At 51.1% G+C, this 57,671-nt stretch carries 52 protein-coding genes (2 of these 52 cut by a window edge); 25 read left to right on the forward strand and 27 right to left on the reverse strand.

What is annotated here, in order from left to right; all coding sequences use genetic code 11:
- Together GWC94_RS00365 and GWC94_RS00370 are read left to right on the forward strand one after the other, a co-directional pair.
- Window positions 1–222 carry the final stretch of a glycosyltransferase gene (locus GWC94_RS00365; RefSeq protein WP_161833024.1) on the forward strand. 834 nt of this gene lie to the left of the window's left edge, so the window shows 222 of its 1,056 coding nt (coding positions 835–1,056); its start codon lies off the left edge, out of view; the stop codon is at window positions 220–222.
- A gap of 122 nt (window positions 223–344) precedes the next feature.
- Window positions 345–1,247, forward strand: coding sequence for a DMT family transporter (locus GWC94_RS00370; protein ID WP_161833025.1), 903 nt, complete (start codon window positions 345–347; stop codon window positions 1,245–1,247).
- 93 nt (window positions 1,248–1,340) lie between these two features.
- Here GWC94_RS00370 and GWC94_RS00375 read toward each other — a convergent pair whose 3' ends face one another.
- The 5 genes from GWC94_RS00375 to pxpB form a co-directional block, all read right to left on the reverse strand.
- On the reverse strand, window positions 1,341–1,844 hold the full coding sequence (locus tag GWC94_RS00375) for a SixA phosphatase family protein (protein WP_161833026.1): 504 nt from the start codon (window positions 1,842–1,844) through the stop codon (window positions 1,341–1,343).
- Between the two features lie 88 nt (window positions 1,845–1,932).
- Window positions 1,933–3,129, reverse strand: coding sequence for an NRAMP family divalent metal transporter (locus GWC94_RS00380; RefSeq protein ID WP_235918403.1), 1,197 nt, complete (start codon window positions 3,127–3,129; stop codon window positions 1,933–1,935).
- Window positions 3,110–3,856, reverse strand: coding sequence for a 5-oxoprolinase subunit PxpA (locus tag GWC94_RS00385; protein WP_161833028.1), 747 nt, complete (start codon window positions 3,854–3,856; stop codon window positions 3,110–3,112). Before GWC94_RS00385 ends, GWC94_RS00380 begins: the two co-directional genes overlap by 20 nt.
- Window positions 3,853–4,827: a 5-oxoprolinase subunit C family protein gene (locus GWC94_RS00390; protein ID WP_161833029.1), complete on the reverse strand. Its 975-nt coding sequence runs from the start codon at window positions 4,825–4,827 to the stop codon at window positions 3,853–3,855. The genes GWC94_RS00385 and GWC94_RS00390 overlap by 4 nt, the downstream gene beginning before the upstream one ends.
- Complete coding sequence (gene pxpB, locus GWC94_RS00395; RefSeq protein WP_161833030.1) at window positions 4,808–5,527, reverse strand: 5-oxoprolinase subunit PxpB; 720 nt, start codon at window positions 5,525–5,527, stop codon at window positions 4,808–4,810. The genes GWC94_RS00390 and pxpB overlap by 20 nt, the downstream gene beginning before the upstream one ends.
- Window positions 5,528–5,646: 119 nt before the next feature.
- Here pxpB and GWC94_RS00400 point away from each other — a divergent pair, with 119 nt between their 5' ends.
- The gene (locus GWC94_RS00400; RefSeq protein WP_161833031.1) at window positions 5,647–8,847 is read left to right on the forward strand and encodes a S41 family peptidase; all 3,201 of its coding nucleotides are present in this window, start codon (window positions 5,647–5,649) and stop codon (window positions 8,845–8,847) included.
- Window positions 8,848–9,105: 258 nt separating this feature from the next.
- On the forward strand, window positions 9,106–11,352 hold the full coding sequence (locus GWC94_RS00405) for a Tex family protein (protein WP_161833032.1): 2,247 nt from the start codon (window positions 9,106–9,108) through the stop codon (window positions 11,350–11,352).
- 122 nt (window positions 11,353–11,474) lie between these two features.
- On the opposite strand, the gene GWC94_RS00410 is transcribed toward GWC94_RS00405, so the two are convergent.
- The 3 genes from GWC94_RS00410 to GWC94_RS00420 form a co-directional block, all read right to left on the reverse strand.
- Window positions 11,475–12,455, reverse strand: a complete 981-nt coding sequence (locus GWC94_RS00410) for an NAD-dependent epimerase/dehydratase family protein (protein ID WP_161833033.1) — start codon at window positions 12,453–12,455, stop codon at window positions 11,475–11,477.
- A gap of 68 nt (window positions 12,456–12,523) precedes the next feature.
- Entirely contained in the window at window positions 12,524–12,916 is a 393-nt protein-coding gene (locus GWC94_RS00415; RefSeq protein ID WP_235918404.1) for a Fur family transcriptional regulator, read from the reverse strand.
- A 33-nt stretch (window positions 12,917–12,949) separates the two neighbouring features.
- The gene (locus tag GWC94_RS00420; RefSeq protein WP_161833035.1) at window positions 12,950–13,594 is read right to left on the reverse strand and encodes an SCO family protein; all 645 of its coding nucleotides are present in this window, start codon (window positions 13,592–13,594) and stop codon (window positions 12,950–12,952) included.
- A gap of 100 nt (window positions 13,595–13,694) precedes the next feature.
- Between GWC94_RS00420 and GWC94_RS00425 the strand changes: the two genes are divergently transcribed.
- Window positions 13,695–14,093 (forward strand): MerC domain-containing protein, encoded by a 399-nt coding sequence (locus tag GWC94_RS00425; protein ID WP_161833036.1) that lies wholly within the window; start codon window positions 13,695–13,697, stop codon window positions 14,091–14,093.
- A gap of 120 nt (window positions 14,094–14,213) precedes the next feature.
- Here GWC94_RS00425 and GWC94_RS00430 read toward each other — a convergent pair whose 3' ends face one another.
- The 6 genes from GWC94_RS00430 to rlmD form a co-directional block, all read right to left on the reverse strand.
- Window positions 14,214–15,551 carry a PAS domain S-box protein gene (locus GWC94_RS00430; protein WP_161833037.1) on the reverse strand — a complete coding sequence of 446 codons (1,338 nt, stop codon included), beginning with the start codon at window positions 15,549–15,551 and terminating at the stop codon, window positions 14,214–14,216.
- Between the two features lie 198 nt (window positions 15,552–15,749).
- The gene (cysS, locus tag GWC94_RS00435; RefSeq protein ID WP_161833038.1) at window positions 15,750–17,261 is read right to left on the reverse strand and encodes a cysteine--tRNA ligase; all 1,512 of its coding nucleotides are present in this window, start codon (window positions 17,259–17,261) and stop codon (window positions 15,750–15,752) included.
- Window positions 17,262–17,375: 114 nt separating this feature from the next.
- Window positions 17,376–18,479 carry an endonuclease/exonuclease/phosphatase family protein gene (locus GWC94_RS00440; protein WP_161833039.1) on the reverse strand — a complete coding sequence of 368 codons (1,104 nt, stop codon included), beginning with the start codon at window positions 18,477–18,479 and terminating at the stop codon, window positions 17,376–17,378.
- Window positions 18,480–18,737: 258 nt separating this feature from the next.
- Window positions 18,738–19,643 carry a rhomboid family intramembrane serine protease gene (locus tag GWC94_RS00445; RefSeq protein WP_161833040.1) on the reverse strand — a complete coding sequence of 302 codons (906 nt, stop codon included), beginning with the start codon at window positions 19,641–19,643 and terminating at the stop codon, window positions 18,738–18,740.
- A 19-nt stretch (window positions 19,644–19,662) separates the two neighbouring features.
- On the reverse strand, window positions 19,663–20,499 hold the full coding sequence (locus tag GWC94_RS00450; protein ID WP_161833041.1) for a rhomboid family intramembrane serine protease: 837 nt from the start codon (window positions 20,497–20,499) through the stop codon (window positions 19,663–19,665).
- Window positions 20,499–21,920 (reverse strand): 23S rRNA (uracil(1939)-C(5))-methyltransferase RlmD, encoded by a 1,422-nt coding sequence (gene rlmD / locus GWC94_RS00455; protein ID WP_161833042.1) that lies wholly within the window; start codon window positions 21,918–21,920, stop codon window positions 20,499–20,501. The genes GWC94_RS00450 and rlmD overlap by 1 nt, the downstream gene beginning before the upstream one ends.
- Before the next feature lie 260 nt (window positions 21,921–22,180).
- On the opposite strand from rlmD, the gene GWC94_RS00460 reads away from it, so the two are divergent.
- The gene (locus GWC94_RS00460) at window positions 22,181–23,680 is read left to right on the forward strand and encodes a TlpA family protein disulfide reductase (protein WP_161833043.1); all 1,500 of its coding nucleotides are present in this window, start codon (window positions 22,181–22,183) and stop codon (window positions 23,678–23,680) included.
- Between the two features lie 202 nt (window positions 23,681–23,882).
- On the opposite strand, the gene GWC94_RS00465 is transcribed toward GWC94_RS00460, so the two are convergent.
- Complete coding sequence (locus GWC94_RS00465) at window positions 23,883–24,836, reverse strand: methylenetetrahydrofolate reductase (protein WP_161833044.1); 954 nt, start codon at window positions 24,834–24,836, stop codon at window positions 23,883–23,885.
- A 102-nt stretch (window positions 24,837–24,938) separates the two neighbouring features.
- Here GWC94_RS00465 and lptB point away from each other — a divergent pair, with 102 nt between their 5' ends.
- From lptB to GWC94_RS00500, 7 genes are all read left to right on the forward strand, one after another.
- A complete protein-coding gene (gene lptB / locus GWC94_RS00470; RefSeq protein WP_235918406.1) occupies window positions 24,939–25,730 on the forward strand; it encodes an LPS export ABC transporter ATP-binding protein in 792 nt (263 codons plus the stop codon).
- 129 nt (window positions 25,731–25,859) lie between these two features.
- Complete coding sequence (locus tag GWC94_RS00475) at window positions 25,860–27,341, forward strand: GH3 auxin-responsive promoter family protein (protein ID WP_235918407.1); 1,482 nt, start codon at window positions 25,860–25,862, stop codon at window positions 27,339–27,341.
- Between the two features lie 166 nt (window positions 27,342–27,507).
- Window positions 27,508–28,263 carry a 3-oxoacyl-[acyl-carrier-protein] reductase gene (gene fabG / locus GWC94_RS00480; RefSeq protein WP_161833046.1) on the forward strand — a complete coding sequence of 252 codons (756 nt, stop codon included), beginning with the start codon at window positions 27,508–27,510 and terminating at the stop codon, window positions 28,261–28,263.
- Window positions 28,264–28,385: 122 nt separating this feature from the next.
- A complete protein-coding gene (locus tag GWC94_RS00485) occupies window positions 28,386–28,748 on the forward strand; it encodes a hypothetical protein (protein WP_161833047.1) in 363 nt (120 codons plus the stop codon).
- Window positions 28,749–28,947: 199 nt separating this feature from the next.
- Window positions 28,948–29,598 carry a carbonic anhydrase gene (locus GWC94_RS00490; protein WP_161833048.1) on the forward strand — a complete coding sequence of 217 codons (651 nt, stop codon included), beginning with the start codon at window positions 28,948–28,950 and terminating at the stop codon, window positions 29,596–29,598.
- A gap of 156 nt (window positions 29,599–29,754) precedes the next feature.
- Complete coding sequence (locus tag GWC94_RS00495) at window positions 29,755–31,332, forward strand: SulP family inorganic anion transporter (RefSeq protein ID WP_161833049.1); 1,578 nt, start codon at window positions 29,755–29,757, stop codon at window positions 31,330–31,332.
- 129 nt (window positions 31,333–31,461) lie between these two features.
- Window positions 31,462–32,097 carry a carbonic anhydrase gene (locus GWC94_RS00500; protein ID WP_161833050.1) on the forward strand — a complete coding sequence of 212 codons (636 nt, stop codon included), beginning with the start codon at window positions 31,462–31,464 and terminating at the stop codon, window positions 32,095–32,097.
- Between the two features lie 11 nt (window positions 32,098–32,108).
- Here the strand turns inward: GWC94_RS00500 and GWC94_RS00505 are convergent, their stop codons facing one another.
- On the reverse strand, window positions 32,109–32,570 hold the full coding sequence (locus GWC94_RS00505) for a response regulator (protein ID WP_161833051.1): 462 nt from the start codon (window positions 32,568–32,570) through the stop codon (window positions 32,109–32,111).
- Window positions 32,571–32,756: 186 nt separating this feature from the next.
- Here GWC94_RS00505 and GWC94_RS00510 point away from each other — a divergent pair, with 186 nt between their 5' ends.
- The gene (locus GWC94_RS00510; protein ID WP_161833052.1) at window positions 32,757–32,963 is read left to right on the forward strand and encodes a hypothetical protein; all 207 of its coding nucleotides are present in this window, start codon (window positions 32,757–32,759) and stop codon (window positions 32,961–32,963) included.
- Here the strand turns inward: GWC94_RS00510 and GWC94_RS00515 are convergent.
- From GWC94_RS00515 to GWC94_RS00530, 4 genes are all read right to left on the reverse strand, one after another.
- Complete coding sequence (locus tag GWC94_RS00515; RefSeq protein ID WP_161833053.1) at window positions 32,957–33,583, reverse strand: DNA-3-methyladenine glycosylase family protein; 627 nt, start codon at window positions 33,581–33,583, stop codon at window positions 32,957–32,959. The genes GWC94_RS00510 and GWC94_RS00515 overlap by 7 nt on opposite strands.
- Window positions 33,583–34,362 carry an enoyl-CoA hydratase/isomerase family protein gene (locus GWC94_RS00520; RefSeq protein ID WP_161833054.1) on the reverse strand — a complete coding sequence of 260 codons (780 nt, stop codon included), beginning with the start codon at window positions 34,360–34,362 and terminating at the stop codon, window positions 33,583–33,585. The genes GWC94_RS00515 and GWC94_RS00520 overlap by 1 nt, the downstream gene beginning before the upstream one ends.
- A gap of 173 nt (window positions 34,363–34,535) precedes the next feature.
- Entirely contained in the window at window positions 34,536–36,584 is a 2,049-nt protein-coding gene (paaZ, locus tag GWC94_RS00525) for a phenylacetic acid degradation bifunctional protein PaaZ (RefSeq protein WP_161833055.1), read from the reverse strand.
- Window positions 36,585–36,746: 162 nt separating this feature from the next.
- A complete protein-coding gene (locus GWC94_RS00530) occupies window positions 36,747–37,325 on the reverse strand; it encodes an adenylate kinase (protein ID WP_161833056.1) in 579 nt (192 codons plus the stop codon).
- Window positions 37,326–37,594: 269 nt separating this feature from the next.
- On the opposite strand from GWC94_RS00530, the gene msrB reads away from it, so the two are divergent.
- Complete coding sequence (gene msrB / locus GWC94_RS00535) at window positions 37,595–38,065, forward strand: peptide-methionine (R)-S-oxide reductase MsrB (RefSeq protein ID WP_235918408.1); 471 nt, start codon at window positions 37,595–37,597, stop codon at window positions 38,063–38,065.
- A gap of 91 nt (window positions 38,066–38,156) precedes the next feature.
- Here the strand turns inward: msrB and GWC94_RS00540 are convergent, their stop codons facing one another.
- On the reverse strand, window positions 38,157–39,431 hold the full coding sequence (locus GWC94_RS00540; RefSeq protein ID WP_161833058.1) for a DUF5690 family protein: 1,275 nt from the start codon (window positions 39,429–39,431) through the stop codon (window positions 38,157–38,159).
- A gap of 147 nt (window positions 39,432–39,578) precedes the next feature.
- Between GWC94_RS00540 and GWC94_RS00545 the strand changes: the two genes are divergently transcribed.
- From GWC94_RS00545 to pdxH, 8 genes are all read left to right on the forward strand, one after another.
- Window positions 39,579–40,844, forward strand: a complete 1,266-nt coding sequence (locus GWC94_RS00545) for a pyridoxal phosphate-dependent aminotransferase (RefSeq protein ID WP_161833059.1) — start codon at window positions 39,579–39,581, stop codon at window positions 40,842–40,844.
- Between the two features lie 154 nt (window positions 40,845–40,998).
- Window positions 40,999–42,228, forward strand: coding sequence for a chromate efflux transporter (gene chrA / locus GWC94_RS00550; protein WP_235918409.1), 1,230 nt, complete (start codon window positions 40,999–41,001; stop codon window positions 42,226–42,228).
- Window positions 42,229–42,340: 112 nt separating this feature from the next.
- On the forward strand, window positions 42,341–43,084 hold the full coding sequence (locus GWC94_RS00555; RefSeq protein WP_161833061.1) for a ParA family protein: 744 nt from the start codon (window positions 42,341–42,343) through the stop codon (window positions 43,082–43,084).
- 21 nt (window positions 43,085–43,105) lie between these two features.
- Window positions 43,106–43,837 carry an esterase family protein gene (locus GWC94_RS00560; RefSeq protein WP_161833062.1) on the forward strand — a complete coding sequence of 244 codons (732 nt, stop codon included), beginning with the start codon at window positions 43,106–43,108 and terminating at the stop codon, window positions 43,835–43,837.
- A gap of 164 nt (window positions 43,838–44,001) precedes the next feature.
- The gene (locus GWC94_RS00565; protein WP_161833063.1) at window positions 44,002–44,769 is read left to right on the forward strand and encodes a peptidase associated/transthyretin-like domain-containing protein; all 768 of its coding nucleotides are present in this window, start codon (window positions 44,002–44,004) and stop codon (window positions 44,767–44,769) included.
- Window positions 44,770–44,938: 169 nt separating this feature from the next.
- A complete protein-coding gene (locus GWC94_RS00570; RefSeq protein WP_202628590.1) occupies window positions 44,939–45,997 on the forward strand; it encodes an efflux RND transporter periplasmic adaptor subunit in 1,059 nt (352 codons plus the stop codon).
- 36 nt (window positions 45,998–46,033) lie between these two features.
- Window positions 46,034–49,108, forward strand: a complete 3,075-nt coding sequence (locus GWC94_RS00575) for an efflux RND transporter permease subunit (RefSeq protein WP_161833064.1) — start codon at window positions 46,034–46,036, stop codon at window positions 49,106–49,108.
- A 44-nt stretch (window positions 49,109–49,152) separates the two neighbouring features.
- Window positions 49,153–49,797 carry a pyridoxamine 5'-phosphate oxidase gene (pdxH, locus tag GWC94_RS00580; RefSeq protein ID WP_161833065.1) on the forward strand — a complete coding sequence of 215 codons (645 nt, stop codon included), beginning with the start codon at window positions 49,153–49,155 and terminating at the stop codon, window positions 49,795–49,797.
- Window positions 49,798–49,857: 60 nt separating this feature from the next.
- On the opposite strand, the gene GWC94_RS00585 is transcribed toward pdxH, so the two are convergent.
- The 4 genes from GWC94_RS00585 to carB form a co-directional block, all read right to left on the reverse strand.
- Complete coding sequence (locus tag GWC94_RS00585) at window positions 49,858–50,916, reverse strand: DUF6515 family protein (RefSeq protein WP_161833066.1); 1,059 nt, start codon at window positions 50,914–50,916, stop codon at window positions 49,858–49,860.
- A gap of 228 nt (window positions 50,917–51,144) precedes the next feature.
- Complete coding sequence (locus tag GWC94_RS00590) at window positions 51,145–51,621, reverse strand: SRPBCC domain-containing protein (protein WP_161833067.1); 477 nt, start codon at window positions 51,619–51,621, stop codon at window positions 51,145–51,147.
- 141 nt (window positions 51,622–51,762) lie between these two features.
- A complete protein-coding gene (locus GWC94_RS00595; RefSeq protein WP_161833068.1) occupies window positions 51,763–52,725 on the reverse strand; it encodes a transketolase family protein in 963 nt (320 codons plus the stop codon).
- Window positions 52,726–52,866: 141 nt separating this feature from the next.
- The gene (carB, locus tag GWC94_RS00600; protein WP_161833069.1) at window positions 52,867–54,513 is read right to left on the reverse strand and encodes a carbamoyl-phosphate synthase large subunit; all 1,647 of its coding nucleotides are present in this window, start codon (window positions 54,511–54,513) and stop codon (window positions 52,867–52,869) included.
- Between the two features lie 278 nt (window positions 54,514–54,791).
- On the opposite strand from carB, the gene bcp reads away from it, so the two are divergent.
- Window positions 54,792–55,301: a thioredoxin-dependent thiol peroxidase gene (bcp, locus tag GWC94_RS00605; RefSeq protein WP_161833070.1), complete on the forward strand. Its 510-nt coding sequence runs from the start codon at window positions 54,792–54,794 to the stop codon at window positions 55,299–55,301.
- A 56-nt stretch (window positions 55,302–55,357) separates the two neighbouring features.
- On the opposite strand, the gene GWC94_RS00610 is transcribed toward bcp, so the two are convergent.
- A complete protein-coding gene (locus GWC94_RS00610) occupies window positions 55,358–56,263 on the reverse strand; it encodes an OmpA family protein (protein WP_235918410.1) in 906 nt (301 codons plus the stop codon).
- Between the two features lie 235 nt (window positions 56,264–56,498).
- On the opposite strand from GWC94_RS00610, the gene GWC94_RS00615 reads away from it, so the two are divergent.
- Window positions 56,499–56,930 (forward strand): hypothetical protein, encoded by a 432-nt coding sequence (locus tag GWC94_RS00615; protein ID WP_161833071.1) that lies wholly within the window; start codon window positions 56,499–56,501, stop codon window positions 56,928–56,930.
- Window positions 56,931–56,952: 22 nt separating this feature from the next.
- Here GWC94_RS00615 and GWC94_RS00620 read toward each other — a convergent pair whose 3' ends face one another.
- Window positions 56,953–57,671 carry the 3' portion of a UDP-3-O-(3-hydroxymyristoyl)glucosamine N-acyltransferase gene (locus tag GWC94_RS00620; RefSeq protein ID WP_161833072.1) on the reverse strand. It continues 226 nt past the right edge of the window, so 719 of the gene's 945 nt are visible here — the last part of the coding sequence; its start codon lies off the right edge, out of view; its stop codon occupies window positions 56,953–56,955.

A 57,671-nucleotide genomic window follows, 5' to 3' on the forward strand; every position in this document is an offset into this window, starting at 1 on the left:
GTATCGATGCAGAAAAAAGCCCTGCTCATTCCTACGCCCGGACAAACGGAGCAGGAATACCTTGCGGCAAGATTGCACCGGCAAGCGGCTTGTTATTCGGTATCGCAGGAAGCATTCAGCATGCAGGTGCATCTTGCTGCCGCAAAAGCCTACGAACAGAAGGTAGCCGGCATAACGGTATTCGACCCTTCCGAGATACAGCAGTTGCTGCAGCAGCTCTGAAACGGAAACAGGTTTTCTCAGCGTCGCTGGATGCATTGCGCAATGGATATTTCAGTATAACAGCAAAACAAATGCAGCTTATCACACAACTATAACCCGCCCCGTTCTATTTTTGTCCTGCAATGACCCGAACCAACAAAGCGCATGCTGCGGTATTGGGGGCCAATTTTATTTTCGGCGCCAATTACGCGGTGGTGAAATACATTACCCCCTCTGTTATTCACCCGTTCGGGGTGAATATGGTGAGGATCATTACCAGTCTGGCTTTGTTCTGGTTTGTTTTTCTTTTTAAGAAAGGAGGCAATACCATTAAGCGCCGGCATATTGCCAGGTTCGTTGTGTGTGCCATGACGGGTGTGGTGATCAACCAGTTCTTTTTTATCAAAGGACTTTCACTCACCACCTCCATCCATAGTTCGCTGCTGTCGCTGGCTACGCCGATATTCATCACCATCATTGCGGCCTGGTTGCTGAAGGAAGGATTTAACTGGCTGAAAGGCATCGGTTTGGCATCGGGTATTGGTGGCGCTGCGATACTGGTTTTATTGAAAGACAGTTCACAAACGGGCAGCGATGTATTACTGGGGGATGTGTTGGTGCTCATCAATGCGATCTCGTATGCGTTTTACCTGGTACTCGTAAGACCGCTGATGGCTGAATACAGCGGCGTACAGGTATTGCGCTGGTTGTTTACGATCGGCGCGGTGATCATGATTCCGATATGCATACCGGATTTTGCGGCAACAGACTGGTCCCTGTTCCATTTTTCGCACTGGCTTGCACTTGCATTTGTGGCAGTGGGCGCAACATTTATTGCCTACCTGTGGAATGTTTACGGCATCTCCGTGATAGGCGCTTCGGCAACCGGCGCTTATATCTACACCCAGCCGGTATTTGCAGCGCTGATCGCCATATTCTTTGCAGGAGAACAGTTCAGTCTCAGGAAACTCATGGCAGCCCTGCTGATCTTTGCAGGAGTGTATCTTGTCAATGTAAAAAAAGCGTCACCGGTACAGGGTGCTTAGACGATGATCAGACACTTATCCTGTTGAATGGAGAAATTTTCAGCGGCTGCGTCTGGCCAGATGGCCGTACAACCATTTAGCAATTTAGCCATGCTACTGCTCAGCCCCCTCACTCTTCGGATAGTCAAAAAACCAGAATTCTTTTTTCGCGTCTTTAAAATCTTTCCAATGTTTGATGTCCGCTTTTACGGCAAAAATGGCGCAGGTGGGCATATCATCGATGCGTGCCTCTGTGAGCAGATTGGCAAAAGCCGTGATGCCCGGGTTATGTGAGAATACCGCCACCGTTTTATCCCTGTCGTCCAGTTTGCCGATCACTTCGAAGAAGGTGCCGGGCATGGCATGGTACAGCTCTCGGTGCTGCGCAATAGCGTCTTTCTTTGTGCGGTACTCTTTTGCAAAATATTGCGCCGTGGTAAACGCCCGGTTGGCGGGACTGGAAACAAACGCATCTATCTCCACGTTCTTTTTATGTATCCGTTCAGCCATTGCCGGTGCATCGCGATGGCCTCGATCGTTCAGCGGGCGGTCAAAATCATCCTGCCCCGGTATGGCCCAGCTGCTTTTTGCGTGACGTATGATCAGAAGTTTTTTCATGCCGGTAAATAGGTATTTGCTAAGGTACAATCATCATACCAAAACAACAGCCGGGTTGCACCGCCGGTGATTTTTGAGGAATCGTTTTTTATCGTCCGGACCATTCGATCACCGCGGCGCAGCTCATCCATCCCATTACCGCCACCACGGCCCAGCCGGCCACCTGCATCCATAGCGGGTGCCGGTAGCCGTTCATCAGTTTGGGTTTTGTACAGGCCACCAGCAATACCGCTAACGCAAGAGGAAGAATAAAGCCGTTTACCAGTCCGGCGAGTAATAACAACTGTCTTGGTTTTCCGATAGCCACGAATATGCCGGTGGAGAGAACGATAAAGATGGAAATACACAGACGCTCGTGTTTGGCAATAAAGGGATGCAGTGTTTTCAGAAACGAGACGGAAGTGTATGCTGCGCCGATCACGGACGAAATGGCGGCGCTCCATAATACGATACCGAATATGCGAAAACCGAATTCGCCCGCCGCAAACAGGAACACACTGGCCGGGGGATTATCGCGATCCAGTACGGCGCCATGTGATAAGGCACCCAGCACGGCAAGAAACAGGATAAAACGCATGGCACCCGAAATGGCGATGCCGTTGACGGCGCTTCTGTTTACTTCGGCGATATGATCCCGGCCTTTGATACCCGCATCGAGCAAACGGTGTGCGCCCGAGAAGGTGATGTACCCGCCAACCGTGCCGCCAACAATGGTAACGATTGCCTGCGAGCTGATGGTTTGGGGAATAAAACTGTGCTGTATCGCTTCCCATACCGGTGGATGCGAACTGATGGCGATGATCAGTGTGAGCAGTATTTTGACACTGCCTACGATCCTCGTAAAATTGTCGAGCATCTTTCCCATTTCCCTAATCCAGAACAAAGCGAGTGCTGCAATGCCGCTGATGATGGCACCTGTCTGGAAAGAAAGACCGGTGATCACATTCACACCAAGCCCGCATCCTGCAATATTGCCGATGTTAAAGGCAAAGCCGCCAAGCACCACCAGCACGGCAATCAGGTAGCCAAGACCCGGCAGCAACCTGTTGGAAATATCCTGCGCACGCATTTCGCTGATGGTAAGTATCCGCCAGGTGTTTACCTGCGCGCCGATATCGAGCAGGAACGATACAAGTATCACAAACCCGAAACTGGCCATCAGTTGCTGCGTAAATACGGTGGTCTGTGTCAGAAAGCCAGGCCCGATGGATGAGTTCGCCATCAGGAAAGCAGCGCCCAGTCCTACGCCGCTGAACAAAGGCAGTTTATTTTTTTGCGATGTCAATATGATGCTGTTGTAATGTGTGAAAAATGGATTTTGCGAAAGCTGCGGCATGGGCTCCGTCGCCATGGATACAGACGGTATCGGCAACAATGGGAACGGTTGTATTGTTTACGGTGGTTACCGAATGCTGCTGCACCATTTGCAACACCTGCTGCAACACCTGCTCCGTGGTGGTGATCAGTGCGCCGGGCTGTGATCTTGGCGTAAGACTTCCGTCATCCTGGTAACTGCGGTCTGCGAACACTTCGCTGGCGGTGCTCAATCCCAGCTGCGCGGCTTCGCTTATGGAGCAGCTGCCGCTCAGACCGAATAATACCAGGCTGGCATCTGCCTCTTTCACTGCCTTTGCAATACAATGCGCAAGCGCTGCATTTTTTGCAGACATATTGTACATGGCCCCATGCGGTTTTACATGGCTGAGTGTTGCGCCCAGCTGCCGGGCAATTTGCTGAAGACGGAATACCTGTTCGGATACCATATCATACACTTCCTGCAAAGGCAGCTGCATTTCCGTGCGACCGAAATTGGCTTTGTCGGCAAACCCCGGATGTGCGCCAATGGCAACCTGGTATTGGATGGCGAGCTCGCAGGTATGCAGCATTGTCTCATTGTCGCCCGCATGAAACCCGCAGGCAATATTGGCGCTGCTGATATAGGGCATCAGCAGTGCATCGTTGCCGATGCCTTCTCCCATATCGCAATTGATATCGATGGTTTGCCGGTTCATTGCTGCAGCCAGTCTGTTAGCCGTAAGGTACAGGCATTTTGCAGCAGCCGCAAATCGGTTTGCTGGCGGATGAATAATTTTTCCGCGGTGGCCAGGTCTGTTTTGGAAAACCGGATCTCGCTGCCGGGCACCGTTTGCGACAGGGAAGAAATATCCGCACCGATCACATGTCCGATACGCGGGTAGCCGCCTGTGGTCTGGTGATCGGCCATCAGCACCATCAGCTGTCCATCGGGTAACAGCTGTATCGTACCTCTTGTTACGGCGGTGGATATGATCTGCTGGTGATTGCTGTAGCCGAGCGAAACACCTTCCAGCCGGTATCCCATGCGGTCGCTTTTCCGGCCCAGCAGAAAGGGTTCGTTATGGAGGTATTCTTTGGATGCCTCGTCAAGCAAATGGTATTCGGCCCCGGGAATAAAACGGATGGCCCGCCCGTTATACAGGTGCTGTACATCCGCGCGCCAGGCGGGTTGTGCCGTATATTTTTCCGCTTGCTTAAAAGCGTATTTATAGCGGATGGTATCGTTCTTATGCAAAGCCCTTCCCGCAAAACCGCCAGCCTGCACTTTCAGGTGCGTGCTGCAGCTGTTGAGCCATTCATCGGCAACGATGCCGCCTTTCACCGACAGGTATGCCCGCGAACCTTTGCGGTGCGCCGTAAAATGCAGCCTGTCGTTTTTTCGTACCAGCAGGAGTTTATTTGTGTCGCATGCCATGCCGTTAAACGCCGCGTTGAAATCTGCGCCGGCAACGGCAACCAGTGCGGGTTCTTCGAACAGCAGTTCTGCTGCGGGAAAATGCATTTCGATCACCGGCTCGTTCCATTCGTTGCCCGCCAGCATATTGGCCACGCGCATGGCTACGGCATCCATGGCACCGCCGGGATTGATGCCCCAGTGCTGGTGCCCGTAACGGCCATGGTCCTGCACGGTATCCAGCAGGCCCTGCTTAATGATGCGTATGCCCATGCGATTTCATTTGTTTGAATTCGGTAAGACTGACAGGATGGAAACGCACTTCATCACCCGGCTGCAGGTAACAGGGTTGCGGCCGTCGTACATCGAACAGGCGAAGCGGTGTTTGCCCGATGATCTGCCAGCCGCCGGGCGAATCAAAAGGGTAGATACCTGTCTGCGTTCCGGCAATACCCACACTGCCCATGGGTACATTTGTTCTTGGCGATGACCTCCTGGGTGCCGCAATACGCGCATCAACCGTTCCCATATAGGGGAAACCGGGAAGAAAACCTACCAGGTAAACACGGTAAGGAACGGAATGATGTATCTGCGCCACCTCTTCAACCGTTAACCCACGCTCTTCGGCCAGCAGGGCTATATCCCAGCCGAGCGAAACATCGTAACAAACAGGTACGCTGATCTGGCGTTTGTTGATACTGATCGCATCGGTGTGTTTGATAACAGTATGCAGCCAGTTGCTAAGCTGATCGTATACCGTAGCGTCTTCAGCCTCCGGAAAAGCTGCAAGATCGTAAACGAGGGTTACCGTATGATACGAAGGGATAATATCCATGATGCCCTGTTTGTTCAGCATGCGTAAATGACTGAACAAAGCAATTACCCTGTCGTTAACGGCTGTGTCTATCCTGTCGCCCAGCTCGATGGTCAGGGCGTGATCGCCGCAGGGATAGATATGATAGGATGACTGCATACGGAGGTACAATTTACGAAGTACGGACAGGACTGAAAGACATATTGTTTCCATTCATACTTCCCGCATGGTACTTGCTGCGTAATTTCCTATCTTTCTTTTTCAATCTACTACCGCTTATGAGACATCTACTTGTGCTGCTGGCAGTCTTTGCCGGCTTGTCGGCCATTGGGCAAATTACGCCGCAGTGGCTGCGTTACCCGGCTATTTCTCCCGATGGCAAAACGATTGTATTTACCTACAAGGGAGACCTGTACCGTGTACCCGCCACCGGCGGCACCGCTGTAGCGCTTACCGTTCACGAAGCGCACGATTTTATGCCTGTATGGAGTCATGATGGTAAATCGATCGCGTTTGCAAGCGACAGGTACGGAAACTTTGATGTATTCATTATTCCCGCTGAGGGAGGCGAAGCCAGGCGTATCACGTATCATTCTTCACCGGAGTTGCCGTATACCTTTTCCGGCGATGACAGGAGCGTGGTATTCGGTTCGGTAAGAATGGATCTTGCAGCCAACCGCACGTTTCCCACGGGTTCGCAACCCGAACTGTACAGCGTACCGGTGAACGGTGGCCGCGTAGCGCAATTGCTGAGCACACCTGCGGAAGAAGTCAAATTCAGCAGTGACGGGCAGTATATGCTGTACCAGGACAAGAAAGGCGGAGAGAACCAGTGGCGCAAACACCATACGTCTGCCATAGCGCGTGATATCTGGCTGTACGATACCAAGGCAGGAACACATAAAAAAATCACCGGCTTTGCAGGCGAAGACAGGTCGCCGGTATTTGCCGATAACGATAGGGCATTTTATTACCTCAGCGAAGAAAGCGGTTCATTCAATGTACATAAAATGGGCCTGGACGGGGCAAAATCACAGCAGCTCACTTCGTTCAAAAAACATCCGGTGCGTTTCCTGAGTCAGTCGAACGACGGGGTTCTTTGTTTCGGCTATGATGGCGAGCTGTATACGATGAAAGGAACGGGCAAACCACAGAAACTGGCCGTCACCATTGCCGCCGATGCCAAGAGCAACAATGAGCGGGTGCTGGCGGTGAGCGGCGGCGCAAGGGATATGTCCGTTTCTCCCAACGGCAAAGAAGTGGCTTTTGTTTTCAGAGGAGAAGTATTTGTCACCGGCGTGGAAGGGGGCGTTACCAAACGCATCACCAATACACCCGAACAGGAAAGACTGGTAAGTTTTTCTCCCGACGGAATAGCATTGCTGTATGCTTCCGAACGCGGTAACAGCTGGAAGATATTCGAGACAAAAAAACAGCGGGAGGAAGAACCCTATTTCTATGCATCAACGGTGCTGAAGGAAACGCCGGTGATCGTAAACAACAACGAAAATTACCAGCCCGTTTATTCCCCAGATGGAAAAGAGATCGCTTTTATCGAGAACCGCACCACCCTTAAGATATACAATATCGCCAGCAAACAGTCGCGTGTATTGCTGACAGATAAGGAGCTGTTCTCCATGGGCGATAACGACCAGTATTTTCAATGGAGCCCCGACAGCAGGTGGATCTTGTTCGATTATGCCGTACCCGGCATTGCACCGGGCGAAGTGGGCATTATTGCCGCCGATGGCAAAGGCAAAGTGTCCAACCTGACGGAAAGCGGGTTTAACGATGGCCGCGCCAAATGGATCATGGGCGGTAAAGCGATGCTCTGGTTCAGTAACCGCGACGGACTGAAAAGCGTGGCACAGAGCGGCGGCGCGCAGAGCGATGTGTATGCCATGTTTTTTACGCAGGAGGCATTTGACAGGTTTAAACTGAGCAAGGAAGATGCGGCGCTGCAGAAAGAGATGGAAGACAGCAAAGCCAAAGCGGATTCCGTTAAGAAAAAAGAAATCAAAAAAGATACGGTGCTGATCGATTGGGATGGGCTTACCCAGCGTAAAGCCAAGCTTACCATTCATTCTTCTTCGCTAAGCGATGCGCTGGTGAGTAAAGACGGGGAAACGCTTTACTATCTCGCGCGGTTTGAAAAAGGCGCCAATCTCTGGACCACCAATCTGCGTACAAAAGAAACCAGGATGCTGGTACAGCTCAACGCAGGCGGTGGCAGCATGGCATGGGATAAGGAACAGAAAACTATTTTCCTGGCAACAGACGGAGGTATTTCAAAGATAGATCCCGTAAGCGGCAAACGCGATGCCATCAGTATAAACGGCGAAATGAACCTGAATACGGATGCGGAGCGCCGCTTTATGTTTGAGCATGTATGGAGAAGAACAAAAGAAACTTTTTATACCGCCAGTTTTCATGGTGTGGACTGGGACAGCTACAAACCCGATTACGAAAAATACCTGCCGCATATCAGCAATAACTATGAGTTTTCCGAGATGCTGAGCGAGTTACTGGGCGAGCTGAATGTGAGCCATAGCGGCGCCAGTTATGGTGGTGGTTCTGCAACAGGCGATGCAACGGCATCGTTCGGGGCATTCTATGATTACACGTTTACAGGCAATGGCATGAAAATCGTGGAAGTGATCAGGGAGGGTCCGCTGGATAAGGCCGGGCTCAACATCAAACCCGGTATGCTCATTACGGCTATCGACGGGGAGAACCTGACCGCCGACAGGGATTTTGCGCAATACCTGAACCGAAAAGCGGGGAGGAATACGCTGGTGACTGTTTCGGAGAATGGTGTTACAAGAGAAATCATTGTAAAACCCATTACGACAGGAGAAGAAAACACACTGCTGTACAAACGGTTTGTGCGCCGCAACCAGGAAGAAGTGGACCGCCTCAGTAACGGGCAGCTGGGCTATGTACACATACCGGGTATGAACGACGGCGCCTATCGCACCACCTATGAAGAAATGATGGGCAAGTATGCAAACAGGAAAGGAATGGTGGTGGATACAAGGTTTAACGGCGGCGGAGACCTGGTGGCTGATCTTGCCATGTTTTTAAGCGGGAAAAAATTCATGGACTATACCACCGACACACGCAGCAACGGCTACGAGCCCAATTTCCGCTGGGTGAAACCCAGCATATCCATCGCCAACGAAGCCAATTACAGCGACGGGCATTGTTATGCCTACACCTACCAGGAACTGAAACTGGGTAAACTGGTCGGCATGCCCGTACCGGGCACCTGTACATTTGCAGGGTGGGAAAGCCTGCAGGATAATACCATCCGCTGGGGCGTGCCGCCGCTGGGTGTGAAGATGATGAACAACCGGTACCTCGAGAACCACCAGACCGTTCCCGATATACAGCTGATGAATGAATATGATTTAGTGATCAAAGGAAAAGACCAGCAGCTGGAAGCGGCGGTAAGGGAATTGCTGAAAGAGATCAAATAGCCTGACCTGCGATATCTGCGAATCTGCGGCTATATCCGGGCCGGGGGTTCGCAGTTTTTTTGGCTGCGAAACTTTTATCGCCACAGATTACACCGATTTTCACAGAAATAACCTGCAAATCCATCTGTGAAAATCTGTGTAATCTGTGGCAACTTTCCTACAGATCTGTGCATGTGCACAAATTAATTACCAGTCCTGCTTTTTTCTTTTACCCCTGCCCCCTACATTCGCAATCCTTATTTTGTAAGCAAGCATCCTATGACCACATTCGCACCCGTTATTGCGCCGCAACTGAACCTGAGAACAGCACAGGTGGAAGCCGTATTGAGTTTATTCGAAGAAGGCGCAACGATCCCGTTCATCGCGCGTTACCGTAAAGACAAAACAGGGGGTCTTGACGAAGTTCAGATACAGCAGGTACAGGATCTTTCCAAACAGTTGAAGGAATTCACCGAACGGAAAGCGTTTATTGTAAAAACAATTACCGAGCAGGGTAAAATGACAGAAGCGCTGCAGGCAGAACTTGATAAAGCGTTTACCATAACCACCCTCGAGGATATTTATCTTCCCTACAAACCCAAACGCCGCACCAAAGCACAGGTTGCGCGTGAGAACGGGCTTGATCCGCTTGCGGCGATGATGCTGGCCCAGCAGGAGGCGGATATTATGTCTGAAGCCGCCGGATTTATTACAGAGAATGTAAAAACCGCGGAGGAAGCTTTGCAGGGCGCACGCGATATTGTTGCCGAAATGGTCAATGAAGACGCGCAGCTTCGTGCAAAACTCAGGAAGCTGTTTGAAAACAGCGCGGTGCTGCAAAGCAAAGTGCTGAGCGATAAGGAGGCGGAAGGCATCAAATACAAGGACTATTTTGATTTTTCGGAGCCCATTCATAAAATACCATCGCACAGAACACTTGCCATACTGCGCGGTTTTATGGAGGGATTTCTTCGTATTTCCATTTTGCCTGTTGAAGAGGATGCGGTGTTTATACTGGAAGAGCCCTATATCAAAGGCATCAATGCCTGGAGCGACCAGTTACGGAAAGCCATAAAGGATGCGTACCGCCGCTTGCTGCAGCCCAGTCTTGAATCGGAGTTCCGCGCAGCGTTAAAACAGAAGGCCGATGAGGAAGCGATCAATGTGTTTGCAGAGAACCTGCGCCAGCTGCTGCTGAGCGCGCCACTGGGCAGTAAAAAAATACTGGCCATCGATCCCGGTTACCGTACGGGCTGCAAAGTGGTTTGCCTCGACGAAAAAGGCGAGCTGCAGCATGCCGGGCTCATTTTTGTGCATGAACCCAACCGCGTGTACGAGAGTGAACATACCATTAAAGAACTGGTGAAGCGCTTCGGTATACAGGTATTTGCGATAGGCGATGGAACCGCGGGCAGGGAAACAGAACAGTTCATCAAAAAAATGAACCTGGGTTTGCCGGTGTTTATGGTGAATGAAGATGGCGCCTCCGTTTATTCCGCATCGGAAACGGCGCGCGAAGAATTTCCCGACGAAGATGTTACGGTTCGGGGTTCTGTAAGCATCGGCCGCAGGCTGATGGATCCGCTTGCGGAGCTGGTGAAGATAGACCCCAAGAGTATCGGCGTGGGTCAGTACCAGCACGACGTGAACCAGTTCCGTTTAAAAGAAAGACTCGACCAAACGGTGGTAAGCTGCGTAAACAGCGTTGGGGTAAACCTCAATACGGCCAGTAAACACCTGTTATCGTATGTGAGCGGTATCGGCGGAACCATTGCCGACAATATTGTTAAATACCGGAATGAGATAGGCCGGTTTACAGACAGGAAACAGTTGCTGAAAGTGACACGGCTTGGCGATAAGGCTTTTGAGCAGTGCGCAGGCTTTCTTCGGATCAAAGAAGGAAACAACCCGCTTGATGCAAGCGCGGTTCATCCGGAAGCCTACCCGGTGGTGGAAAAAATGGCGGGCGATCTTGGCGTTGAACTGGCTTCGCTGATCGGGAACGATACGCTGATCAGGCAGATCAAACCGGCGGCCTATGCATCGGAGCAATTCGGGGAACTGACATTAAAGGATATCCTAGCCGAACTGAGCAAACCCGGTCTTGATCCGAGAAGCGAACTGGAACAGTTTGAATTTGCCAATATCTATAAAATCGAAGATGTAAAACCCGGCGATATCGTACCGGGTATGGTAACCAACCTAACCCGATTCGGCGCATTTGTTGATATCGGTGTAAAGCAGGATGGACTGGTACATGTAAGCGAGGTGGCGAACCGTTATATCAGCGACCCTTCCGAGGCCCTGAAACTGGGTCAGAAAGTGATGGTAAAAGTGCTGGAAGTGGATATTCCGCGTAAGCGCATCGCTTTATCCATCAAACAGACACAGGATGCCGCGGCGACAAAATCTTCGGGCAACCAGAAAAAACACCCGGGCAATAAACCTGCTGCAAAAGAAACCGATCTCAGTTCACTCAGTGTATCCGATGCGCTGAGCGCCTTGAAGAAGAAATTCGGGAGATGATACCACAGACAAGTAGGGTTGTTTATATGCGGTGACACCGGGATCCGGGGCAGGGGTTGTTGCGGGTAAGGATCACAGGGTAAGTATGCCTATACACTAACCGAATGCGGGGGTGCAGACCGTTATGACAGGTTATACCTTTTCTCCAGTTCGCCGCAGATGCGTTTGAGGGACTGCCCGATGGGCTGGTATTGAAAATTGACGAAATAGCGCTGCAGTTTGCGGTTATCGATCACTATTTTGGCGGCAGCGGTGCGCGCGGTTTCCCGGGTCAGCAGGGGATCATGACCCGTGAACCAGGATTTAACGGCTTCCCATCGCCATACCAGGGCGGCGATGAAGGGCGTTACTTTTTTATGCGGCGGTTTTTTATGAAAGATATCAGCTATCCTGTCGAAGAGTTCGGCGTAAGACATATTCACGCCGCAAAGGATAAAGCGTTCGGAGATGATGTTTTTGGTGCGCATCAGTAATACCATGGCATTTACTGCGTCCAGCACATCCACAAAGCCACCCCTTCCTTCTGTATACCAGGGAAATTCTTTGTAAACATTCCGGAAGATACCGGTGGAACTGCTGTGCCAGTCGCCCGAACCCAGTATGATCACGGGGTTAACGATCACGGTGTCCAGCCCTTCGCCGATGCCGCGGTATATTTCCAGTTCGGCCAAATGCTTGGAGCGGCCGTACTCGCTGTTGCTGGTCTCCTGCGACCACATCATCGCTTCGTTGATCGGTTTGTCTTCGCGTATCCTGCCCATGGCGGCGATGGAGCTTACATGCAGCAGGCGTTTTACATCAACCGATAAACAGGCATTCACCACATTGGCCGTGCCTTCTACGTTGATCTTGTACATCTCTTTTTTCCTGCGCGGGTTAAAACTCACCATGGCGGCGCAATGGTAAACCTGTTCCACGCCCATCATGGCGTTTTCGAGCTGTACCACATCGAGTATATCGCCCCTGATCCATTCCACTTTATCGGATCCGTCAAATACAGGAATGGCGGAACGGTACAATGCCCTTACCTGCTCTCCATCCTTCACCAGTCGTTTGACCAGATGGGAACCCAGTAAGCCGGTTGCGCCTGTAACCAATACCATAATCCGATGATTAGGGGACGAAGATACGGTCTAGATATTTTCAAAGATTAGGTATTAATACGTAGTATTTACCCGCATTTATCGCATTTGCCGCTGATCACCACATCGGTTTGCGAAGCCAGGAAACCCTGGGGCAATGCAATGGCCGGAACGGTTACATGATCCAGGCAATAGGTGGTGCCGCAGCCGTCGCACATAAAATGTACATGGTCATCGTGGTGGTGGCCCTCGCTGCATTCGTCCTTGCACAAAGCGTAGCGGACGGAATTATCCGAGGTGGGGATGGTATGGATAATGCCTTTTTCAACAAAGGTCTGCAGCGTGCGGTAGATGGTTACGCGGTCAAACTCGGTGCCGCTGTGGTGTTCAATATCCGCATGCGCCAGCGCGCCGTCGGAGCGCATAAACAACTCGAGTATTTTCTTGCGGCTGTCGGTTACGCTCAGCTGGTTACGTTTCAATAAATCTGTTACGCCGTATAGCATACGATCTTCTTATTTCTTTTCGCTGACGATGTTCACATGGTCGGATTTTTCCGCCAGCAGTTTGGCAATATCTTTTTTCAGTCTGTCGAGCTCGGTCTGCTTTAAACCATCGTATACCTGTCCGCGCACTTTACCGTCGCGGTCAACCAGTGCAAAGAACTGGGTATGGATGAACTGGTCTTCTATTTTCTGCAAATCGTTCTTCGGGTCGTCGAGCAGGTAGGCATTGCGGGCAATCGAATAGAGACTGTCTTTCCGCCCCGTCAGCAGCACCCATTTGTGCGTATCGATCTTCAGGGAATCGGCGTATACCTTTAAACGCGCCGCAGAGTCCCTCTCCGGATCGCAGGTATGCGCCACCACCATGAAATCGGGTTCGTTTCGGTAGGCTTCGTATACCGTTTTCATGTTCGAGTTCATTTTCGGGCAGATGCCTTTGCAGGTGGTAAAGAAAAACTCCACCACGCTTACCTTGCCCAGCATATCCTTTTCGGTAAAGGGCAGCCCGTCCTGCGTGGTAAACCGGAACGGTTTTACATAACTGATCACGGGCAGTTTGGCTTTCCAGAAATCGTTGCCGCGGAACAGGAAAAAATAGAATCCCAGTACCAATACGATGAAAAACAGCAGATAACCCAGCATTTTCTTGTTCATTTCCACAGATTAGGCCACAAAGTTACAGCCCGGAGAGAGAAGAACCTGAAAGCACAATTAAATTTTGCAACAATGTTGCATTAGTGTAGTTTTGCCGCCCATGCGTACACCTACAAAGATCAACTGGGATGCTTTGGGCATCAGCACTTCCCTGGCCTGCGCCATTCACTGCGCGCTGCTGCCATTATTTCTGACCAGTTTGCCGGTTTTCGGGGTAAACATCATCGAGAACACCGGTTTTGAATTCCTGATGGCGCTGATTGCGCTGGGTGTTGGCGTGTATTCGCTGTATCATGGAAAAAGGAAGCACCACCACCGGTGGCTGCCGATCCTTGTTTTTACCGCCGGAATTCTTTTGCTGATGGCCCGTATCATCTGGCACGAGTGGAACCTGGCACTGTTGTTACCGGCAGTTGGCGCCATCATCACCGCCCACTACCTCAACTACCGCCTCTGCCGCGGCCACAACCACGCCCACGCAGACGACTGCGATCACTGACGAATATCGAACAGATGAACAGATGAACAGATGAACAGATGAACAAGGAACAGATGACCGGAAAATAACACTTTTTCCTATCGACATTCATTATTCCCTGTTCATCTGTTCATCTGTTCCCTACCCTTTCGCCTCACTCATCACCTGTTGTATCACTTTATCGAGCTGCTTGGCGGCTTTTTCGAGCATCGCGGTCACTTCCTGGGCCTGTACTTCGGTGGCGAACCCCTGTTTGGTAAGGGCCACCAGCCCGAGGATATTGGAAAGCGGCGCCCGTATTTCGTGCGACTGTATCCAGGCTATCTTTCGGAGGGTTTCATTCTGGGCTTCTATTTTTTTGGTGTAGGTATACTGCCCGGTGATATCACGTGAGATGCAGTTGACCCCTGAAACGGTTCCGTTCTCGTCTGTTATGGGATTGAAACTGACCTCCTGGTAGATATCGCGCCGGCCGATTTTATCATGCCAGGTCACTTTAAAGGACTCCCCCTTCAATGCGCGCTGGTAATGCTCATTCCATATCCGGAAAGAATTCTTTGTAAAATGACTGCTCTGGATACGCGTGATCCTGTTACCGGTCAGTTCTTCCATAAGTCGGTAAAAAGGTTCGTTGGCTATGATAATATTGTAATCGTGATCGAGCGACCAGATCGTATCCTGTGTATTGTTGATGATGGCGCGGAGATTCCGTTCATCCTGCGCCTGTTTTTCGAGCATTTTTTTCTGTTCGGTGATATCCATGAAATAGATGGCCACGCCTTCCGTAGTGGGATAGGCCCTGATGGATACCCAGAGATCCAACGGCTCGTAGTAATCTTCAAAATGACTGCTTACCCGGTCATTCATCACATGGTGGTACTCGATATAAGACCTGCTGCCGACGGCGGCCGAAAAATAATCCCAAAGACCTTTTCCCAGCAGGTCTTTGCGTTCGCAGTGCAGCACCTGTTCTGCGGCATGGTTCATATAGATCATTTCCCAATGCTTGTTAACGGCGAAGAAACCATCAGTGATGCTTTCCAGGATATTGGCGATGTCGGCGCTTTTTTCCTGCAATGCTTTTTCCGCCGTTAATTTTTTGTCGATATCGATTGCCAGCACCATTCTTGCACGCCGGTTTTCAAACAGGGTGCCATGCGCGTATATATGCGCCCAGAACACTTCTCCGTTTTTGCGTTTGTGTTTCCATGCGCCAAAATCGTAATAGGGTGTGGTCTCGATATCATCAAACACCTCAAGAAAGGCAGGCAGCTCTTCTGCCGGCCTGATATCGGTTGCTTTGAGCGACAGGAATTCTTCCCGCGTATAGCCGTACTGATCCAATGCGGCGCGGTTAACCTCCAGGAATTCGTAGGTCTCAAGGTCGTAGATATACTTGGGTGCCGGACTGTCTTCAAACAGCTGCCGGTACGTGATAAAGCCCTGGCGCTCTTTCTTAGAAGTTGACGAGACGGACATGCGACGGTTTTTAGGACCTTTTAAAGTTACGGATTGTAAAAGGGGATGTCAATGGGGCGGGAGGAAAATACCTAATATTGATTAGCGATATCAAATACCGAAATCCGGCTCCCCCCTGAAACCCCCGCCAGTATTCAGCCGCAGCCCCCCCTTTTCCGATCTACATCGCTATTCCTTGTTCATCTGTTCAAATATTTCCTACGCAACCGTATAGCTCATTCCCCCGTCTTTCTCATCTTTCAGCTGCACGCCCAGCGCGGACAGCTCGTTGCGGATCTTATCGCTGGTAACAAAATCTTTCCTGCTTTTGGCGTCTTTTCGGATATCGATCAGCAGCTGCAGCACACCGTCCAGTTTGCCGTTATTGTCTGCGCGTTCGTTCTTCAGTCCGAAAATATCTTCCACGAACAGTTTCATCTGCTGCTGCAGCTGTGCGGCAATATCCTTGCGCAGCGCCGCTGCGGGCAGGTGTTTGTCTTTGATGGCATTGATCACAGACACCAGCTCGAACATATTGGCCACAACCTTGGCCGTGTTGATATCATCGTTCATGAACTCGGTGAATTCATTCAGGAGTTTGTCAACTTTACCGTTCAGTTCCGGATCGGTTGCAGCGGCATCGTCGTTACCAAGCCCCTGTTGCTGGGCCAGCCAGTCATGTGCTTCGAGCAGGCGTTTCAATGCTTTTTCGGAGCCCTGTAAAGCTTCGTTGCTGAAATCGAGTGTGCCGCGGTAATGGCTCTGCAGGATAAAGAAACGGATCGTCATCGGGGCATATGCCTGGGTAAGCAGGGGATGTTCGCCGCTGAACAGTTCGGTCAGTTTGATAACGTTGTTGTAGCTCTTACCCATCTTCTTACCGTTGATGGTGATCATGTTATTGTGCATCCAGTAGCGCGCCATCATTTTGTGGTTGCATACGGCGCTCTGGGCGATCTCGCATTCATGATGCGGGAACTGGAGGTCCATTCCGCCGCCATGGATATCGAATTCGTCGCCTAGGTATTTACGGCTCATGGCCGAGCATTCGATATGCCATCCGGGAAAACCCTCGCCCCAGGGACTTTGCCAGCGCATGATATGTTCTGGCGGCGCGTTTTTCCAGAGGGCGAAATCGCTTTTGTTGCGTTTCTCATCCTGGTTATCGAGTTCCCTCGTGCTTTCTATCTGGTCTTCGAGTATGCGCCCGCTGAGGATGCCATAGGGCTGACCCTCCCTGGAGAAATCGGTGTTGTATTTTTCCACGTCAAAATACACGGAGCCGTTTGTTTCGTAGGCGTATCCGTCGGCAATGATCTTTTTGATCATTTCGATCTGCTCGGTGATATGTCCGGTTGCCGTGGGTTCGATGGCGGGCGGCAGGTTATTGAGTCGTTCCATTGCCCAGTGGTACAGCCTGGTGTATTTCTGCACCAGCTCCATCGGTTCGAGTTTTTCAAGAACGGCTTTCTTACTGATCTTGTCTTCCGCTTCGCGGCCTTCTTCTTCAAAATGGCCGGCGTCGGTGAGGTTGCGTACATACCTCACCTTGTACCCGAGGTGCATCAGGTACCTGTACAATACATCGAAGGTTATATACGGACGGGCATGCCCGAGATGGCTCTCGCCGCTTACGGTTGGTCCGCACACATACATACCCACATAGGGCGGGTTGATGGGTGTGAACACTTCTTTCTGGCGCTTGAGGGAATTGTATACTTTGAGTGACATTGTTTGAATTTGAGACGTTAGGAGATCAATACAGGAACTTTTCCGGTAACGGAAGCATCAGCAGCAACAACAACAGGCGTATGCGTGAATCTGTCTCATAGTGTAACGAAGGTATTATTTTTTAACCAGAATGTCGGACACCAGCATCAGGTGATCGCTCAGGTTCTCATCGATCATATCGAACTGTTTTATTTCGAACCTGCGCGAGGCGAGGATATAATCAATGCGAAGTGTGGGTGCAAGGGAAATAAAGCTTCTGCCGATCGCAAAACCCTTTTGCAGAAAAGCATCCTGCTGCCCGCCTTTGATATGGAAATAGGCGAATGAATTGGGCACATCGTTAAAATCGCCGCAGATGATGGCGGGATAAGGACTTTTATCCATTTCCTCCCTTACCATGGTGGCCTGGGTGCCGCGGCGTACAAAGGCAAGTCGCATTTTTCGCGCAAGGCTCCTGGATGCGGCCAGGTTGCCGTCTTCCTGTTCGCGTATCTTCTCCAGGTCGCTGTAGTCCTCGGGTTTGAATTTGAACGACTGCAGGTGCGTGGTAAACACGCGCATGGTATCGGGGCCTTTTACCAGGTCAACATAAATCAGACTCTCGGCAACTGGGTATTTGATCCTTCCCGAATCGATAACGGGGTATTTGGAGAAAATAATACAGCCCGAAAGATAACGGCCGCTGTCGCGCTGGTAATCGCGTGAAAAATAATGATAGGGATACAGCCTACGGAACAGGGAGATATTGTCTGCGGACGCAGCCGTATTGAACTCCTGCATGCAGATAACATCGGGCTCGTATTTCAGTATGCTGGCGGCGAGTTCGTTGGGGGCAAGCTTCCGGGCTTCCCGGCTGTTTGAGAGGCCGTTGAAGCTCTGTACGTTCCAGTCAACAATACGCAGGGCGTTCTGCGGTTTGCGTTTGGTAAAGCCCGCACCGGGATGCCAGGCAAAAACCACGGCCAGCTGCTGCCAGCCGATGGCCAGGGTAAGCAGGGAAAGCAATGCCCATCTGGGTTTTACAATCAGCCAGAAGATCAGGAAAAATACCAGGCCCAGGATCAGGTAAGGAACGGCGAGTCCTGCAAAACCGGTGATCCACCATTTGTTGGGGTTTACATAAGGTGTCAGGCAGGCCAGCAGAAAAACAAGGCTTACCAGCATATTCACACCAACGGTTATCGCTTTCAGTGCGCGGCGAAAGAAATTCCTGGCCATACCTAAAATTAGTTAAAACCGGCGATAGAAGAAAAGGACAGGGGAACAGAAGAACAGATGAACAAGGAATAACGAATGTAGATCGGAAAGGAGGAGGAGGGAATATTGAACAGCGGAACAAGGAATAGCGAATGTTGATCGGAAATAGGAATAAGTAGCGATCAAGACTTCATCTGTCAGCCTGGCTGCTTTCCGGAACACTGAAACCCCTCCAATCCAACTCACGCCAACTCACGTTTTGTGTTTCACGCTCACCCCTCACAAATCCTCCCGGCTGGCCCTTTCGAGGAATGCTTTTTCCTCGTCTGTAAGCTGGTCGTAGCCGTGGCGGTGGATTTTTTCGAGTATGGTGTCCAGCCGCTGCTGGGTGATGTTGGCGGTTTTTTCAAAAGGCTTGCGGTCGGCCCGGTAATAAAGCCGGTTCTTTTGTCCGCCGCTTTTTTTCTCGGGATTGAAGAGATCGTTGAGCCAGTCTGTCAACCGGTTCATCCACAGGCTCCAGTCCCTGCCTTTGCGCAGCTGCCTGGCAAAAAGAAAACCTGTTGCCGCCGCACCGGTATGCGAGGCCGCGATGGCTATATTGCCTTTACCCATCGTGGAGAAATCGATGAGCACGTACACCACGGTAATCACCCAAAGCGGTATGCCTCCGTTGATCATCGGGAAAAAGCGGTAATCGGGTGCGATCACCGTAATGGCGATGGCGATGGCCATTACTGCGGCGCCTGCGCCCATCACGCTATCGGCGCTGTTACTGCCGGGTACCAGGTTGGCAGTGAGCAAAAATACCAGGGCCCCTGCAACGGCGCCGTAGAGGTATACGGGGATCAGTTTGTTGTTGCCGATCATATCCTGCAAAAGATAGCCGAAGAACCAGAGCCATACCATGCTGCTTACCAGGTGCCAGAAGCCAAAATGGGTAAACAGGTGGGTGAGCAGGGTCCAGGGTCTGGCTGCAAATGCTTCTGCGGAAGCAGGCAGTACGAGCCAGTTGAGCACCTGGCGGTGGAACTGCTCCATGGGAATATCGGAGAGCTGGTAAATAACGCTGACCATGTGAATGATGACAAACATGATCATATTGGCCGCAAACAACAATACAAGACCGTTGTTCGGCTGCCCGAGCAGGGTTTTCTTTTTTCTGGGAGAAGCAGATGTTACCATCGGTAAAAACATTGAGTGCCTAATACATGGTTTTGCGGTTTGTTCTGTTCCAGGTGATCACGATGAGCAAACCTACCACCGCGCCGCCGATATGCGCCCAGTGAGCGATATTATCGCCCGCCGAGTTCCTGATACCCTCATACAATTCAAATGCCCCATAGATCAGCACAAACCATTTTGCCTTGATGGGGAAAAGCATGTAGATATAGAGATAGGTATTGGGAAACAGGTAACCGAAAGCCGCCAGTATGCCGAACACCGCCCCGCTTGCACCGAGGGTGGCTGAATTGATCCTGCCTTCGTAAAACGAAGTGACTGCTTCCATCACCTTGCCCGAAACCATACTGTTGCCCGGGCCCATCCGCAGTGCCTGGATCAGCTCGCCCCTGTTCACAAAACCGATATCGTCGTACCGGGCGATAAAACTGATAAGCGCATCATTGGAACGGCCGGCGGTTTGCTCCTGTACCACGGCGGCATAGTCGTTAAGGATGGGTATCATTTCATAACTCAGGAACAACAGGTGTATCAGCGCTGCGCCGAGACCGCAGATCAGGTAAAATATGATAAACCGCTTGGTGCCCCATACATTCTCTAGTACAGAGCCAAACATCCATAACGCCAGCATATTGAAAAAGATATGCGAGAACCCGCCATGCATAAACAGGTGGGTTACCAGTTGCCAGGGTCTGAACAGCGGGCTCTGCCATGCGTGCAATGCAAACGTATCGTCAATGGAAAACCCGGTGGCCGGTCCGCCAAGGGTCTGCTGCGCAAGAAAACACAGCACATTGATGATCAAAAGATTTTTAATGGCCGGCGGCAATATCTCAAATCGACTGGGTCGGAACTCCATTAGGCTTTGTGTTTTAACTGAACCACGTTTTCTATATGCAAGGTATGCGGGAACATGTCAACCGGCTGAATTTTTTCGACAGAATATTTTTCTGCCAGCAGACCCAGATCGCGGGCCTGTGTGGCGGGGTTGCAGCTTACGTACACAATGGTGGGCGCCGCTATTTCGAGCAGTTTTTTCACCAGTTTCTCGTGCATGCCCGCCCTCGGAGGATCGGTGATGATGACATCGGGTCTGCCGTGTTCCGCAAAAAATGCATCATCGCATATATCGATCACATCGCCCGTAAAAAATGAGGCGTGTGTGATGCCGTTCAGCTCCGCATTTTTCTTCGCATCAGTGATGGCATCGTCCACCACTTCCACGCCGATGATCCTGGCGGCCTGTTTGCTGACAAAAATGCCGATGCTGCCGGTGCCGCAGTAAAGATCGTACACCGTTTGCGTGCCGTCCAGTTCCGCAAAATCGCGCGTTACCCGGTACAGTTTTTCTGCCTGCCTTGTATTGGTCTGAAAAAACGATTTCGGGCTGATGATGAACCGGAAATCCTCGAGTTTCTCCTCAATATATCCCTTGCCGGAGTGGGTCTGTGGTTCCAGTCCCTGCAGACTGTCGTTGCGCTTGGTATTGATCGTATACAGCAGTGTGGTGATCTGTGGAAAATCGCGAAGCAGCCGGTCGAGCAGTTGTTGCCTGTGATCCGCATCTTCGTAGCCCAGCATGATGTTGATCATCAGCCCGCCGGTGCTGCTGTTGCGTACAAACATATTGCGCAGCCAGCCATGGTGCTGTTTGATATTGTAAAACGGCAGCTGGTGTTCAATGGCAAATGCCGCTGCCGCTTTTCGTATCAGGTTGGTGGGTTCTTCCTGCAGGTGACAGGTATCGATCTCCACCACCTTATCAAAAAAACCACGCACATGGAAACCTGCAGCGCCGGGTCCGTCAAAAGATTCACCGGCTTCTTTCATTCGCCTGAACTCGGCATCGGGTATATATTTTCCGGTGGCGAATGTATACTCCATCTTGTTACGGTACCTGCGGGTTTCATCCGCGCCGATAATGGGCATCATTTCCGGTAAGGGAATGCGGCCGATGCGTGTCAGGTTATCGCTCACCTGCTGCTGTTTGTACTGCAGTTGTTTCTGGTACGGCAGCATCTGCCACTGGCAACCTCCGCAAACGCCGAAATGCGCGCAGAACGGATCCACCCGATCGGGCGAAAAAGAACGTATGGCCACCGCCTGTCCTTCGGCCCAGTCGGCTTTGTTTTTAGACAGACGCACATCCACGGTATCGCCCGGCACGGCTCCTTCGATAAAAACGACTTTCCCATCCACCCTGGCCAGCGATTTGCCTTCGGCTGCATAGTCTTCCACGGTGATATTCTCGAGTATGACCTGTTTTTTCTGTTTTCTCACGGCGCAAAGGTAAGGTACGCTGATTTCGGATTCCGGATTAATGGATTCAGGATTCGCGGATTTTTTTGAAATAATCGGCTGTCCTGTTTTTCTTCTCAGCAATCATCCCCAAGTTAAAAATCCACTAATCCGGAATCCGCGAATCCATAATTTATCAATCCTTCATCCTCTTTGTTAAAATTTGCAGCGACCGGCCGCTTTGAAGGGGCTGGGGTTTTGCAGGCATTTTATTGGTTATTTTTACGCATCATACCTTTCTTATGAAGCGTTTACTGTTCCCCGTTATGATGATGGCTGCCATCGGCGGTCTTGCCCAGCAGAAAAAAACAACACCGGCGGCGAAAGCTCCGGCCAAAGCGGCTGCCAGCCAGGCAGCCAGGTATATCAGTATTACGCTGAAGCCGATCCGGAACGAGAAGATCTATCTCGGCAGCTATTACGGCAACAGTATGGTGCTGGTGGATTCGGCTATGCTCGATGCCAACAGCCACGGTGTATTTACCGGGTCGCCGAAATATACGGGAGGCATTTATTTCGTGGTGACCAGACAGTATACCCGCCAGTTCGATTTTCTGATGGATAACGGCCAGCGGTTCAGCATAGAGGCGGATACGGCTGTCAAGGAAAAATCCATCATTACCGGCTCGCCCGATAACGATCTGTATAAGAGCTACGCAGTGTTTATGGACGATAAAGGCAGGCGTATGGCGGAACTGGAGAAGGAATTTACCTCGGGTACCGCCCGGTCAACCGCAGATTCGGCCCGGGTGCGCACCGAGTACGCAAAAATCAATAAGGAAGTAAAGGATTACCAGGCCGGTATTATTCAGAAAAGCCCCCATTCTTTGCTGGCGGCGCTGCTGGCGGCGATGCGGAGACCGGAAACCCCGGCTATCCCTGTTGTGAACGGCAAAGCCGATTCGTCATACCCATACCGTTTTGTGAAAGAACATTACTGGGACGATGTGAACTTTAACGACGACAGGTTGCTGCGCACACCTTTTTTTGAAAAGAAACTGGATGAATACTTCAAAACGATGGTTTATCCTGAACCCGATTCGATCATCAGGGAAGTAAACTATATGCTGCTGTTTGCAAGAACGGGCAAGGAGATCTATCCTTACCTGCTCACCAAATTCACGAACAAATACATCAACCCCGAGATCATGGGGCAGGATAAAGTATTTGTATACCTGTTCGAGAATTATTACGCAAAAGGAGATACCACGCTGCTCAACCCTGCATCGCGCAAAACCATTGTTGACAGGGCATACAGCCTGATGGCCAACCAGCTGGGTCAGCCCGCGCCGCAGTTAAACCTGACCGATACGCTCGGGAAAAAGGCTTCTTTATACGGCATCGATGCCCCGTTTACCGTGGTGGCGTTCTGGGATCCCAACTGCGGGCACTGCAAGGAAGAGATCCCCCGCCTGGATTCGATGTATAAGGCAAGATGGAAGAATTATGGCGTAGCGGTTTTTTCAGTCAACATTTACGAGAACGAGATACCCGCCTGGAAACGTTTTATCGCCGATAAACACCTTTCCGGAGAATGGGTGCAGGCCTATGAAACAAAAGAGGCAAAAACCGCAACCGAGAAAGCGGGGCAGGCCAATTACCGCCAGTTATACGATATCTTCAAAACCCCCACGATCTATTTACTCGATAAAGACAAACGCATCATCGCCAAACACCTCAGCCTGGAACAGTTTAATGAACTGATAGAAACAAAACGGAAAGCAGGGGTGGGGAACAGATGAACAGAGGAACAAGGAATAGCGAATTTCGATCGGAAAGGAGGAGGGAATAATGAACAGAGGAACAAGGAATAGCGAATGTTGATCGGAAAGGAAGGGGGAGGGAACAGATGAACAGATCTGTTCCTTGCTCCTTGTTCTATTGTTCAAAACCTTCCGATCCTCTGTTCCCTGCTCCTTGTTCCTTGTTTTATTGTTCGTTATGCTACACCAGTTCTTTCACCACGTTCCATATCACTTTTGGCTTGCCGAGGGTGTAGTAGTGCAGTACGGGTACGCCGAATTTTTTGAGTTCGCGGCTTTGCTGGATCAGCCATTCGGTGCCAACCTGCTCGCATTCTGCATCGGTTTTGCATTTGAGCATGGCCTGTGAGAGTTCTGTGGGCAGGTCCACATGGAATATCCTGGGAAGAACCGACAACTGTTTTTTATTGGTAATGGGTTTCAGTCCGGGGATAATGGGTACGGTAATGCCAATCTCCCGGCATTTGGTCACAAACTCAAAATATTTCCGGTTGTCGAAGAACATCTGGGTCATGATGTATTCGGCGCCGGCATCCACTTTTGCTTTCAGCCTTTGCATATCGATCTCGAGGTTGGGCGCTTCAAAATGTTTTTCGGGGTAACCCGCCACACCCATGCAGAACCTGGTTTTGCCGCCGTTCTTGATATCCTCATCCAGGTAAATACCATCGTTCATATTATTCACCTGCTGCAGCAGATCGATGGCCAGGTTATTACCGCCGGGTTCGGGTTCAAATGCGGCTTCGTTCTTGGCGGCATCACCGCGAAGAATGAGCAGGTTGTCGATCCCCAGAAAATCCAGGTCGATCAGCGCATCTTCGGTTTCGCGCTTGGTAAAACCGCCGCAGATGATATGCGGCACCGCATCCACCTGGTAATGGTTCATGATGGCCGCACAGATACCCACCGTTCCCGGGCGCTTCCTCACTTCCACTCTCTCAAAAGTGCCATCGGTCTTTTTCTTGAACATACTCTCGCTGCGATGGTAGGTAACATTGATCCAGGATGGTTTGAATTCCATCAGCGGATCGAGGTGATCGTACAAAGAAGCGATGGTTTTGCCTTTTAACGGGGGCAGCACCTCAAAAGAAATCAGGGAATCTTTTGCCTGGCGGATATGTTCTGTAATTTTCATTGTAGGAATGCTAAAACGGCTGCTAAGATAAGGTGAAATAGGTAGGATTTGCCAGCGCCGGCGCCATGCACTTCGCAAACCGTACTTATCTAAGTCTTATTTTTGAGCAAACATTACGCATTGAGTCTGATCATCCATACAAAAGACCTCGTTAAAAGCTATAAGGGACGAACGGTGGTAAACCAGGTATCTGTGAGCGTGCAGCAGGGAGAGATCGTAGGATTGCTGGGCCCCAACGGGGCCGGTAAAACCACCACCTTCTATATGGTGGTGGGTTTGATCAAACCCGATGAGGGCACGGTATACCTTAACCAAGAGGATATTACCAAACTGCCCATGTACAAACGGGCCCAGATGGGCATCGGCTACCTGCCCCAGGAGGCCAGTGTGTTCAGAAAACTGAGCGTGGAAGACAATATCATGGCGGTGCTGGAAATGACCGGGCTGACACAGGGTGAAAGACAGCACAAACTCGAATCCCTGCTGGACGAGTTCAACCTGCACCATGTGCGCAGGAACAACGGCGACAGCCTGAGCGGCGGTGAGCGCAGGAGAACGGAGATAGCCAGGGCGCTGGCGGTGGATCCCAAATTCATCCTGCTCGACGAACCTTTTGCCGGCGTAGACCCCATAGCGGTGGAAGATATACAAACGGTTGTTGCCAAACTGAAGTACAAGAACATCGGCATCCTGATCACAGATCATAATGTAAACGAAACCCTGTCCATCTGCGACCGCGCCTACCTGCTGATAGAAGGCAAGATCTTTAAACACGGCACCGCCGAAGAACTCGCAGGCAATGAACAGGTAAGACGGCTGTACCTCGGCACCAATTTTGAACTGCGCCGGAAAGACTGGATCATTGATATGCAGAAGGGTGACAACGGGGGATAGCATACCGGTTTCTTCTGAGGGCTTAACCCCCTGGCTGCCCGAAGCCGATATTCTTTCCGGCCAAACGGTCTTTTATTCCTATTTTGCTGTTATTCAACGATGAAGCTGCTAAGTCCTGCAATATCGCGTTTGGCCCGGTTCCGGCATTGGCGGATCGAGCAATGGGTCAGCGATCCAGTTGCCGCACAGCGCGAAGTGCTGCAGGACCTGGTTACCCACGGCCAGTACACCGAGTTCGGGCGTAAGTACGGTCTGAAAGAGATCTTCAGCATACGCATGTTCAAGCAGCATGTTCCCATCCAGGATTATGAAGACCTCAAACCTTATATCGACAGGCTGATGCAGGGCGAGGAGAACCTGTTGTGGAACACGCCTGTTAACTGGTTCGCCAAAAGCAGCGGCACCACCAGCGACAAGAGTAAATTCATCCCCATTACACAGGAAAGCCTGGAGGACTGCCATTTTCAGGCGGCGAAGGATGTGCTTACCATGTATTACAACCACCGGAGCGAAAGCGATCTGCTTACGGGCAAAGGACTGGTGATCGGCGGCAGCCACCAGATCAGCAGGCTGAATGAAGACATACAATACGGCGACCTCAGCGCCGTATTGCTCCAGAATACACCCGTATGGGCCAGCTGGATACGCACGCCGGAGCTGTCGATTGCCCTGATGGACGAATGGGAAAGCAAGATCGAACGCCTGGCCAGGTCAACGATAGAAGAAGATGTGACATCTGTTTCGGGCGTGCCTACCTGGACGATGATCCTGATGAAAAGAATTCTCGAGATCACCGGCAAACGTACCATCAAGGATGTGTGGCCCAACCTCGAACTCTATATACATGGCGGTGTGTCGTTCCTGCCCTATCGCGAGCAGTTTCGTAAGCTCATCGGCGAAGGCTGTCATTACCTCGAAATGTATAATGCAAGCGAAGGATTCTTTGCCGCACAGGATAACCCCGATGAAGAAGGCATGCTGCTGTTCCTGGATCATGGTGTTTTTTACGAATTCATGCCCATCGAGGAATATGGCAAACCATCGCCCAGGACCATCGGTCTGAAAGCGGTTGAAACCGGTAAGAACTATGCCATGGTGATCAGTACCAATGGCGGGCTCTGGCGTTACCTTGTGGGCGATACCGTGCAGTTCACCTCTACCTGGCCCTTCCGTATCAAAGTAAGCGGCCGGCTGAAACAGTTCATTAATGCTTTTGGTGAAGAGGTGATCGCCGACAATACCGATAAGGCAATTGCCATCGCCTGCGCAAGAACAGGCAGTATGGTCAGCGATTACACCGCGGCGCCGGTTTATTTTGACGGCGACGGTAAAGGCGCACACGAATGGCTGATCGAATTCGACCAGGCGCCATCAAGCACAGATCAGTTCGCGTACGAACTGGATTCGGCACTGAAATCGCTCAACAGCGATTACGAAGCCAAGCGGTATAAGGACCTGGCGCTTACGATGCCGATCGTTCACCTGTTGCAGAAAGGCGTTTTCAACGAATGGCTGAAGAACAAAGGCAAACTCGGCGGCCAGCACAAAGTGCCGAGACTAAGCAACGACCGCACCTATATCGACGATATCAAACCCATGATGCGCGGGTAGCATTTCTGCTATACAATACCAGCCGGAACAGCTGCGCAAAAAATCCGGATCCCATCGCCACCACCGCTGCAGCGCATGCTCATCCTGCCTGAAACGATATGCAACGGGCACTGTATTTTATGTATTTTCACGCTTTTATACACATCCTTCACTTTAACCGACCGATATGAAATTATTAGCAGGAAAAGTTTCCATTGTTACCGGCGCCGCCCGCGGTATTGGCGCAGCTATCGCATACAAACTGGCCGAACATGGCAGCGATATCGCGTTTACCTATGTGAGCGACAGCAGTGCGGAGAAAGCCAACGCACTGGCGCAGCAGATCGAAGCACTTGGTGTAAAAGCCAGGGCATACCAGACCAATGCAGGCGATTTTGCCGCATGCGAAGTGTTTGTCAACGAGGTACTGAAAGACTTTGGTAAACTGGATGTGTGTGTGAACAATGCCGGTATTTCCAAAGACAACCTGTTACTGCGTCTCAATGCCGAGCAATGGGATGATGTGATGGATACGAACCTGAAAAGTGTGTTCAATATGACCAAGCAGGTGATACGCCCGATGATGAAAGCAAAATCGGGCAGCATCATCAATATGAGTTCCATTGTGGGCGTTCGCGGCAATGCGGGCCAGAGCAGTTATGCAGCCAGCAAGGCGGGCATCATCGGTTTCACCAAATCGGTTGCGCTGGAACTGGGCAGCCGCAACATACGCTGCAACGCCATTGCACCCGGTTTTGTGGAAACGGATATGACACATTACCTGAAAGAGGGAGAAGGCGCCACCGAATTCCTGAAAAAGATACCGCTGGGCCGTTTCGGAAAAGCGGAAGAGATAGCCGATACCACGCTGTTCCTGGCAAGCGATATGGCCAGCTATATCACCGGCCAGGTGCTCAGCGTTTGCGGCGGCCTGAATATTTAACCGGACGGTTACGAAGCCATGGGCAATATGTTAAAGAATTGTTTATGGCTTCGTAAATTCATTCTGCCAGCCTATTTTTGTTTGCATCGTACACATCGTTGTACGATTATCGAGATAAATACATGAGCAGCCGTAAGCTATATACCCTTAAAATATACCTCACCAGTATTTGCATGGTGGGTATACTGGCCTGGCTTACGGTGAGTTTGCCCTTTGTATATAAAGCGCAGAAGGTCTTCCATGCAAAAATGGCAGCGGCCGCCAGTGCTTCGGACCAGGCAGATGACTCCAACCCGCTGACCAATACCACAGAAGAAAAAACCAGCAGCAACACCAGCATGTTCTCCGAAGAATACCTTCACGATGCGCACGCTGCCGAACACCACTTTCTTACCGAGCTTTCAGCCGAATACAAAATAGAGCAGGTAGCCACTTACACTGCTTTTTACGGAGAACTTCTCTCCCCTCCTCCAGACTTCGTGTAACACATACCGGTATCCATACAGGCTTATGCCTGTGGTGACGATGGCCTGTTAAGGGCTTATCACATCCCGTTGTCATTGATGGTATCTGGTTCATCCAGCCGGTGTCTTTATTCCAGGTTACTTACTTTATTTTTTACCGAAGGTCCGCTGCAGGGCCGGTACATGCGTTCCGTGTGCACCGGACCGTAACACAGATATTATGAAATCGACATACGAAAAATTATTTGAGGGAAACAGGAAATGGGTGGACGACACGCTTGCCCGCGATCCTGAATTTTTTGAGAAACTGGCCAAAGGACAAAAGCCGCCCGTATTATGGATCGGCTGCTCCGACAGCCGCGTTCCTGCCAACGAGATCACCGGAACACTGCCCGGTGAAATATTCGTGCACCGCAATATCGCCAATATGGTGGTGCATACCGATCTGAACATGCTGAGTGTGGTAGACTATGCAGTGAATGCGCTGCAGGTAACCGATATCATTGTCTGCGGCCACTATGGCTGCGGCGGGGTGATTGCTTCACTTGGAAAAAAACAGAACGGGCTGGTTGATAACTGGCTCCGCAACATCAAAGATGTGTACCGTCTCTACCAGCGCGAACTGGATGCGATCAAGGACAAGGACAAAAAAGCCAACCGCCTTGTTGAACTCAACGTGATGGAGCAGGTACTGAACCTTAGCAAAACATCGATCGTACAGAATGCCTGGGCAAAAGGGCAACCCCTTTCCCTGCATGGGCTGGTATATGATCTCAGGAGCGGTATACTCAACGATCTTGAGACCACCATCTCGGGTCAGAGCGATCTTCCAACATATTATATCATGGATGCAGAACTCGCCGTTCACTAAGCATCCGGGGTTACTACCCTGAACTTTTGAGGAACAACAGGAGTGGATCACAAGGCTGAGGGAAGCAGGCGGCAACGCCTGCTTTTCCCGAGGCCGATCCTGGTATTGGTGTATGCATACTGCCGTGGGCAGTTCCACGAATAAACACAAGCAAGCATGAAATCGAATAAAAACATTTTCGCTGAGATCAAAAGCGATCTTCCAGCAAGTATCGTTGTATTTTTTGTAGCGCTGCCCTTATGCCTGGGTGTGGCGCTTGCCTCGGGCGCACCGCTTTTTTCGGGTATCATCGCCGGTATCATCGGCGGTATCATCGTGGGCGCCGCAAGCGGTTCAAGATTGGGTGTAAGCGGTCCGGCAGCCGGACTGGCCGTGATCGTTATGACGGCCATCAATGAAACTTTTCATGGTTCGTTCCAGGTATTCCTGCTGGCCGTGGCGCTGGCAGGTGTGCTGCAGATCGTACTCGGGTACCTGAAAGCCGGGTTTATCGGTTATTTTTTCCCTTCTTCGGTGATCAAGGGAATGCTTACCGGCATCGGTCTGCTCATTATTCTGAAACAGATACCGCATGCCCTGGGATGGGATAAGGACATTGAGGGTGATGATGAATTCTTTCAGGCCGATGGCAACAACACTTTCTCCGCCATCGAAAAAGCTTTTGAATTTGTAACACCCGGCGCGGTAATGATCGCACTGGTTTCGCTGGGTATACTGATCTTATGGGATAAAGTGCTTTCCAAAAAAGGAAAACTGTTCCAGCTGATACAGGGCCCCATCGTGGTGGTGGTGCTGGGTATTATTTTCAACGCACTTTTCGAGAGCGGTGCACTCAGTTTTACGCTGAAGGCCGACCAGCTGGTCAGGATACCCGTGCCGGAAAATATCGGCGCTTTCTTCGGACAGTTCACCCTGCCCGATTTTACGGCATTTTCCAACCCGGATGTGTATAAAACAGCGTTTGTCATCGCCATCATCGCCAGCCTCGAAACACTGCTCAGCGTGGAGGCTACCGATAAACTCGACCCGGAAAAAAATGTAACACCCACCAATCGGGAACTGAAAGCCCAGGGACTGGGTAACCTGGTATCGGGATTGCTGGGCGGGCTGCCTGTAACACAGGTGATCGTACGCAGTTCCGCGAATATCACTTTCGGGGCAAGATCAAAATTATCGACCATACTCCATGGCTGCTGGCTGCTGTTGAGCGCCATTACCATCGCGGCATTTCTCAACAGGATACCCCTGGCGAGCCTTGCGGCCGTATTGATCATGGTGGGGTATAAACTGGCCAAACCCTCCCTGTTTGTACAGATGTATAAGCTGGGATGGGAGCAGTTTGTTCCATTCATCACCACCGTTGTGGCCATACTCGCCACCGACCTGCTGAAGGGGATCACCGTAGGTATCCTGTTCGGTATATTTTACACGCTGCGTCACAGTTTCCGCAACTCGCACCACCTGAAAAAAGTGGTGAGCTCGGAGAAGGGCCAGGAAACGCATCACCTGGTACTGGCAGAAGAAGTGTCGTTCTTTAACAAAGCCAGCGTACTGAATTCGCTGGATGCCATCCCTGCCAATACAAAAGTGGTGATAGACTGCAGCCGGTCCGTATCCATTGCCTATGATGTGGTGGAAATGATCATGGAATTCAAAGCACACGCAAAAAGCAAGAACATTACGGTGCAAACGATCAATTTTATTGAACCCGCAGCCATCGTAAAAGCGCATTGACGTCTGTTTATCGCCGCAGACCGCCACGGATGACCCGTCTGTGGTCTGCGGCTGTTTGCTTTGTATCGGCAAACCGGGCCGCCGGGTATCCGCCTGTATAGTATCTTTACACCGATAATTCACTTACTTATGTTATCGTACGAAAAACTTCTTGCCGACAATAAAACCTGGGCCGATCGCAAAAAACAGGAAGACCCTGCCTTTTTTGACACCCTTGCGCATTTGCAGACACCCCAGTTTCTGTGGATAGGCTGCAGCGACAGCCGTGTGCCGGCCAACCAGATCACCAACACACAGCCCGGTGAGATATTTGTTCACCGCAACATCGCCAATATGGTGGTGAACACGGATGTAAACCTGCTCAGCGTGCTGGAATACGCCGTTACACATCTCGATGTAAAACATGTGATCGTTTGCGGTCATTATGGCTGCGGCGGTGTAAAAGCGGCGATGAATAACCACGATTACAAGCAGGTGCTGAATATGTGGCTGCGCAACATCAAAGACGTGTATCGCCTGCACCGCGAGGAGCTTGATGCGCTGTCTACGGAAGACGAACGCTTTGACAGGCTGGTGGAGCTGAATGTACAGGAACAGGTAATGGATCTTGCCAAAACCTCCATCATACAGCGGGCCTGGAGAAATAAACAGCGCCCCGATCTGCATGGCTGGGTATATGGGCTGAAAGACGGGATCATCAAGCCCATCCTGCACATGAAATCAGGCAGTCATATCGATCCGATGTACGAGTACGACGACCTGTAAAAGACCGGCACTCAGGCGCTGGGGCCGGAATGATGAAAACCGCCGGTCATACCGTCAACACCAAGCTGCCCGAATTCGTCTTTCAGGAAGGCGCTCAGCACTTCGCTTACCTCAAATTTCCAGTCGCCAACGGTGGGCGGTTTTGTCATATAATAAGAAGCGCCCAGCTCCCAGGTATCGTCCATGTCTTTTTCAGACGAGGAAGTGGTGCAGATGATCACCGGCGTATTCTTGTGCCGCGTCATTTTCTTGATCATGGTCAGGCAGTGTTTCCCCGAAAGCTTGGGCATGTTCAGATCCAGGAAAATAAGATCAGGTCGTAAAGCCAGGTCCTGTTCCAGCAACTGCATGGCAGACTGGCTGTCTTTGTGCAGGAAGCAATGGATACTGCGGTCGATATCTTTTACGGCCTGGTAAAAAAAACTGAGGTCTTCTTCGTCATCGTCAATGAACAGGAGGGTTGCGTTTTTCATCTGGTGAGGATTTTTGGTTAAGCCAGGGATAATGCAGCAAACACCGCTCCATTCGAAAAACTGTTTAAACAATCAACATCAATTTTACCATTTTTTTAAGCAAGTGAGCAATACGCACCACAGGTATCGGCAGCAAACCCCTTAGTATGGTTTTTTTGGAGGACTAACCGGACCAATTTGAACCGCATGCAGCAACTTGTAAGACACCTGACCGACCAGGAGTTGTTAGACAGGCTGGCAAGGCTCACCGAGCACCTGGCTTCCTGCCGGGGGTTGAATGTTTCCTACGATTTCTGCAAAATGGATATCGAGGAAACGCAGCAGGAAATAGAATACCGGAAACTGCACCATCTCTGGCAGGGTAATCATTCAAACGGCAGTGTCGTTCAATAGCTGATGTTCTTTCTTCGCAGGTAGGCATGCCAGAAAATATAGGCTGCCACGGTACGGTTGGGCCGCCAGTTCTCTGCCAATGCCAGTATTTCTTCTTTTGTGGCATGGGGCCATGCTTTTTCATGACGGATGCTGTTGACCAGCGCGATATCGCCCACGGGGAAAAGATCGCGCCGGTGCAGGGCCATCATCAGAAACACATCCACCGTCCAGTTGCCGATGCCTTTGATGGCCGTCAACGCTTCCCGCACCTCTTTATCGCTGCAATGCCGCAGTTTACCGATCGACAGCTGTTTTGCGCATACGGCATTTGCCAGGCAGCGGGCATAACCGGTTTTCTGGCGACTGAAATAACAGGCCCGCAGTTCCGCATCGGTCAGCGGCAGCAGCCGGGCAGCTGTAACCAGGCCCAGTTTTTCCTTCAGTTTTACCAGTGCCGCTTTTGCCGAAGCAAGCGATACCTGCTGTTCGAGTATAATATGGATCAGCGTTTCAAAAGAGGGTTTGCGCGTCCATAACGGCGGGTATCCATACTGTTGCAGGATCCGTTTGATCGCGGGGTCTTTTTTTGCGAGCTGGTTGCAGACAGGTTCCAGGTCTGCTTCGGAGAACGAGTGCACTAAGGTTTCTGTTTGGCTTTAAAGGAGGCGATGAACTGCCTGCTGTGGTCTCCCAGGATCAGCCGGCCGCTGATGGCGGCGCGCTCGGTCAGCAGCTGATCCCAGTGCTCGGTGCCCTGCCATAACATTTTCTTGATCTCGTACATCGCTTCCGGACTGGAATGCGAGAGGGTATTGGCCAGTCGTATAATGGCATCGTCCATCAGCTCTGTACTGCTGTGTATTTCGGAAAACAGACCCTTTCTCCTGGCCCAGTCGGCATGACGCCAGGTACCGGCGTCGATGGTCATCTCGGAAAAAGCCGCAAGCCCGATTTTTCTTTGAACGGCCGGACCCACCACAAAAGGTCCGATGCCAACAGCCAGCTCGCTCAGTTTGATATCGGCGCCGTCGGTGGCTATCGCGTAATCTGCCGCGGCGGCAAGTCCTACGCCACCCCCGATGCATTTGCCCTGTATGCGTGCAATGATGAACTGCGGCGTTTTGCGCATGGCATTGATCACTTCGGCAAAACCGGAGAAAAAATGGTTGCCCTGTTCCTGGCTGCCGATGGCGGCCAGCTCGTCAAAAGAAGCACCGGAGCAAAATATTTTTTCCCCGCCCGAACGCAAAACGATCACTTTGTTTTCTTTGTTCAGCCCCTCGCTGTGTATGTGTTTGGCCAGGGCACGCAGCAGCTGTCCTGGCAGTGAATTGCCCTGCGGATGAAAAAATTCGATTGTAGCAATGCCGTGTTCCCGCTCAACTTTAACGTGCCCTTGTTTGATCTCTTCTACCATATAAATCCCGTTAACTAAGATACATTGAAGTTAGCCAAAATTGTTCTCCCGTGTTGCTCTGTATCCCTGTGATTCGCCCGGTGAAGGAGGGGTGTTTAAAAAAAACTCAGCCCGCGGCAGGACGGGTTTGTGGGGAAACGGAGACACAGTTTCAACACAGCGTCACAGAGGGGTTATTGAAATTTTTTTGCCACCATGGTTAAAATCGTAGCCACCCCAACCAGTTCATCGGTTTCATCGAAGATTTCCACCAGCCATTTTACGATGCCTTTGGCGATATCGGCGGTTTCTTTTTTTTCCTGGCCGATCTTTTCCCTGCAGGTGAAACGAACATACATGGTACTGCCGGGGTATAGCGGTTTGGTGAAACGCAGTTCGTCAATGCCGTAGTTCAGCAGTACGGGGTTCTTTTCATAACTGTCAACAAACAGACCCGCGGCGGCGCTGATCAGGAAATAACCATGCGCCACCTGTTTTTCGAACATGGTGCCGGAAAAATCCGTGCCGCGCAGGTGTGCATAAAAATGATCACCGCTGAGATCGGCAAAGCGGTCGGTATCCTCTGCCGTGATCGTTCTTTTTTCGGTAACCAGCTGGTCGCCGACCCGCAGTTCCTCAAAATATTTTTTGAAAGGATGTACGGTGTCCGTGTTACCGGTTGCGCCCGGCTGGAATACCTGGCTCACGGCGGTGATCATATCCGGAGAGCCCTGTATGGCCACCCGCTGCATATAATGTTTTACGCCGCGTATACCGCCCATTTCCTCGCCGCCGCCTGCGCGGCCGGGTCCGCCGTGTACCAGCAATGGCAGGGGCGAACCGTGCCCGGTGCTTTCTTTCGCACACGAATCGTTCAGGATCAGGATACGTCCATGGTAGGTGCCTGCGCCGATAACATAGTTTCTGGCAGTTTGTGCATCGGCTGTAACGATGGTGCTTACCAGGGATCCTTTCCCCATTTTTGCCAGGTGGATGGCTTCTTCGGCAGAACGGTAAGGCATCAGGGTGGCCACCGGGCCAAAGGCTTCCACCTCGTGCACCTCTCTGGCGGAAGCAGGGTTTTCATTCAGCAACAGCAAAGGACTGATAAAAGCGCCCCGCGATGCATCGGCGTCGATCAGCTCCACGCTGTCGAGCGAGCCGTAAATGAGTTGGGAGGAGGCGAGCAGTTTTTGTACCTGCTGCTTTACTTCTTTCCGCTGCGATTCGCCGGCAAGTGAGCCCATGCGTACTTTTTCATTCAGCGGGTTGCCGATGGTGGTCTGGGCAAGCGCTTTACCCAATGCCGTCCTCAGGTCTTCCAGTTTACCGGCCGGAACAAATATTCGCCTGATGGCCGTACATTTCTGTCCGCATTTGGTGGTCATTTCCTTTCTGACCTCTTTGACGAAAATATCCCATTCGGGCATGCCCGGTGTTATATCCTCGCCCAATACGATACAGTTCAGCGAATCCGCCTCCATGGTAAACGGAACATTGTTTTCGAGGATGCTTTTCGAAGATTTGAGCATCAGGCCGGTGAAGGCAGACCCGGTGAAGCTGATCACATCCTGCGCCATAACATGATCCAGCATATCGCCTGCGCTGCCGCAGATAAGTTGTAAAGCGCCCTCGGGCAGAATACCCGAGGCGGCGATCCTTCTTACCACGGTTTCGGTGAGAAAGGAGGTAATGGTTGCCGGTTTTACCACCGCCGGCATACCGGCCAGCAGGTTCACGGCTATTTTTTCCAGCATACCCCATACCGGAAAATTAAAGGCGTTGATATGAATGGCCACGCCTTCCTTGGGTACCAGCAGGTGGTGCCCCATAAAGGTATTGGCCTTACCCAGCGGGTGGTGCTCCCCGTCGAGACAATAAGCCGTATCGGGAAATTTTCTGCGAAGTGAGGCATAGGAAAAAAGATTGCCGATGCCCCCCTCGATATCCACCCAGCTGTCTGCCCGGGTGGCGCCGGTGCGGTAGCTTACCTGGTAAAACTCATCGAGGTGTTCGCGCAGATGCAGGGCCAGCGCGCGCAGCATCAGTCCCCGTTCATGAAAACTCATTTTCCGCAGGGCCGGGTTTCCTTTTTCCCTGGCATATTGCAGTATCGAAGCAAAGTCCAGTCCTTTTGCCGATGCCCTGGCAATCGGTTCGCCGGTAACGGCATTGTATAACAGCTGTCCTTCGCCGTCTCCGGTTACCCACTGTCCCCGGATATAATTCTCTATGGTTAGCATACGCAAGATTAGTGAGCAAAGCTAACGATTGGTAGGATTGAGAAGCTGAAATACAAAAAGATAAATCGCAGGACCGGGGCGGCAAAAAAAATCCCGCTCCAGGGTATTAGCCGGGGCGGGACAGCAGGTTGGTTATTGGTTGTAGAAAAGAGTTGTTAAATATTAAGACAGGCGTTTGTCGATTTCGCTGCAAAGCGCGGAAAAAATTTCTTCCACGGTTCCTTCGCCCGCCACAATCACCACTTTATCGAACTGCTGGTAGTAGTCTGCCACCACGGTTGTTTTCTTTTTGTACTCGGTAATCCTGGCCCTGATCACGGATTCATTGGTATCATCGCTTCTGCCGCTGGTAAGACCGCGGTTCAGGAGCCGCTTCACCAGTTCCTCCTCGCTCACATCCAATGCCAATACTACACCTATTTCTGTATTTTTCAAGCGCAGCAGCTTATCCAGCGCCTCGCTCTGGGCCTCGGTACGGGGAAAACCGTCAAACAAAAAGCCTTTTGCCTGGGGGTTGGCATCCAGCGCAGAGCTGATCATACCCACCACTACCTCGTCGGGAACGAGTTCGCCACGGTCCATAATGTTTTTGGCTTCGAGACCAAGCGGTGTTCTGGCTGCGATTTCGCTTCGGAGAAGATCCCCGGTAGACAGGTGCTTCAACCCATAGGTAGCGATCAGTTTCTCACTTTGCGTACCTTTTCCACTGCCCGGAGGACCAAACAGGATAATATTAAACATGTACTTGCTAAACCTTGCGTGAGTGGCAAATATACGCGCTGCTTTTTAAAAATTGTTTAACAATCGACGAAAAGCTTTGAAAACGCTGCATTGTAAGGCTGTCGGGCCCCCTTTCGTCTTTACGATAAGAAAACCGATCCGTGGCATACGGCGTATCTTTATGAAATCAAACAAGTGTTAGTATGAAATGGTTACTGACTCTCTTTTTATCAATTTTATTCCTGGCCGGTTGTTCGCAGAGCAAAACAACGGGCAATCATGCAGATACTATGAGCACACAAAAAAATAAATACTACTCCCGCACCGATAGCGGTAAGGTGGTGGTACGGGAGGATGAATGGAAGAATATTCTCTCGCCCGATGTATATTATATCGCCCGCGAAAAAGGCACGGAGCGGCCTTTTACCAGCAAATTCGAAACCTCAAAAGAGGTGGGAACCTATTACTGCGCGGTATGCGGCAACGCACTTTTTAAAAGCGATACCAAATTTGAAAGCGGTTGCGGCTGGCCGAGTTTTTATGAACCCATCTCCAAGGGCTCTATCATTTACCTGCCCGATAACACGCATGGCATGCAGCGTACCGAAGTGGAATGCGGCCGCTGTAAATCGCATCTGGGTCATGTCTTTGAAGACGGACCGCCTCCCACCGGGTTGCGTTACTGCATCAATGGTGTGGTGCTGGATTTTGAAAAAGCCAAAGCGGCGGAGAAGGAGTATGAGAACAAGAAAGGAGAGTAGGAATGGGAACAGAGGAGCAGGGAACAGAGGAACAAGGAATGTTGAATATTGAGGGGAATGGCCGAATAAGGAACAGAGATGAATGGTTAGGTTAGGAGTGGGTGGTGGGTTTTCTTTTTCGGGAGAAATAGATGATGGAGAACAGGGTGAGAAAGACGCCGATGACGGAGAGGATGATGACGCTGTTGGAGAAAAACTGGACCCAGTTGAGTTTTACCCTAAAGATCTCTTTGCTCAGCAATACCCCTACGCTGCCGGCGTAGCCGAATGAATCGGCCAGGTAAATCAGAAAGCCCACATTGCCGGTATAGCGGAATGCCGCGATAAACCTTTCAAAGAAAACAGAGTTAAAGGGTATGTATACCATATACAGACCCAGTCCTGCCGCGGTCATCCACCAGATGGGTTGTATCAGTTGCCGCATAAACAGCCAGGTAGAGAAACCCGCCACCACAAAACCCAACATAATAAACAGGTGCGCCACCATAAATGCGCGGTAGCTGTTCCTGATCGCCACCATACTGCCGATCAGCACCAGTACAATCAGCGTGATGGGTGTTTCCGTAGTGGAGAAAAGCGCAGGCTGGTTGGCATACCCCATTTCCTTCCACATATCGGCGCTGAAATTGTCGCGGATATCGCGGAAGATCGTGGCAAAACCATAGATAAGAATGCAAGCGATCAGTCCGGGCAGAAAACTGTGCACCAGTTTTTTCCGCTCCGCGGCTGCCATGGGCTGGCGGCTCATGCGGGAGGCGATATCGGCGTCATCTGGCGGCGGTATGCGTTCCATCATCCATACAAACAGCAGCAGCGGCAGCGCAAATACCGCCCCGGTTACAAAGGGCAGCCAGAATTCGGACAGACCAAAATGCAGGATCAGCCATCCGCCGACCGTTTTGACAAAGCCAGAGGAGAAAATAAAACTCACGGCAAGCGCCGCGCCGATAAAATCCGTGCTGCGTCTTCCTTCTATATACGAGAACACCACGCCCCATAACATACCCAGCGGAAAACCATTGAGAAAAAGGAATACGATATTGTAAGGGGCGGGTACCACCGCAAAAAAGAACCAGGCAACCCAGGCAATACCCACCAGCAGCAGGATGATCCGGTTTCTGCCCCATCGTTTCAGCTCGGCAATAAAGCGGATGCCGTAGAATTTTGCCAGCAGGTAACCGATCATCTGGCTTAGCACCAGCAGTGTTTTATACCCCAGTCCCGCAAAACGCAATCCATCAAATGTGCATACGGTATAGGATTTCCGGAAACCGAAGATGACGGTATAGGTAAGAAAAGCGGCTGCCGCGGCATACAGGCCTGTCTGTACAGCAGTACCCTTATAAAACCTGGTTTCAGATGGCAATTAGTCGGCTTTAGGGTTAAAAATATCGAATATTGAACAGATGATCAGCGAATAACGGAATTACCTCCGCTGTAACGGTGTTTATCACCGGCCGGTGGGCTATTTTCTTCCGGCTTACCGTAATTTTGCAGCCTGAAAGATAAGATTATGAGTCAGCTAAAATTAAGTCATCTCGCAGGCACGCTGATCGGCAGCGAGATCGTGAAACTCGGAAATGCCATCAGCGAGCGCATCCGCAACGGCGAAAAGATATACAACTTTACCATCGGTGATTTTGATCCCGCCATTTTCCCTATACCGGAAAAACTGGAGGAACTGATCATCGAATCTTACAAAAGCCGCAATACAAGCTATCCGGCGGCAGAGGGAGTGCTTGATCTCCGGCAGTCCGTAAGCCGGTTTATTAAGGAAAGAGAAGGGATAGAGTACCATTCAAACGAAATACAGATTGCATCGGGAGGCCGGCCGCTGATCTATACCGTTTTCAAGGCGATCGTTGACAGGGGCGATAAAGTGATCTATGGCGTTCCTTCCTGGAACAACAACCACTATACGCATATGACCGAAGCGGAGCACTGCGTGATAGAATGCACCCCCGAAAACAATTTTATGCCAACGCCCGATGATATCCGTAAAAACATCAAAGGCGCATCGCTGATCTGTATCTGTACACCCCAAAACCCCACCGGCACCACCCTATCCGGGCAGTCGCTCGCCGAGATCTGCGACCTGATCATCGAAGAAAATCATCAACGCGGGGAAAATGATAAGAAATTATACCTGATGTTCGACCAGATGTACTGGACGCTGACTTTTGGCGATACCGTGCATGCCAATCCCGTTTCGCTGCGTCCTGATATGAAACCGTATACCGTTTTTGTTGACGGTATCTCCAAAGTGTTTGCCGCCACCGGTGTACGCGTGGGCTGGGCACTGGGCCCGGAGGCCGTGATCGCCAAAATGAAGGCCATACTAAGCCATCTGGGCGCCTGGGCCCCGATGGCCGAACAGAAAGCGGTTGCAAAATACCTGCTCGAGAAAGACGCCATCGACCAGTACCTTGTTCATTTCAAATCGGAGATAGAAGAAAGACTCCGCAAAATACACGCGGGCTTTATCGCGCTGAAGCAAAAAGGGTATTCCGTTGATTCGGTAACCCCGCAGGCTGCAATCTATCTTACTGTTAAAATAGACCTTACCGGTAAAACAACAGCCGAAGGTAAAAAACTGGAAACGCAGCAGGAGGTAACTTCCTATATACTCAGCGAAGCCAAACTGGCGGTGGTTCCCTTCTCCGCATTTGGTGCGGGCAGCAGCAGCCCCTGGTACCGCCTGAGCGTAGGCACCTGCAAAAAAGAAGAGATACCCGAGATGTTCTCCAAACTGGAGGCCGCTTTGCAGAAGCTGCGTTAATTTAATATTGAATACAGGACAGACGAATACCGGATGCCGGGATCCCGCCCATACTTCTTTATTCATTATTCGCCTGTTCGATATTCGATATTCATTTCCTAACTTCCGGTACCCTAACGATACCCTGTTGCCATTACACCGTCATACTGCTTTTTTGAGAGCCGTTTTCTGGCATAGTATTACCGCGTTTGGCGGTCCGCAGGGACATATGGGTATGATGATGCGCACTTTTGTTCAGCAGCGGGCCGATCTGACAGAGACCGAACTGATCGAATACAACGGATTCTGCCAGCTGCTTCCCGGCGCATCCTCCACGCAAACGCTGACGCTGATCGGGTATAAAAGAGGCGGTATTTCGCTTGCGGTGCTTACGCTGCTGATATGGATGTTTCCGGCCTGCGCCATTATGGGTTCCATTTCGTTCCTGCTGGATTACCTGGCAGATATGGGCATCAGCGTACAGGTGTTTAAGTTTGTGCGGCCGATGGCGATCGGTTTTATTGCCTATTCCACTTTCCGCATTTTTGGCAAAGCCATTCACAATACCATTACACAGGTGATCATGGTGGTTGCCACCATAACCACATTTCTTGCGTTCCGGTCGCCCTGGGTATTTCCCGTACTGATCGTGCTGGGGGGTATCGTTACCAATTTCAGCGATAAACGGATACCGCAGAAAGGTGTTCCGCCGAAAAAGATCAAATGGGGCAATATCCTGATCTTCCTGGCCTTGTTCGGTCTGGCGGGATACCTCTCCGAAACGGCCAGCCAGCAGAACTGGAAGCACCGCAAAGCCATCAACCTTTTCGAGAATGCCTACCGTTTCGGAAGCCTGGTATTCGGCGGTGGCGATGTGCTGCTGCCGCTGATGTACGAACAATATGTAACCCGCCCCGAAACCAAACGGGTGCAGCAAACAGGCCGCGAAGTACTGCGGATGTCGAGAGAGGATTTTCTCACCGGTTCGGGTATGGTGCGCGCCATACCGGGCCCGGTGTTTTCGGTGGGTGCTTTTACGGGCGGTATGGTGCTGCGCGACGAAGGCAGAACCATGCAGCTGATCGGGTGTATCGTAGGCGCCATTGCTATCTTCCTGCCAAGCGCTTTACTGGTGCTGTTCTTTTTTCCCGTATGGCATAACCTGAAAAAATACGCAGTTATTTACCGTTCGCTCGAGGGTATCAATGCGGCCGTAGTGGGCATCATGGCCGGCGCCACCTGCTACCTGGTGAAAGACACTTTCCTGTTTTCACTGGTAAGAGGCGAATCCATCGGCATCTGGGACCTGCTGATCGTGGTCGTCACTTTTTCCCTGCTGGGCATCCGTAAAATACCCGCGCCGTTTATCGTGCTGGGCTGTTTGTTGCTGGGATGGCTGATATAACACCGGCTGAACAGCCGGTACCTGGCTTTCATTCGGGGTATCATGGTCATCCTGCACCGATAAAAAGCGTCGAAACCCTTCATTGCTCATGGCTTTGCCGTATATTTAAGTCATGGTCACTATCGCACTTTACAACCTCAAAGGCGGTGTAGGAAAAACGGCCGCCTCGATCAACCTCTCCTATCTCTCGACAAAAGAAGGATATAAAACACTGGTATGGGATATGGACCCGCAGGGCTCCTCTTCTTTTTACCTGGGTGTTTCCGCCGGCTCCGGCAACGATACCAAAAAACTGTTCAGCAGCGATAAGGAGTTGTCAGACCTGATCCAGTCGAGCCCCTATCCCAACCTCGATGTGATACCTGCCGACCTTTCTGCGCGCCATGCAGATATCCTGCTGAGCGATATGAAACAGTCGAAGAAAAAAATCGCTTCGCTGCTGAACCCGCTGAAAAAAGAATACGATATCGTTTTTCTCGATTGCTCCCCGGGCATCTCGCTTTTGCACGAGGCGGTATTTGCCGGTGCCGACTGGGTGCTGATGCCCAATATACCCACCACCTTATCCATCCGCTCTTACGAGACGGTGCGCGATTATTTCAGGGAAAATGATATCGATGCCGGCAAGCTGAAATGTTTTTTCAGCATGGTGGATCATCGCAAGAATCTGCACCATGAGGTGATGCACAGCTTTTATAAGGACAAATTCTTTTTCAAGAACTATATCCCCTATCTCAGCGATGTGGAGAAAATGGGTGTGCACGAGGCGCCGCTGGAAACCTATGCGCCCAGCAGTTACGCAGCCCAGTGTTTCAGGGATCTGTGGAAGGAGATCCGCAAGACATGTATTGATTGATCAGCCGTAAATGCATTGTGTATGAACAGAGAACTCAGCTCCTGGCACAGTCCGGCCCTTGGCCGGGAAATGCCGATCGCTTCTTATGGTCATTACGGCTTTGCGCTGCTGCTCATACCCACCGCGGCTGCGGATTACCTGGAATATGAACGGTTCCGGCTGATCGATGCGCTGGCGCCGTATATCAACGCAGGCAAACTGCGGGTGTTCAGCATAGACAGTATGAACAGGGAAAGCTGGATGAACAATGAAATGGAGCCTGCACACAAAGCCATCCGTCATAACCAGTTCAACGAATACGTATTCAACGAAGTGGTGCCCTTTATCCGCAATGCCACCAGCAACGACACCCTGATCTATACCTGCGGTGCCTCCTTCGGCGCCCTGCATGCCATGAACCTTTTTCTGAAACGTCCCGATATCATCAATGGTGCCGTAAGTATGAGCGGTGTGTACGATCTGACAGAATACACCAAAGGTTTTTTTGACGAACAGGTGTATTATAACAGTCCGGCCCATTACCTGCCCAACCTGAACGACGAATGGTACCTGGGCAAGATAAAAGCCAGTCACCATATTCATATTTACACCGGCAGCGGCTCTTACGAAGACCCCAACGCCTCGCGCCGTATTGCGGGTATCCTCTACGATAAGGGTATCTGGTACGATCTGGATATCTGGGGCGGCGATATCTCCCACGACTGGCCCACCTGGCGCACCATGCTGCCCTATATCATCGATACGAAGTTCTGAGAAGGCGTGAGACGTCAGTCGCGAGTCGGAAGAAATAAATCGGCAATCAAACATCGACAATCCAAAACGTCTCCCGCTCCCTATCTGCAAAAGGAGCGTTAATTCAACCCCCGGCGCTTGAACTCTGCGGTGGCTGTCTTAATATTACACGCTAAATAAAGGGTTTGAGAAAAGGGTTACTATCTGCTTTTATTGTTATTTGTTTGCTTACCGGCGCTGCCATTAAACTGCAGGCGCAAACGGTAATCGTGAGCGGTACGGTATACGATATTACCGCCAAACGTCCCCTTGAAGCGGTTGCCGTACTGAGTACTTCGGGCCGGGGTACGATCACCGACTCCCTGGGCAGGTATTCCATCATGGTTCCCCGGAAAGATTCGCTCTGGTTTTCGCTGATCGGCAAAGCCACCATGAAATACCCGGTGGATACGATCGAGAACATGGATAATTTCAACGTAATGATCCATGTATACGCCACGCAGCTTCCGGAGGTAAGGGTGCGGAATAATTATTACAAACTCGATTCCATAGAGAACCGCAGGGACTACGCGAAATATTTCAATTTCAAAAAACCAACACTCCGCCTGAGCAATAATCCGAATTATAATCCCGGCGGACTCACCGCTGCATTTGATCTTGACGAGATCATCAATATGTTCCGCACGCGCCGTAACCGCAATATGGCATTCCTGCAAAAAAGACTGATCGATGAGGAGCAGAACAAATATGTGGACCGTCGCTTCAGCAAACCTTTTGTCAGGAAGATCACGAAGCTGGAATCTCCCGAACTGGAAGTCTTTATGACCAAATACCGGCCTTCCTACGAGATGGTGCTCTTGCTGAACGACCTCGAATTCGGCTATTATATCCAGAAGTGCTACGAACAGTACCTGTCTGAAAAGAACAAATGGCAGGGTGGGCTGAGAAGATAAGGCGAAGACCACGCGCTCGCAATAACCGTCTATTCCCGGCATATGCAAACCAACCGGTTCGCGAATTCTTTTCTTCGCCGATTAATTCCTGCATCTTAGCCGTTTGTCAGCCATAAAACGGGTAGAAATGAATATATGGCTATCTTTAGCCGCCTATAAATTTTAGCCTTTGAAAAGTAAATACCTCTTTGTTTTTGCAGTCATTTTCGCAGTGGCCTGCAAGGGCAGGAAAGAGAAGGAAGCCCCCAAACAACAGGGCAGTTCCCAGCAACCGGTAGTGGTGGATGTGATCATAGCCCAGGCCCAGGAGGTAAGCAGCAGGGTGGAGGCCAACGGTACGGTGGTGGCCAATGAATACGTGGAATTGAGGACGGAGATCAGCGGAAGACTTGTTTACCTGAACGTTCCCGAAGGTTCGTATGTGCAGAAAGGTACGGTCATCGCAAAGATCAACGATGCGGATTATGTAGCCGGACTGGCAAAATCAAGGGCACAGCTGGAACTGGCGCAGAAAACGGAACAGCGTCTGAAAAAACTGATCGATATCGGCGGACTGAACCAGGCAGATTACGATGTGGCGGTGAACCAGGTAAGCACTTTGAAGGCTGATATCGGCTTTACCCAGGCACAGATCGATAAAACGGTGATACGCGCGCCGTTCGGCGGCCTGGTGGGTTTGCGGCAGGTAAGCCTGGGCGCCTATCTTTCACCAACCACGATCATAGCCACCATACAGCAGGTTGACAGACCCAAGATCGATTTCACCATCCCCGAAGAATACAGCGAACTGATACACAAAGGTGCCGCCGTGGATGTGCAGCTGGATGCAAACAGCAAGAGCATGTCCAGGGCAGTGATCATTGCAACGGAGCCGCAGGTGATACAGAATACCCGCAACCTGAAAATACGCGCGGTGCTGCAAAGCGGTAAGGTAAACCCCGGTGCGTTTGTAAAAGTAACGGTTGCCGCCAACCGCAGCGGCAAAGCCATTTTTGTGCCAACCAATGCAATCATACCCGACGATAAGAACAAACAGCTGGTATTGGTAAAAGCAGGCAAAGCGGCCTTTGTGAATGTGGAAACCGGCGACAGACAGGCCAATAATGCAGAGATCACCAAAGGCATCAGCGTGGGCGATTCCGTGGTGGTAACGGGCGTGCTGTTTGCAAGACCCAAAGCGCCCCTGAAAGTGCGCAGTGTAAAAACACTCGAGCAACTCAACAATTAAGCATTAGGCTCTCTCAAAACAGCATAGCGCAGCTATATGAATATTTCGCAGTTATCGTTGAAGCGGCCGGTACTGGCAACAGTGATGAACCTGATGATCATCCTGTTTGGTGTGGTGGGATTTACTTTCCTGGCGGTGCGTGATTATCCCGCTATCGATCCGCCCATCATCAACGTAAGTACGAGCTATACCGGCGCCAATGCAGACATTATCGAAAGCCAGATAACGGAGCCGCTGGAAAAACAGGTAAACGGCATCCCCGGTATCCGTTCCATCTCCTCCTCCAGTTCGCTGGGCAGCAGCAATATCACCATCGAGTTTGAACTGGGTGTTGACCTGGAAGCCGCGGCAAGCGATGTGCGCGATAAAGTGGGCCAGGCACAAAGGGCATTGCCACAGGATATCGATGCGCCGCCCATCGTTTCCAAAGCGGATGCGAACAGCGATTTTATCCTGATCCTGGCCATCCAGAGCCGCACCAAAAGCCTGATGGAACTGAGCGATTATGCCGAGACCGTATTACAGCAGCAGCTGCAGACCATTAAAGACGTAAGCTCCATCAATATTTTCGGACAGAAACGCTACTCCATGCGCATCTGGCTTAACCCGGATAAAATGAATGCACACCGGGTGGCGTTTACCGATATCAGAAGCGCCATCAATACAGAAAACATTGAACTGCCACCGGGTAAGATCTATGGAAACAATACCGAGCTGGTGATACGCGCACTGGGAAGACTCACCAGCGAACAGCAGTTCCGCGACCTGATCATCAGGCAGGACAGCAGCGGTATCATTCGCCTGGGCGATGTTGCCAAGATAGAAATGGCCCCCGAGCTGCTGGAACAGTCATGGAAGTACAATGGTGTGAACGCCGTGGGTCTTGCCATTGTGCCGCAACCCGGCGCCAATAATATCGAGATCGCCAACGAGTTCAATAAACGTCTTGAACAGATCGAAAAATCAAACAAATCGGATATCACCTTCAATGTACTGATCGATAATACGGTCAATATCCGGCGTTCGCTGGAGGAGGTAAAGGAAACACTGATCATCTCTTTTTCGCTGGTGGTACTGGTGATCTTCTTCTTCTTCCGCAACTGGCTGGTGGCGCTGCGCCCGCTGATAGATATCCCGATTTCGCTGGTGGCCACTTTCTTTATCATGTACATTGCGGGCTTTTCCATCAATATCCTCACCCTGCTGGGTATTGTACTGGCAACAGGGTTGGTGGTAGACGATGGTATCGTCGTCACGGAAAACATATTCAGGAAACTGGAAGAGGGGCTGCCGATACGAAAAGCGGCGCTGGAGGGAAGCAGGGAGATATTCTTTGCGGTGATATCCACCTCCATCACACTGGCCGTTGTATTCCTGCCGGTGATTTTCCTCGAAGGTTTTGTGGGAAGACTGTTCCGCGAATTTGGCGTTACACTTGCCGCCGCGGTACTGATATCCGCCTTCGTATCGCTTACCATCACCCCTGTGCTGAACGTATACCTGAGTACGCCGCATGCACAGGAAGGCTGGTTCTACCGCAAAACAGAACCCTTCTTCACAGGTATGGAGAGCGGTTACAAAAGGCTGTTATCGGGTTTCATGAAACTGCGCTGGATGGCCTGGGTGCTGGTACTGATCTGCGGCGGCATCATTTATTTCGTCAGCAGTTCGCTCAAGAGCGAGATTGCGCCGATGGAAGACAGGAGCAGTATCCGTTTTACGGTTACTGCGGCAGAAGGCACCAGCTATAACTATATGCAGCATCTTACAGATAATATCGCCAATTACCTGTACGATTCTATTCCCGAAAGAAGTTTTGTGTTTGCACGCGTGGGCGGCGGGTTTGGCTCAAGCGGAACCAACTCCTCGCAGCCGAGGCTGGCGCTGGTGGACCCCGCCGAGCGCAAACGCAGCCAGAACGATATTGCCAACGACCTGCAGCGCAAACTGTCAAGGTTCAACGATGCCCGTGTGTTTGCCGTTCAGGAACAGACCATCGCCGTGGGACTCGGTTCCCGCGGGTCGCTGCCCGTGCAGTTTATACTGCAGAACCAGGACCTGGCCAAGCTGAAGAACATGATCCCCAGGTTCCTCGAAGAAGCCAGGAAGGACAAAACATTTGCCAACGTAGACGTTAACCTCAAATTCAATAAGCCCGAGATACAGCTTACCATCGACAGGATGAGGGTAAAGGACCTGGGCCTGTCAACACAGGATGTGGTGGCGGCGATTCAGGCGGCATTCAGCGGCGGACGTATGGCTTATTTTATCATGAACGGATTCCAGTACCAGGTGGTGGCGCAGGTAGAACGCGATATGCGTAATAACCCGAGCGATATCCGTAACCTCTATGTAAGGAATAACAAAGGCGAAAGCATACCGCTGGATGCGGTGGTGCACCTGGCCGAAAGTACCAGTCCCGCCACTATCTACCATTTCAACCGGTATAAATCGGCTACCATTTCTGCTTCGCTGGCAGAAGGAAAAACCATCGGCGACGGTATTGAAGCCATGCAGGCCATCGCTAACCGCCTGCTCGACGAAACCTACCAGACCGCACTGAACGGTCCATCGCGCGATTATGCGGAGAGCTCCTCGAATATCATGTTCGCATTCGGTCTTGCGCTGGTGCTGATCTACCTTGTATTGGCGGCGCAGTTCGAAAGCTTCCTCGATCCGTTCACCATCATGCTTACCGTTCCGCTGGCGCTGGCAGGTGCCTTGCTGAGTCTCTGGATATTCGGGCAAACACTCAATATCTTCTCACAGATCGGTATGATCATGCTGATAGGCCTGGTAACCAAAAACGGCATCCTTATCGTTGAATTCGCCAACCAGAAACGAAAAATGGGTATGGCCAAAATGGAAGCGGTGATAGAAGCCTCGCAGCAGCGCTTACGTCCGATCCTGATGACCAGTCTTGCCACTTCGCTGGGTGCATTGCCGATTGCACTGAGCCTGGGTGCAGCTTCCACCAGCCGTATACCGCTGGGCATCGTGGTGGTGGGCGGTATCCTGTTCTCGCTGATCCTTACGCTGTTTGTTATCCCTGCGGTATATACCTTTGTATCAGGAAAACATAAGGCGGAAAAAACGGAGATCACCGAATAACCATTGCCCAGGCCTGTGTTTACCTTAATAAACACAGAGAAGGTATGAACAACGCCATCGCAGACATACGCCAGGACTACCGGCTTCGCTCACTGAACGAAACGGATGTTGCGGCGGATCCCATTACACAGTTCGGCAGCTGGTGGAAGGAAGCCATGCACAGCCAGCTGGAAGAGGTAAACGCCATGACACTGGCCACCGTATCGCCTGAAGGGAAACCCGCAGCCCGTATTGTGCTGCTGAAAGATTACGACGCAAACGGTTTTGTATTCTTCACCAATTACGACAGCGAGAAAGGCAGGGATATGGCCGCCCACCCGTTTGCCGCGCTGGTATTTTTCTGGAAAGACCTGGAAAGACAGGTGCGCATTGAAGGAACCGTTGCCAAACTGGATGCTGCCGAGAGCGATGCGTATTTCCACTCGCGTCCACAAGCCAGCCGTATCGGTGCATGGGCATCGCCGCAAAGCACGGTGGTGGCAGACCGCGAAGAACTGGAAAAAAGATACGAAACCATGCAGGCAAGATTTGCATCAGGCAATATTCCCCGCCCGGAACATTGGGGCGGTTACCTTGTTACACCCACAATGATCGAATTCTGGCAGGGACGCCCCAGCCGTATGCACGACAGGCTGGTATACCGCTTACAGGATACGGGCGGGTGGACGGTGGCCCGCCTGGCACCCTAAAACAGGTACGATTTGCAAAGCAGGATCAAACTGCCCTACCCCGCAAACCGTACCTCCGGTTTATTTTCCTGCCACTTTGTAGCGTACCTGTCTGCCGTCTACAAATTCTTCGTAATAGGTATTGTCAGGAGCCAGGTAATACTTCTTGTTATTGATCGTTACCGTTTTGCAGTCTTTCGGTAACCTGTCAACCACCCAGCCCAGTCCCGGGTTATCATGCAGTATCAGATCGGGTGCGCTCCATTGCGTTGAATCGGAGGTATCCTCATCTTCTTCTGTAACAGGTCTTGACTGCTGGTTGCGACGCACCGCTTCGCGAACGCCGTTAACCGTTTGGGTGGATTGCGACTGTGGTACAACAACAGCTGGCTGCACTGGTGCCGGTTGTGTTATCACGGGTTGCTGCTGAACCGGGGCCGGCTGCTGCTGCTCCTGCCGGGGTTGCGGGTAAGAATACTGCGGCGCAGGCTGCGGGTAATTTTGCGGTGCCTGTTGCGGGTAACCCCGTTGCGGCTCCTGCTGCGGATACTCCGGCCTTGGCATCTGCTGGTAGTTATCCTCGTTCCTGAACGTATTCAGTACGCCGTTCTTGCCCACCACCCTGTACCATAATTCGCCATTGGGTTTTACCAGGTCTTTGAAATAGGTGCCGTTCAGCGAATAGAATTTCTCGCCGTCGATCACCATGGTCTTTGTTTCTGCCGGTAAGAAAGGAACCTCAGCGCCGATGGGCGCCTGCACCACTTCGTAATCGCGCGTATCGGGAGAAGGACGGTAAAAAACCCCGTTCGAGTAGTAATAGGGATTGCCGCCCCAGATCACCGGGTGATATACCGTGGGCAGTATGCCCACATGCAGGCCAAAAGGCGGGAATGTTACCTGGAAATAACCCCCGTTGGGACGATAAAAATTACCTCCGGCATAGTAATAAGGATTGCCGCCGAAATTGAGGCTGACATACGCGCCCGGCATACTGACAAAGCGTTGCCCGTAAGCGGGATAAAAAGCGGCATGCCTGTAATAGTTTCTTCCACGCTGTGCCTGGGTGGAGATAGCGGCGCCAAACATGCACAAAACAAAAACGAAAGCCGGTCTCACCTGTGTCGAGATAGGTTTCATGGTGTTGTTTTTAAATGATAAAAAGGGTTGCGGACGCCGAAATCCTACCAAATCTCGTGTACTGTTTCTGAAAAGAAACTTAAAATCGGCGAATGATGGGAAGGGGAACAGACGAATAACGAACAAGGAGTGTAGAATGTCGATCGGATATGGAAAAGTTGCCATCTGATCGACATTCTACACTCCTTGTTCAATATTCGATATTGCCCCACCGGGGCCGGGGAATGATCAGGCTTCTTTTTGCTGCGGTTTTTCGAAACGGAAATCAAAAGCGCCTTTGCGCAGGTGTACGCCGTATTCGAGCCAGGCCTTCATGCAGGCGAGAAAATTGGCCCAGCCTTCGGTATTGCCTTTCAGCCAGTTGATACCCGCTTCGTCGTTGGACATACTTTTTTCGGTAACGGTCACTACGGTATCGGTTTCCTTATACGCGGTAAGCGTAATCTCCACCAGCGTTTCCTTGTCGCCATTGGCCCAGTAGTAAGACACATAACTGTTATTGCGTATGCTTCCCACGCGGATGGGGAATGTTTCGTCGAATTCGGGGAAGCGCCATTGTAGGGTCTGGCCTTCTTCCATCCGCCCCGATCCCCAGGAGATGAAATAGTTACACATGACCGCCGGGTCTACGATACTGTCAAATACCTGGTGTACGGGCCGGGCTATCTGCAGACCGGCTTTTATTTCGAGTGTTGTCGGATTCATAGGGTATAAAATTTAGAAGTCAAAATTCCCAAAAAACACCCATCGCAGGCAAAATATTTCCTGCCGCATACGGTTGCCGGTAATCAATAAAAAAACCGCAGCTCATACTGCGGTTCTATATTGAATTGATCGATTCGCTGGTTATTTCCGTTTCATCACTTTTCCGGCTGCCTCAACGATAAAAGGCGTGTCGAGGCCGTATTTGGTCAGCAGCTCCACGGGTTTACCGCTTTCGCCGAAAGTGTCTTTTGTGCCGATGTATTCGATGGGCACCGGCATATGTCTTGCAGCAACCTGTGCGATGGAATCGCCCAGTCCGCCCAGCACATTGTGTTCTTCAACGGTTACCGCGCATTTGGTTTTGCTGATCGATTTCAGCACCGCTTCTTCATCCAGCGGTTTAATGGTGTGTATGTTGATGAGCTCAACGCTGATGCCGTTCGCTTCGAGTATACGTCCCGCCTCAATCGCTTTCCATACCATATGACCGCAGGCAAAAATGGATACATCGGATCCTTCGCTCAGTTTCTGTGCTTTGCCGATCACAAAATCACTGCCGTCTTCGGCGGTGAAATTGGGCCATTTCGGACGGCCGAAACGCAGGTACACAGGGCCATTCAGCGCCGCAACCGCCTTGGTGGCGGCTTTTGTCTGGTTGAAATCGCAGGGAACGATCACGGTCATGCCCGGCAGCATTTTCATCAGGCCAATGTCTTCGAGTATCTGGTGCGTGGCGCCGTCTTCGCCAAGGGTAAGTCCGGCATGCGATGCACAGATCTTTACATTCTTGCCGCTGTAGGCAACACTCTGGCGTATCTGGTCGTACACACGGCCGGTGCTGAAATTGGCGAATGTGGTTGTATAAGGAATTTTACCGCCAATGGTCATACCGGCGGCAATACCGATCATATTGGCTTCCGCGATACCGCACTGAACAAAACGCTGGGGAAAATCCTTGATAAAAGGACCGAGTTTCAATGAGCCGGCAAGGTCTGCGGTGAGCACCACCACATTTTCATTTTCCTTGCCGATTTCGTGGATGCCTTCTCCGAAACCGCCACGGGTTTCTTTCTCATTCAATACCTTGATGTCTGTTAATTTCATGAAGAACGTTTGCAGTAAACAGTAAAAAGTGCTGCAAAGTAAAGAAAATCGGGGAAAGCAGGCGGCGAAAAGTACCGGTGAAAAGGAAACGAAAGACCGGACAGGAGATCTTTCCTATCCGGTCTTTCGCTGTAATGTATATTATCCCTCGAAGGTGCTGTAGAAATACGGGGTTTTGGCTTCAAACTCGGCGCTGCAGGTGTCTACCATTTTATACACGCGGGTAATGCCAAGGGCTTTACGTTTTTCATACACTTCTTCATCGGTGCAGTTGCCCTGCAGGATCTGTGCAATCTGCGCATCGCCAAAGCCATTCTTTTTGGCTTCTTTCAGCAATTCAGTCGGCAGTGTTTCCAGCGAGTATTGTGCAATTTCTTTTTCCATATGGCAAAGCGCCTGTATCTGGTAAATAAACCAGCGGTCGATGCGTGTTGCCTGCGCAATGGATTTTACGGTGGAACCCTGCATCAGCGCATCCTTGATACGGAAAATACGGTCCCATTTCGGGGTCTTGATGTATTCCACCAGTTCTTCGCTCTTCATCAGGCTCTTGCCGTAATAACCCAGTCCCAGCGCTTCGTTCTCCAGGCTCTGGCAGGCTTTCTGGATGGCTTCGGCAAAGCTGCGGCCGATGGCCATCACTTCGCCCACACTTTTCATCTGCAGACCCAGTGTATCGTTGGCTCCTTTGAATTTGTCGAAATTCCAGCGCGGCACCTTTACGATCACATAATCCAGCGCCGGTTCAAAATAGGCGGAAGTGGTCATGGTGATCTGGTTCTTCAGTTCATCCAGGCTGTAGCCGATGGCCAGTTTGGCGGCGATCTTGGCGATGGGGTAACCCGTTGCCTTGGAGGCAAGCGCCGAGGAACGGCTTACACGCGGATTGATCTCCACGGCGATCAGCTCTTCTGTTTCGGGGTTCTGTGCAAACTGCACATTACAGCCGCCTGCAAAATTGCCGAGCGAACGCATCATCAGTATGGCTTTGTTACGCATATCCTGGAAGGAGGTATCGCTCAGGGTCATGGCGGGCGCAACGGTGATCGAATCGCCGGTATGAACGCCCATCGGGTCCAGATTTTCCACGGTACAGATGATCACCACATTATCGTTTTTATCGCGCAGCAGCTCCAGTTCGTATTCCTTCCAGCCCAGCACGGCTTTTTCTACCAGTACCTCGTGTATCGGCGAAGCTTTCAGCCCTCTTTCCAGTGCAGCATCCAGCTCGTCTTTGCTGTGTACAAAACCGCCACCGGTTCCGCCCAGGGTAAACGATGGACGTATCACCAGCGGGAACCCGATCTGCTGTGCAAATTCTTTTCCTTCGAGAAAACTGTTGGCCACATGGCTGGGCGCCACCTGGATACCGATCCTCACCATCAGCTGGCGAAACTTCTCCCTGTCTTCCGCTGTATCAATCGCGGCCACATCCACACCAATCAGTCTTACACCGTATTTTTCCCATACACCCAGTTCATCGGCCTCTTTACAGAGGTTCAGCGCGGTCTGCCCGCCCATGGTTGGCAGCACGGCGTCGATCTTGTTCTCTTCGAGTATCTGCTCAATGCTTTCCACCGTCAATGGCAGCAGGTACACCTTGTCTGCCATCATCGGGTCGGTCATAATGGTGGCGGGGTTGCTGTTGATCAGGATCACTTCAATACCTTCCTCGCGCAGGCTGCGCGCAGCCTGGGAGCCGGAATAATCGAATTCACAGGCCTGTCCGATGATAATCGGTCCGGAACCTATGATGAGCACGGATTTGATGGAATTGTCTTTGGGCATGGTTGCAAAAAAATAAATTCTGCAAATGTAAGGGAGTGCACGCAGAAAACGAGGTTATTTTTGGATGGACGATAGGGGGATTGCCGATTGCCGATTGGGGATAAGGGGTGATGGTCAGGGCAAACCGTTATTCGCTGGCTTTGGCCAGTTATTTATATGATTATTTTTACATATAACCACCTGCCAGAAAGATAACATTATATCGACCACCTGCTGTCAATCTCAATCGGCAATCGCCAATCCCCCTTCGGCAATTGCTCCTGGCCTATCTTTGCGGTATGGTATTACAGGAAGGAAAAAAGGCGCCGGCTTTTAAGGGCAAAGACCAGGATGGCAATACGGTTTCCCTGGCCGACTACAAAGGAAAAAAACTCGTACTCTATTTTTATCCGCACGACGACACACCCACCTGCACCGACCAGGCCTGCAACCTGCGTGACAATTATGCCCTGCTGCAGTCGCACGGGCTTTCGATCCTTGGCGTGAGCGAGGACGATGAGAAAAGCCATAAAAAATTCGAGAAAAAATACAACCTGCCCTTCCCGCTGGTAGCGGATACCAGCCAGGCCATATTAAAAAAATATGGGGTGTGGGACTGGAAAACGTTTATGGGCAAAACCTATATCGGCACCCACCGCACCACTTTCCTGATCGATGAAAAAGGAAAGATTGCGAAAGTGATCACGAGGCCGCGCAGCAAGAAGCATGCGGAAGAGATACTCGAGGCCTGGAAGGAAGCGGAAAAGCCGGATGGCAAAACCGGAAAGGGTATAAAAAGAAAAATGTGAAAGGGCCAATGTTATTGACTATCCTTTCACATTTCACCGTACAGGCCGGGCCTGCTTTATTTTTTTGTCTCCAGTAGCTTGAAGAACTGGTCAAGCTGCGGAAGTATCACGATCCTTGTTCTGCGGTTAACCGAACGGCCTTCGATGGTGGCATTGTCGGCAAGCGGCAGGTACTGGCTGCGGCCGGCGGCGGTCATGCGTTTGGGGTCAACACCGTAGGTATCCTGCAGTATGCGTACCACCGTGGTGGCGCGTTTTACGCTCAGGTCCCAGTTGTCCTGTATGCCCGCGCTTTTGATAGGAACCGAATCGGTATGTCCTTCCACCATAAACTCGATCTCGGGCTGGTTGTTCAGCACCTTGGCCACTTTACCCAGCACTTCCTTTGCACGGTCGGTTACATCGTAGCTTCCGCTTTTGAACAGCAGTTTATCGGAGATGTCTACGTATACAACGCCTTTGTCAACTTTGATATTGATGTCTTTGTCATCCAGGTTGCCGATAGCTCCCTTGAGGTTCATCACCAGCGCCATGTTCAGCGAATCTTTCCGCGCGATGGAGCCCTGCAGGTCTTTAATATAGAGGTCTTTTGCGCCGATGTTATCCAGCGATTTCTTGATACTCTCGGCCTGGGCACCGGTTACCACGGAAAGGTCTTTCAACTGGTTCAGCACCGTATTGTTGTTCTGCTTCAGGTAGTCGATCTGTTTGTTCAGATCGGCAATGGTGGCTTCCGAGCTTGCTTTCTGGTCCCTGAGCTGACCGTTGGCTTTGTCCAGCAGAGCCTGTAAACGTTTGATCTCGTCCTGGGCTTCACGGAGCCTGGCCTGCTGGTCCAGGTAATTGCCGCTCAATTCTGCATACTTGGCTTTTTCGGCATCAAGTTTTTTGGTACTTACACAGGAGAACAGCACAAAGGGGATGGCTGCCGCCAAAAGGTAGAGTTTTGCCTTCATCTTCATTTCAATTAGGTTGTTAATGCGCACTGATAACGCTCGGATACCTGCGGAAATTGCCTTTTTGATCAAAAAAAACGCTGGTCAGCCCCCAAACCCTTTATAAAACAGGAAAATCTGAGTAAATTGGTTTTCAGCGCGCTTTGATTTTCAGAAACAGCAATTTTCTATTTCAAAAAAGCGTTATACCAAAACCAACTACACCATGACCCCTTTCAGAAGCTTTGTCGCATCTGAGCTTATGTCTATCAAACAGAACATAGCCGCCGTGCGCAATATGATCCCCAACAACATTATTCTGAAACCCAGCGAGCGCCGGAGCATGTTCAAGCTGAACACCAAGCGCCATGCATTTGTGGAGAAAGCCGTCAATTATATGCGCAAGAACCCCACAACGGTGCCAACGTTTATTGACGTGACCATCTGCAACAATTATGTGCACCTGTACCAGCAGTATGCAGAATTGCTGGTAGAGCTGGAGCAGGTTAAGACAAAACTCGAAGACGCCAAGCTGGTGATCGGCAACGAGATCATGAAGCAGACAAGGGCCTATTTCCAGAACTCAAAAAATGCGGCGGAATCGGGTAATGAACAACTCGATAAGATCTATAAGGAACTGAAGCCGCATTATGCGGTGGGCCGTAACAGCAAAAAGCCCATGGAAACCCCCTGATGCGTCAGTACTGGCCGGCAGGCTATTCCATCACTTTCTTCCACAGCTCGGGTATGCGTTTTATCCAAACCAGTTCGCGTCTTTTAACACTGGCTTCTTCTGCGGGATAACCGAAATAGGTTTTACCGCCTTTCAGCGAAGAAGGCACACCGCTTTGCGCAAGCACCACCGCGTTGGCGCCAATGGTCAGCGTTTTGCTTACGCCAACCTGTCCCCATAACACCACACCTTCTTCAATAACGGTTCCTCCACCGATGCCCACCTGTGCTGCAAACAGGCAGTTCTTTCCAACGGTTACATCATGGCCGATATGCACCATATTGTCCATCTTGGTTCCTTTGCCGATACGCGTTTCTGCGGTAACACCGCGATCGATGGTGCAGCCTGCGCCGATCTCCACCTCATCTTCAATCACCACGCTGCCGCAGCTTTCCATGCGTTTGTACCAGGTATCGCGGTTCTTCTTGCCGTTGTAGTAAAAAGCATCGCTGCCGATAACACTGCCGGCCTGCACCACTACATTGTTGCCGATGCGGGTGTAAGGCAGCAGCGAAACATTGGGATGTATCGTACAGTTATCACCGATCGTTACATGATGACCAATGAATACATTGGGCATGACCACCGTATTTTCTCCGATCACAGCATCGCTGCTGATGGATGCGGATTGCGCTGCCGCCGGCTGAAAATGATGAACGATACGCAGGTATGCTTCGAAAGGATCGTCAACGATGAAAATGA

Source organism: Sediminibacterium soli, from assembly GCF_009939225.1.
Lineage (GTDB): Bacteria > Bacteroidota > Bacteroidia > Chitinophagales > Chitinophagaceae > Sediminibacterium > Sediminibacterium soli.

Coding starts and splice junctions, on each gene's coding strand:
- GWC94_RS00370 (WP_161833025.1), top strand. CDS start 345: ATGACCCGAACCAACAAAGCGCATGCTGCGGTATTGGGGGCCAATTTT.
- GWC94_RS00375 (WP_161833026.1), bottom strand. CDS start 1,844: ATGAAAAAACTTCTGATCATACGTCACGCAAAAAGCAGCTGGGCCATA.
- GWC94_RS00385 (WP_161833028.1), bottom strand. CDS start 3,856: ATGAACCGGCAAACCATCGATATCAATTGCGATATGGGAGAAGGCATC.
- GWC94_RS00390 (WP_161833029.1), bottom strand. CDS start 4,827: ATGGGCATACGCATCATTAAGCAGGGCCTGCTGGATACCGTGCAGGAC.
- pxpB (WP_161833030.1), bottom strand. CDS start 5,527: ATGCAGTCATCCTATCATATCTATCCCTGCGGCGATCACGCCCTGACC.
- GWC94_RS00400 (WP_161833031.1), top strand. CDS start 5,647: ATGAGACATCTACTTGTGCTGCTGGCAGTCTTTGCCGGCTTGTCGGCC.
- GWC94_RS00405 (WP_161833032.1), top strand. CDS start 9,106: ATGACCACATTCGCACCCGTTATTGCGCCGCAACTGAACCTGAGAACA.
- GWC94_RS00410 (WP_161833033.1), bottom strand. CDS start 12,455: ATGGTATTGGTTACAGGCGCAACCGGCTTACTGGGTTCCCATCTGGTC.
- GWC94_RS00420 (WP_161833035.1), bottom strand. CDS start 13,594: ATGAACAAGAAAATGCTGGGTTATCTGCTGTTTTTCATCGTATTGGTA.
- GWC94_RS00425 (WP_161833036.1), top strand. CDS start 13,695: ATGCGTACACCTACAAAGATCAACTGGGATGCTTTGGGCATCAGCACT.
- GWC94_RS00430 (WP_161833037.1), bottom strand. CDS start 15,551: ATGTCCGTCTCGTCAACTTCTAAGAAAGAGCGCCAGGGCTTTATCACG.
- cysS (WP_161833038.1), bottom strand. CDS start 17,261: ATGTCACTCAAAGTATACAATTCCCTCAAGCGCCAGAAAGAAGTGTTC.
- GWC94_RS00440 (WP_161833039.1), bottom strand. CDS start 18,479: ATGGCCAGGAATTTCTTTCGCCGCGCACTGAAAGCGATAACCGTTGGT.
- GWC94_RS00445 (WP_161833040.1), bottom strand. CDS start 19,643: ATGGTAACATCTGCTTCTCCCAGAAAAAAGAAAACCCTGCTCGGGCAG.
- GWC94_RS00450 (WP_161833041.1), bottom strand. CDS start 20,499: ATGGAGTTCCGACCCAGTCGATTTGAGATATTGCCGCCGGCCATTAAA.
- GWC94_RS00460 (WP_161833043.1), top strand. CDS start 22,181: ATGAAGCGTTTACTGTTCCCCGTTATGATGATGGCTGCCATCGGCGGT.
- GWC94_RS00465 (WP_161833044.1), bottom strand. CDS start 24,836: ATGAAAATTACAGAACATATCCGCCAGGCAAAAGATTCCCTGATTTCT.
- fabG (WP_161833046.1), top strand. CDS start 27,508: ATGAAATTATTAGCAGGAAAAGTTTCCATTGTTACCGGCGCCGCCCGC.
- GWC94_RS00485 (WP_161833047.1), top strand. CDS start 28,386: ATGAGCAGCCGTAAGCTATATACCCTTAAAATATACCTCACCAGTATT.
- GWC94_RS00490 (WP_161833048.1), top strand. CDS start 28,948: ATGAAATCGACATACGAAAAATTATTTGAGGGAAACAGGAAATGGGTG.
- GWC94_RS00495 (WP_161833049.1), top strand. CDS start 29,755: ATGAAATCGAATAAAAACATTTTCGCTGAGATCAAAAGCGATCTTCCA.
- GWC94_RS00500 (WP_161833050.1), top strand. CDS start 31,462: ATGTTATCGTACGAAAAACTTCTTGCCGACAATAAAACCTGGGCCGAT.
- GWC94_RS00505 (WP_161833051.1), bottom strand. CDS start 32,570: ATGAAAAACGCAACCCTCCTGTTCATTGACGATGACGAAGAAGACCTC.
- GWC94_RS00510 (WP_161833052.1), top strand. CDS start 32,757: ATGCAGCAACTTGTAAGACACCTGACCGACCAGGAGTTGTTAGACAGG.
- GWC94_RS00520 (WP_161833054.1), bottom strand. CDS start 34,362: ATGGTAGAAGAGATCAAACAAGGGCACGTTAAAGTTGAGCGGGAACAC.
- paaZ (WP_161833055.1), bottom strand. CDS start 36,584: ATGCTAACCATAGAGAATTATATCCGGGGACAGTGGGTAACCGGAGAC.
- GWC94_RS00530 (WP_161833056.1), bottom strand. CDS start 37,325: ATGTTTAATATTATCCTGTTTGGTCCTCCGGGCAGTGGAAAAGGTACG.
- msrB (WP_235918408.1), top strand. CDS start 37,595: ATGAGCACACAAAAAAATAAATACTACTCCCGCACCGATAGCGGTAAG.
- GWC94_RS00545 (WP_161833059.1), top strand. CDS start 39,579: ATGAGTCAGCTAAAATTAAGTCATCTCGCAGGCACGCTGATCGGCAGC.
- GWC94_RS00555 (WP_161833061.1), top strand. CDS start 42,341: ATGGTCACTATCGCACTTTACAACCTCAAAGGCGGTGTAGGAAAAACG.
- GWC94_RS00560 (WP_161833062.1), top strand. CDS start 43,106: ATGAACAGAGAACTCAGCTCCTGGCACAGTCCGGCCCTTGGCCGGGAA.
- GWC94_RS00575 (WP_161833064.1), top strand. CDS start 46,034: ATGAATATTTCGCAGTTATCGTTGAAGCGGCCGGTACTGGCAACAGTG.
- pdxH (WP_161833065.1), top strand. CDS start 49,153: ATGAACAACGCCATCGCAGACATACGCCAGGACTACCGGCTTCGCTCA.
- GWC94_RS00585 (WP_161833066.1), bottom strand. CDS start 50,916: ATGAAACCTATCTCGACACAGGTGAGACCGGCTTTCGTTTTTGTTTTG.
- GWC94_RS00590 (WP_161833067.1), bottom strand. CDS start 51,621: ATGAATCCGACAACACTCGAAATAAAAGCCGGTCTGCAGATAGCCCGG.
- GWC94_RS00595 (WP_161833068.1), bottom strand. CDS start 52,725: ATGAAATTAACAGACATCAAGGTATTGAATGAGAAAGAAACCCGTGGC.
- carB (WP_161833069.1), bottom strand. CDS start 54,513: ATGCCCAAAGACAATTCCATCAAATCCGTGCTCATCATAGGTTCCGGA.
- bcp (WP_161833070.1), top strand. CDS start 54,792: ATGGTATTACAGGAAGGAAAAAAGGCGCCGGCTTTTAAGGGCAAAGAC.
- GWC94_RS00610 (WP_235918410.1), bottom strand. CDS start 56,263: ATGAAGATGAAGGCAAAACTCTACCTTTTGGCGGCAGCCATCCCCTTT.
- GWC94_RS00615 (WP_161833071.1), top strand. CDS start 56,499: ATGTCTATCAAACAGAACATAGCCGCCGTGCGCAATATGATCCCCAAC.